The following is a 57,671-nucleotide window of genomic DNA, read 5'->3' as shown; positions in this document are numbered from 1 at the left end:
CGCCGTCGAAGATCCCGATGATCCGCTGCCGCAGCTGGACTTCGGCCCGCTGATCAACGCCTCGAAGGCCAAAGAACTGGCCGACCAGGTGGACGAGGCGATCGCCCGGGGCGGCGTCCCGGTCCACCGGGCGTCCCTCGACACCGGACATTTCCTTCCGGGGCAGGATATTTCCGCTTACTTTGCCCCGACGGCGCTCCTCAACCCGCCGCCCTCCTCGCCTCTCCACCACGCCGAGCCCTTCGGCCCGGTCGACACGATCGTGTTGGTGGACACCGAAGCGGAGCTGCTGGCCGCTATGAACGCCAGCAACGGCGCCCTCGTCGCCACCCTGTCCTGCGACGAGGAGGAGACCTTCCAGCGGCTGTCGTCCGAGGTGCGGTCCTTCAAGGTCGGCCACAACCGGCCGCGCTCACGAGGCGACCGCGACGAGCTCTTCGGCGGCCTCGGGGCGTCCTGGCGCGGCGCCTTCGTCGGCGGCGACCTCCTGGTGAGGGCCGTGACCACGGGCCCGGACGCCGAACGCCTCCCGGGCAACTTCCCCCACTACACGCTGCTGCCCTAAATCAGGCCGAAGCGGGTCGCCGCGAGCAGGATCAGAAAGGTCATCATGGCGACCCGCACCAGCCTCCCGCCGATCCGCAGCGACGGCCAGGACAGATAGGCCAGCCACGCCACGAACGCCAGCACGACGAGCGCCGCCACCCCGCCCAGCGGATTGGTCACGGCGAACCCCACCAGCAACAGGACCACCAGCAGCACGGGCGCCACCCACCGGGGCACCTGCGTGAAGAGATAGGTCATCGGCACCGCGCTCCGCTGCTCCACGGCCTTGCGCAGCCCGGTCGCGCCCGGCGTGAAGAACCGCTCACCCTGAGGGAGCGGGCGCTTGTTGTTCGCAGCCACGCCCCGAGCCTACGGGACCCGCAGGCACGCCCGCGCGGAATGTGCGGGCGAACACCTCGCCTATGGGCCCGTGGTGGGCCTGCTTCGCCTCTAGGCTGGTCGCGTGCTCGCTGTGATCAGATACACCGTTCCAGAGTCCCAGTCCCAAGACTTCGTCAAGCAGGCCCACGCGATCCTCGAAACGTTCGCCACCCAGCCGGGCTACCAGCGTGGCAGGCTGGCCCGGTCGGTGGACGAGCCCAATCTGTGGGCGCTGGTCACCGAGTGGGAGGGAGCAGGGTTCTACCGCAGGGCGCTGTCCGCCGCCCGGATGGCGATGTATCCGTTGATGATCCTCATGGTCAACGAGCCCAGCGCATACGAGGACGTCTACATTCAGGACGTAGAGGGCGCGTGACGAATTCTCGCGCGCGAGAACGTGCGACCGTCCCCTAAGCTGGGAGCTCACGAATTTCACTCGCCGACCTCCAGCCGGAAAGAGAACCAACCACAATGGCACGACGCACCGACGTCATGGACACCATCGTCAGCCTCGCCAAACGCCGCGGGCTCGTTTACCCGTCGAGCGAGATCTACGGCGGACTGCGCGCGTCGTGGGACTACGGTCCACTGGGTGTCGAGCTGAAGAACAACGTCAAGCGGCAGTGGTGGCTGTCGATGGTCCAGGCCCGCGAGGACATCGTCGGCCTCGACTCCTGCGTCATCCTGGCGCCCGAGGTGTGGCGGGCCAGCGGTCACGTCGACACCTTCACCGACCCGCTGACCGAGTGCCTGTCCTGCCACAAGCGGTTCCGGGCCGATCACCTCATCGAGGCCTACGAGGAGAAGAACGGCAAGACGCCCGAGGGCGGCCTGGCCGACATCACCTGCCCCAACTGCGGAAACAAGGGCACCTTCACCGAGCCGCGGCAGTTCAGCGGCCTGCTCAAGACGTTCCTCGGCCCGGTCGAGGACGAGTCGGGCCTGGCCTTCCTGCGCCCCGAGACCGCGCAGGGCATCTTCATCAACTACCTCAACGTGCAGCAGTCCGCGCGCAAGAAGATCCCGTTCGGCATCGGCCAGATCGGCAAGTCGTTCCGCAACGAGATCACGCCGGGCAACTTCATCTTCCGCACCCGCGAGTTCGAGCAGATGGAGATGGAGTTCTTCGTCAAGCCGGGCACGGACGAGGAGTGGCACCAATACTGGATCGACGAGCGCTTCCGCTGGTATTCCGACCTCGGCATCAACAAGGACAACCTCCGGCTCTACGAGCACCCCAAGGAAAAGTTGTCCCACTACTCCAAGCGCACCGTCGACGTCGAATACCGGTTCAACTTCACCGGTTCGGAGTGGGGTGAGCTCGAAGGCATCGCCAACCGCACCGACTTCGACCTGACCTCCCACTCCAAGGCGTCGGGCGTCGACCTCAGCTTCTTCGAGCAGGACACCGGCGAGCGCTACGTCCCCTACGTCATCGAGCCGGCGGCCGGCGTCGACCGGGCCACGCTGACGTTCCTGCTGGACGCCTACAGCGAGGACGAGGCGCCCAACGCCAAGGGCCAGATGGAAAAGCGCACGGTCATGCGGCTCGACCACCGGCTCGCCCCGGTCAAGGCCGCGGTGCTGCCGCTGTCGCGCAACACCGACCTGTCGCCGAAGGCCCGCGACCTGGCCGCGCAGCTGCGCCGCCGGTGGAACGTCGAGTTCGACGACGCGGGCGCCATCGGCCGCCGCTACCGGCGGCAGGATGAGATCGGCACGCCGTTCTGCATCACGGTCGACTTCGACACGCTGGAAGACCAGGCGGTGACGATTCGCGAGCGGGACAGCATGGCCCAGGAGCGCATCTCCATCGACGGCGTCGAGTCCTACCTGCGCCAGCACCTCAACGACTGATTTCTTGGAGTCGTGTTCGGCCGCCCGCCGTGCTTTCGGCGGGCGGCCGTTTTTCGTGGAAGGGCCGTCCGCCGTGCTTTCGGCGCGCGGCCGTTTTTCGTGGAAGGGCCGCCCGTCGTACTTTCGGCGCGCGGCCGTTTTCGTGCAAAGGCCGTCCGCCGTACTTCCGGCCGCGCGTCCATTTTCGGGCAAAGGCCAGACCATCCTTTACGGCAGGCCACGTGGGCTCCTCCCGCCGCACTTCGGCTGAGGGTCCTCCAGGGGACGCTCCTCCGCCTCACCGGCGCGCCACCGTTACGCGCGCATGCTTGGCCGGCTCCGTGGTTCGACGGCGCCCATTCGCAGGACTCTACGGAGCCGGACTCCGGCTGGATCAGGATTGACCGGATGTGGCCGTGATGATTGACAAGAGTCCGGCATACACGGAGATTGCGGGCAATCCCTAGCGGCATTCGGGGGCCGACTTCTCGGAGGCGCGATGAAGCGCATACTCGTCATGTTCGCCGGCATGCTCCTGTTACTCGGCTCGGTCACCGCACCCCCAGCCTCAGCGGTGCCGAAACCGGCAGGACCCGACGGTGTGTTCGTCTACACCGGCGAACTCACCGCCGACCAGATGGCCAGGCTCGTCGCGGCAGGCGTGGACCGCGAGGAGATGAGGATCGTCAAGCGGGCCGACGGCAAGGTGACCATCGAGGTGATCCTCGCCTCCGCGCTGGCCGACTCACTCGCCAAGCAAGGCATCAGCCTCACCGCCCAGAACGCGAACCGGGCGCGGCTCGCGCAGAAGGGCGATGGGGTCTTCAAACGGTACGCGGGCGCGGGCGGCATCCGCGAGGAGATCATCGCCGCGGCCAACGCCAAGCCCGGCATCGCGAAGGTCGTCGACATCGGCAACAGCGTCAACGGCACGCCGATCACGGCGATCAAGCTGACCAAGGACGCGCGCAAGCTGCGTGACGGCAGCCGCCCGGCCATGCTGTATCTGGCGGCCCAGCACGCCCGTGAGTGGATCACGCCCGAGATGGTGCGGCGGCTGCTGCACCACTTCCTCAACGGCTACGGGAGCAACGCCGAGCTGACCCAGCTGGTGAACACCACGGAGCTGTGGTTCCTGCCGGTGGCCAACCCCGACGGCTACGACTACACCTTCACCCCCGACAACCGGCTGTGGCGCAAGAACCTGCGTGACAACGACGGCGACGGCCAGATCACCAGCAACGACGGCGTCGACCCCAACCGCAACTTCGCCTACAAGTGGCGCTACGACGACGAGGGCTCCTCGAGTCTCCTCTCCAGCCAGACCTACCGCGGGCCGGCCGCGCAGTCCGAGCCGGAGACCGTGGCGCTGGACAACCTCACCAAGCGGGTGCGGTTCACGTACATGCTGAACTACCACTCCGCGGCCATGCTGCTGCTGTACGGCATCGGCTGGCAGCAGGCCACCCCGTCGCCCGACGACCTGATCTTCGAGGCCCTGCTGGGCGACGACGCGAACCCGGCGGTGCCGACGTACGACCCGGACATCGGGGCCGAGCTCTACACCACCAACGGCGAGACCGACGGCCACATGACCAACCTGCGCGGCATCATGTCGATCACGCCCGAGATGTCCACGTGCGAGGCGGCGGCCGACCGCAACCCCAACGACGAGTGGACGCTCGCGGACTGCGCCGGCGGGCTCGGGTTCACCTTCCCCGACGACGAGGAGCTGATCCAGGAGGAGTTCACCATGAACATCCCCCTGGCGCTGGCCGCGGCCAAGACCGTGCACACGCCGGACAAGCCGGTCTCCGTGGTCGGGCGCACGGTGCCCGACTTCGCGCCGGACTCCTTCTCCGTCTCGTACGGCGACCCGCAGCCGGTGGCGGTCACCGCCCGCCGGTCGCTGCTCGGCAAGGTGCTGCGCTTCCGCATCAACGGCGGCCCGACGCAGACCAGGACGCTCAGCGAATGGAAGGGCGGCGAGCGGTACGGCGGCGAGAACGACCTGTACTTCGCCGAGTACCGCGGCACCGTGAGCGGGGCGAAACCGGGTGACAAGGTCGAAGCCTGGTTCCAGGGCTTCAAGCCGGGCGCCGGCGTCGTCTCCAGCTCGCACTTCACCTACACGCTGGCCAAGGACTCCGCGGCCAAGGTGCTGGTGATCGCCAACGAGGACTACACGGGCTTCAACCCGGACTACCCGCCCTCGGTGACCGCGCCCAAGTACGCCGCGACGTACCAGCAGGCACTCAAGTCCGCCGGGTACGCGTCCGAGACGTGGGACGTGGACTCCCAGGGCGTGCCGCACCACCTGGGCGTGTTGTCGCACTTCAAGGGCCTGGTGTGGGAGCTGGGCGACAACCGGCTGTCCATGGACCAGCAGGACGTGGTCACCGTCACCCCGCTCGGCAACCTGCCCGACGCCGACGTCAAGCCGTCGCAGCAGTATCTGACGATCGCCATCCGCGACTACCTCAACGAGGGAGGCAAACTCCTCTACACCGGCGAGACAGCCGCGTACTACGGCATTCTCGACACCATCGTCGGCGGCATCTACTACGGCATCGACGGCAACCCGGACGGCGACTGCGTCGTCACCACCATCCAGGGCCTGTTCGACGAGTGCCTGCTGCTGGCCGACGACTTCACGCAGTACTACCTCGGCGTTGGCGGCCGCATCCCGCGCGAGAACCCCGCCGGCTTCACCGGCGCGGGCCCGCTGGCCGGGACGAGCGGCACGTTCGGCGGGCCGGCCACCGCCGGCAACCCGGTGGACGAGGCCGGGGTGCTGCTACCCATGGGCACGGACTTCCCGCGCTTCACGGGCACGCCGGCGGCGGACTACCAGCTCGGCACGCCCGGGCCGTTCGATCCGATCGAGGGGGAGTGGTACATCAAGGGCTCGCACGCCGACGACTCCTACATGCGGCTGACCAGGACGATCAACCTGGGCTCCGTGCCGGCGGCGCAGCAGCCGCGGCTGGCGTTCCAGCTGTCCTTCGACACCGAGCCCGGGTACGACAACGTGATCGTCGAGGCCCACGCGGTCGGCCAGGACAACTGGACGACGCTGCCGGACCTCAACGGCGGCACGGACACCACGGTGCCGACGGAGTGCGAGGCCGGGTTCCTCCTGGAGGAGCATCCCTGGCTGCTGCACTACCTGACGCCGGGCAACCCCTGCACGGCGACCGGGACCAGCGGCTCCTGGAACCGGTTCACCGAGAACTCGGGCGGCTGGCAGCAGGTCGCCTTCGACCTGTCCGCGTACGCGGGGCAGCAGGTCGAGGTGTCGATCAGCTACGTGACCGACCCGTCCACCGGCGGGGTGGGCGCGTTCGTGGACGACACCAGGGTCACCACGACCGGTGGGACGCTGGACGCCGAGGGCTTCGAGAGCGGGCTCGGCCCGTGGGCGATCCCCGGACCTCCGGCGGGCAGCCCGACCGGGTCCGGCGACTTCGTCCGGGCACAGGCCGACAAGACGGCGGCCGTGACCACCAAGGACACGGTGCTGCTGGGATTCGGACTGGAGCAGCTGGGCAACGACGGCGCGCGGAACGCGGCCTTGAAGAAGGTGATGAAGTATCTGATCGGCTGATCCGGGCATGATGGACGGCCACCTCCTGAGCGGAGGTGGCCGTCCTATGGTGACCGGCACCTCTTGCGGAGGGCCGGGTGATCAGGACAGGTGGCGGCCGAACCAGTCCAGGACCCGCTCGTACGCCTGGGAAGCCGCCTGCGCGTTGTACCGCTGTCCCGTGTCGTCGAAGAACGCGTGCCCCACGCCGGGGAACGTCACGATCTCGTGCGTCAGCCCGGCCTTCTGCAGGGCGGCCTCGGCGGCGTCCCTGGTGGCGTTCACCCGGTCGTCCTGCTCGGCGTACACCCCGAGGACGGCGGCCTTGGTGCCGGCCATGTCAGCGTTGTCCGGCAGCGGTCCGTAGAAGGGCACGGCGGCGGCCAGGCGGGGCTCGGCGGACGACAGCAGCAACCACGTCATCCCGCCGCCGAAGCAGAAGCCCATCATGCCGAGCTTCGACCCTTCGGCCCGCCGGCCCAGCTCGCCCACCGCGGCCTTCATGTCGGCCACGAACCGCTCAGGCTGGATCTCCCCGAGCCTGGCGGTGGCCTGCGCGGTGTCGGCGAACGAAGCGGTGCCGCCCTCCCGCGACAGCAGGTCGAGGGCCAGGGCCGAGTAGCCGCTCGCGGCCAGGCGGCCGGCGACCGAGCGGATGTGGTCGGTGAGGCCGCGGTTCTCGTGGATCACCAGGACGGCGCCCTTGGCGTCGCCCTCGGCGGCCGCCCACGCGGCCTGCAACGTCGTGCCCTCGGGCCCGGCGAATGTGATCGCCTCCGTCGGCAGCGGCGAGGGCCCCGCCGGGCTCGCCGTCGTGGGCGCGGGAGCGGGCGTGGTCGCCGCCGCTGTGGTGGGCGCGGCGGCCTCCTCGGGAGCGCCGCAGGCCGCCAGGAGGGCGGAGGCGGCGGGCAGTCCCAGGCCCAGCAGCGCGAGCCGCCGCAGCGCCTCGCGGCGGGGGATGAGGCCGTCCGCGTGGTCGTGGGCCACCTCTTCGGCGAGGTAGCGCTGGATGGGCGTCATGCCGGAGGTCTATCCTGCCCAACCGAAAAATCGTGTAAAGGCGAGGGTTACGCCGGTTTTCGCGGTCGTCTGATGACATGCCTTCTAAGCCCGATATGGGGCCAATACGAGGGACAAGGAAACCATGCGTACATCACGTTTCGCTGTTGTGCTGCTGGCCGTAGGCGCAGCGCTGATGACGGGGAGCGCCGCGTTCGCCGAACCCGAGCCGAGCGCGCTGGAGCTACGCGTCGTCATGGACGACTGCCCCCTGACGGAAACCCAGCCATGACTGAACACGCGCTCCTGGAAAGGGCGCTGTTCGAGGTCAAGCGGGTGATCGTCGGGCAAGATCATATGGTCGAGCGGCTGCTCGTGGCGGTGCTCGCCAAGGGGCACTGCCTGCTCGAAGGCGTGCCTGGCATCGCCAAGACGCTCGCCGCCGAGACCATGGCCTCCGTGGTCGGCGGCACGTTCGCGCGTATTCAGTTCACGCCCGACCTGGTGCCCTCCGACATCGTCGGCACCAGGATCTACCGGCCCTCGACCGAGAGCTTCGACATCGAGCTCGGCCCGGTCATGGCCAACCTGCTGCTCGCCGACGAGATCAACAGGGCGCCCGCGAAGGTGCAGTCGGCCCTGCTGGAGATCATGGCCGAGCGGCAGGTCAGCATCGGCGGTGTCACCCATGACGTGCCGACGCCGTTCCTGGTGCTGGCCACGCAGAACCCGATCGAGTCCGAAGGCGTCTACCACCTGCCCGAGGCGCAGCGCGACCGCTTCCTCATGAAGATCGACGTGGACTATCCCAGCGAATCGGAGGAGCTGGCGATCGTCTACCGCATGAGCGTGGACCCGCCCACGCCCCAGCAGATCCTCGACCCCGCGCGCGTCATCGCGCTGCAGCGGCGGGCCGAGGAGGTCTTCGTGCACCACGCGGTCGCCGAGTACGCCGTCCGCCTCGTCTACGCCACCCGCGACCCCGACCGGTACGGGGTGCAGGACGTGCGGCGGCTGCTGGCGTTCGGCGCGAGCCCCAGGGCCACGCTCGGCCTGCTGGCCGCCGGCCGGGCGCTGGCGCTGCTGCGGGGACGCGACTATGTGCTGCCGGAGGACGTACGGGACCTGGCGCACGACGTCATGGCCCACCGGCTGGTGCTCTCCTTCGACGCGCTGGCCGACGGCGTGCTGCCCCGGCAGATCGTCGACCGGGTGCTGGCCGCCGTGCCGCTGCCGGTCATCGCCCCGCAGCAGCACGACGGGCAGCCCCAGATGCCCCACCAGCAGGAAGCCGCGGCATGAAGCCGTATCTGATGGCAGAGCCCGCGCTGCGCAGGCTCGAGCTGACGATCACCAGGAGGCTGGATGGACTGCTCCAGGGCGAACACCTGGGGCTGCTGCCAGGTCCCGGGAGCGAGCCGGCGGAGACCCGGCCGTACCAACCGGACGACGACGTGCGGCGAATGGACTGGAACGTCACCGCCCGCACGAACGTGCCCCACGTGCGCGACCTGGTCGCCGACCGGGAGCTGGAGATCTGGGCCCTGCTCGATGCCACCGCCAGCATGGACTTCGGCACCGCGGCGATGGAGAAGCGGGAGCTGGCCCTGTCCGCGCTGGCCGCGGTCGGCTTCCTCACCCAGCGGACCGGCAACCGCATCGGCACCCACATGCTGCATGGCGGCGGCGTCAGGACGCTGCCCGCCAGGACGGGCCGGCCGCACCTGATGGCCGTGCTGCAGGCCGCGTTCGGGCTGCCCCGCACGGCGCCGGGGGTGGCCGAGCCGCTGCTCGGTGTGGCGGCCGAGCAGCTGGGCCGGGTGGTGCGCCGGCGCGGCCTGATGGTCGTCGTGTCCGACTTCCTGGACCCTCCCGAGACGTGGGAGCTGCCGCTGCGCAAGCTCACCGCCCGGCACCAGGTGCTGGCCGTGGAGGTGCTCGACCCGCGCGAGCTGACCCTGCCCAACGTCGGGATCATGACGCTGATCGACCCGGAGAGCGGGCGGCGGCGCGAGGTCTCGACCGCCAGCGCGCGGCTGCGGCGCAGGTACGCCGAGGCGGCGGCCGGGCAACGCGACGCCATCGCGCAGGCGATGCGCCGGGCCGGGGCCACCCACCTGCGGCTGCGTACCGACCGGGACTGGGTGCGCGACCTGGTCAAGCACGTCATGAGACAGCGCCGCCTGGCCACGCTGGCCGCCAGCCCGGCACTCCCGGCGCGCCCGCCGACCCCGAGCCCGGGTGAGCCCAGTGCGGGCGGGCCCAGTGCTGGCGGTCCCGCCACGGGTCGCCCGCCCGGAGGAGGTGATGCGGCATGACGCTGCTCGCACCCATCTGGTTGCTGCTGCTCATCCCCGTGGCCCTGCTCGCCGTCACCTACGTCATCGTGCAGCTGCGGCGCAGCGCGTACGCCGTCCGCTTCACCAACCTCGACCTGCTCGACAAGGTCGCGCCGAGAGGGCCGGGATGGCGGCGGCACCTGCCCGCGGCGGCGCTGCTGCTGATGTTCGCCCTGCTCGTGGTGGGTTTCGCCCGGCCGCAGGCCGAGGTCACGGTGCCCAGGGAGCGGGCGACGATCATGGTGGCGTTCGACGTGTCCGCGTCGATGGGCGCCACCGACGTCTCCCCGAACCGCTTCGAGGCGGCCAAGCAGGCGGCCAGGCAGTTCGTGCGGGGCCTGCCGGAGCGGTTCAACCTGGGCCTGGTGTCGTTCTCGTCGAACGCCTCGATCGCCGTGCCACCGACCACGGACCGGCAGGCGGTGCTGATGGCGATCGACCGGCTCAGCATGGACTCCGGCACCGCGATCGGCGAGGCGGTCTACTCCTCGCTGGAGGCCATCGCCTCGCTCGACTCGCAGGAGGAGGCGCCGCCCGCGCACATCGTGCTGCTGTCGGACGGCTCCAACACCACCGGCCGCACGGTCACCGACGCCGCGGCGGAGGCGGCCAACCGGGGCGTCCCGGTCACCACCATCGCCTACGGCACGCCCGACGGCACCATCAACCTGTCTGGACGCGAGGTCCCGGTGCCGGTGGACGGCCCGGCGCTGCGCGGCATGGCGGAGGCGGCGGGCGGCGGCTTCTACGAGGCGGCGAGCGGCGACGAGCTGCAGGCGGTCTACGACGACATCGGCACCTCGGTCGGCTTCCGGACCGAGCGTCAGGAGGTATGGCAGTGGTTCGTGGCGGCGGGGCTGATCTTCGCGTTGATCGCGGCGGTGACGTCGATGCTGTGGTTCTCGAGGCTCCCGTGAGGGGGCTGGGCAACCCGCGCGGGCCGGAGTTCGTCACCCTGCCGGTGGAGGACCGCCCCGGCGTCACGGTTCCGCAGGGGCCCAGAACGGCCCCGACGACACCCAAGGCCCCGCCCAGGGGACGTCTGCTGGTGGCCGCCGCGCTCGTCGCGGCGGTCACCGGGGCGGCGGCGGGCGTGGCGGGGGCCCGGCTCTTCGAAGGGTCCGAGCCGGCCCCCGCCGCTGCCGCCCTCCCCAGGGTGGCGCCCGCCCCCTCGGCAAGCCTCGGCGGACTCAGCGCGACGGCGGCCCGGGTGCTGCCCAGCGTGGTGTCGGTGGAGGTCGGCCGGGGCGGCGGATCGGGGTTCGTGGTGGACGATCGCGGTCACATCCTCACCAACGCGCACGTGGTCCAGGGCTCCGACCAGGTGACCGTGATACTCAACGACGGCCGCCGGCTGTCGGCCCAGGTGATCGGCGAGGACGACGACGAGGACCTGGCCGTGCTGGAGGTGTCGTACCCGGGCGACCTGACACCCGCCATGCTCGGCAGGTCGGGGGACCTGGCGGTCGGCGACCAGGTGCTCGCGATCGGCTCGCCTCTGGGCCTGTCGGGCACGGTCACCGCCGGCATCGTCAGCGCGCTGGACCGCGAGGTGCGGCTGGGCGGCGCCCCGCGGACGGCCGTGCAGACGGACGCGTCGATCAACCCGGGCAACTCGGGCGGCCCGCTGGTGAACGCCCGGGGTGAGGTCGTCGGCGTGAACACCGCGATCGCGGCCGGGCGGGGCGGCGGCAACATCGGCATCGGCTTCGCCATCCCCATCGACCGGGCCGCTCCCATCGCGGAACGCATCATCCGAAATTAGGGTGCAGGGCATGCGACTGCTTGTGGTGGAGGACGAGGAGGACCTGGTCGAGGCGCTGCGCGTCGGCCTCATCCGCGCGGGATACGCGGTGGACGTCTCCTACGACGCGCCGTCCGCGCACGAGAAACTGCAGGTCAACACGTACGACCTGGTCCTGCTCGACCTGAACCTGCCCGGCGGCGACGGCTTCCAGCTGTGCCGCACCGTACGCGCCGCGGGCAAGGGCGTGCGGATCATCATGGTCACCGCCCGCGACCGGCTGGACGACCGCGTCCGCGGGCTCGACGAGGGAGCCGACGACTACCTGGTCAAGCCGTTCGCGTTCCCCGAGCTGCTGGCCAGGGTCCGGGCGCTGCTGCGCAGGGACTCCGGCGGCGGGACCTCGGTGATCCAGGTGGGCAGGCTGCGGATCGACACGGCGCGGCTCGAGGTCACGCTGGACGGCAGGTCGCTGGCGCTCACCCCCAAGGAGTACGGCGTCCTGCACTACCTCATGACCCGGCCGGGCCACGTCGTGTCCACCGAGGAGCTGCTCGAACACGTCTGGGACGAGCACGCCGACCCGTTCACCAACACCGTCCGCGTCACGGTCGGCAACCTGCGCCGCAAGCTGCAGGAGGAGGGCCTCATCGAGACGGTGATCAGCCGAGGCTACCGGCTCAAGGAGCCGACATGATCCACACCATCCGCTTCCGGCTCACCGTGCTCTACTCGGGCCTGCTGTTCGTGCTGGCCGCGCTCGTGCTCGGCGGGATCTACTACGCGGTCTCCAAGACGACCGACCAGCGTCCGTACACCACGGAGTACGCCAAGGTGTACAACGACGGGCGGTATGTCGACAAGCGCCCGGTCGTCTTCGTGGAGGAGGTGGAGAACGCCATCAACGTCCGGACGATGACCACGCTGCGCGACTACTCGCTCTACACCCTGGCCGGCCTCTACGTCGCCAGCCTGGGCATCGGCTGGGTGCTGTCCGGCCGCGTGCTGCGCCCGGTCCGGTCGATCACCCGTACCACGGAGGACATCCAGGCCACGGACCTGAAGCGGCGCATCAACCTGAACGGGCCGAGCGACGAGCTGAAGGACCTGGCCGACACCATCGACAAGATGCTCGACCGCCTGGAGGAGGCGTTCCGGACGCAGCGCCAGCTCATCGACGACGCCTCGCACGAGCTGCGCAGCCCGCTGACCATCATCCGGGCGAACGTGGACGCCGTGCTCGCCGACCCCGACGCCAGCGAAGCGGAGCGGACCAGGGCCGTGGCCATCGTGGACCGCGCGACCACCCGCATGACCAGGCTGGTGGAGGATCTGCTGGCCAGCGCCAGGCGGCAGGGCGGCGCGTTCGCTGACGCCGACCTCGAGCTGTCGCGGGTGGCGGGGGAGGCGTGCGAAGAGTACACGGCCCCGGCCGCCGCGCGCGACCTGACGATCACCCGCGACCTGGGGCGCGGCCTGGAGATGATCGGCGACTCTGACGCACTGCGCCGCGCGGTCGCGAACCTGCTCTCGAACGCCGTGCGGCTCTCACCCCCCGGCGGCACGATCAGGGTCGCGTCAGGTCGCTCGGACGGCTGGTTGTGGGTCGCGGTCCGGGACAACGGCCCGGGACTGCGTGAGGCCGACCAGGAGCGCGTGTTCGACCGGTTCTGGCGCGGCGAGCCCAGCCGCCGTGACCGCCACACGGGCCTCGGCCTGGCGATCGTGCGGCAGATCGTGGAGTCGCACGGCGGACGGGTCGCGGTGTTCTCCCGGCTCGGGGAGGGGGCGACGTTCGTGTTGTGGCTCCCGCCGCGCGACGGCGTGCCCGGCGTGCCGCCCGACCACAACCCCCTACGCTGACCGCCTCCTGCAGACGGCGCGGGTGACGAGGAAGGCCACCACCGGCAGCACGAACACGGCCACCCGCAGCCCCAGGATGATCATCTCGTAGGTGGCGGGCGGAACCGTCAGCAACGTCGGCGGAGCAGGCGGCGGCTGCGGGAACCCGGGCGCGGAGCGCATCACAGGCGGGATCTCCGAGACCCACATCCCCGCCCACAACACGGTGAAGAACGTGATGACCGCGACGCCCAGGGCCGTCCGCACCGGCGCCTGCGACGGCCTGTCCAGCAGCTGGTGATGATCCCCGTCGCCGGTGAAACGCCGCTCCAGGAACGGATAGAACAGCAGCACGCCGAAGAACACCGTCAGGATCAGCGGCGCCACCCACAGCCCTGGCTGGAGCACGTACCCGCCGACGACGATCTCCCACCCCGGGACGAGCCGCTGCGCGCCGTCCAGCACCCCGAAATACCAGAATGGCTGCGCCGACACCGGATAGCCGCCGGGGTTGTACTCTCCGTGCTCCCACACCGGGTTGACCCTCGCGAACGTGGCCAGCGCCGCGATCGCCCCGATCGTGAACAGCGCCGTCGCCCCGTTCTTGATCGCGAAGTACGGGAAGAACGGCCCGCCGGTCACGGTGCCCTCACCGGCGGCGGTAGCCCGGCGCTCGGTGTGTTTCTGCCGCCAGGTCAGGACCAGCGCGTGCAGCGGCACCAGCGCCAGCAGAATCCCCGGCACCAGCAGCACGTGCGTGACGAAGATCCGTGGCATGACGTTGCCCGGGAACCCGCCGTCGAACACGAACGCCGACAGATACGTCCCCACCAGCGGAATCGACAACAACACTCCCTGCGCCTGCCGCAGCCCCGTCATCGCGAGCTGGTCGCCGGGCAGCGACACGCCCAGGAACGACTCGAAGAGAACCAGCCCGAACAGCACCACGCCGAGCATCCACGTCAGCTCCCGCGGCTTCCTGAACGCGCCGGTGAAGAAGACCCGGCACAGGTGGGCCACGATCGCCAGCACGAACACGGTCGCCGACCAGTGATGCAGCTGCCGCATCAGCAGCCCGCCCCGCACCTCCAAGCTGATCTCCACGGCGGAGGAGAAGGCCACGCCCGGGTTGGGCTTGTAGAACAACGTCAGGAACGTGCCGGTGAGCACCAGCATCACGAACGAGTACAGCGCCAGCTCGCCCAGCAGGAACGACCAGTGGCTGGGGAACAGTTTGCGCAGCTGTGGCCGGAACCAGCGCGCGAAGGGCAGCCGATCGTCCAGATAGATCGCCGCGTCGCGGGCCGTCTTTGCCGAACCGGCGACGATACGAGCGCGCCTCTTGGGCTTGGTAGGAGTGGCCATGGGGGCCTCCTGGCGGGGGTGTGATCCAATTCTGCACCGGCCCTCGCCCTTTCACAAGAATTGGTGTAAACCAATTGGTATAAACCAATCTTGAACTGTCCGGCCATAAAATTGGATTAGACCTGTTGTACGGCTGTCACCAGCACGAACACCGATATAGGAGGGGAGTGCAGTTTCATCATCAATTCCACCGGTAGAGTCCGGGGCAGAGGCGTTGGATTGGAGCTGTGGTGGCCAAGCACGTTTACGATTTCACCGAGGGCAACAGGAATCTCAAGGATCTTCTCGGCGGTAAAGGCGCGAACCTCGCTGAGATGACCAATCTCGGGCTGCCCGTTCCCCCTGGATTCACGATCACCACTGAGGCGTGCCGCCACTATCTGGCGGCCGGCGCCATGCCGGACGGCCTGGAGCACGAGGTCGCCGGGCATCTGGACGCACTCGAGAAGAAGATGGGCAGGAAGCTCGGGCAGGCCGACGATCCGCTCCTGGTGAGCGTGCGGTCCGGGGCGAAGTTCTCCATGCCGGGCATGATGGAGACGGTCCTCAACATCGGCCTCAACGACGAGTCCGTGCACGGCCTGGCCAAGCAGGCCGGCGGCAACGAGCGGTTCGCCTGGGACTCCTACCGCAGGCTCATCCAGATGTTCGGCAAGACGGTGCTCGGCATCGACGGCGAGCTGTTCGAGCGTGCTCTTGACGAGCTCAAGGGCAGGCGTCAGGACACCGACCTGGACGCGGACGAGCTGCAACGCCTGGTGGAGACGTACAAGGGGATCGTGCGGGAGCAGACCGGCAAGGACTTCCCGACCGACCCGCGCGAGCAGATGCGCCTGGCCGTCATGGCCGTCTTCGACTCCTGGAACGCCCCGCGCGCCATCCTCTACCGCCGCCAGGAACGCATCCCCGCCGACCTCGGCACCGCCGTCAACATCATGGCCATGGTCTTCGGCAACTACGGCGACGACTCCGGCACCGGCGTGGCCTTCACCCGCGACCCCGGGTCCGGCCGGCAGGGCATCTACGGCGACTACCTGCAGAACGCCCAGGGTGAGGACGTGGTGGCGGGCATCCGCAACACGATCCCGCTGGAGGACCTCGAGCGCATCGACAAGCACTCCTACGACGAGTTGATCGGCATCATGGAGACGCTCGAGACGCACTACAAGGACCTGTGCGACATCGAGTTCACGATCGAGCGCGGCAAGTTGTGGATGTTGCAGACGCGGGTCGGCAAGCGGACCGCGGCGGCCGCTTTCTGCATCGCCACCCAGCTCGTCGACCAGGGGCTGATCACCCTCGACGACGCCGTCACCCGGGTCACCGGCGACCAGCTGGCCCAGCTCATGTTCCCCCGCTTCGACGGGGGCGCCGACAAGAAGAAGATCGCCAAGGGCATGAACGCCTCCCCGGGCGCCGCCGTCGGCAAGGCCGTCTTCTCCTCCGAACGGGCCGTGGAGCTGAGCGAGCAGGGTGAGGACGTCATCCTCGTCCGCCGCGAGACCAACCCCGACGACCTGTCCGGCATGATCGCCGCCAAGGGCATCCTGACCAGCCGCGGCGGCAAGACCTCCCACGCCGCCGTGGTGGCCCGCGGCATGGGCAAGACGTGCGTGTGCGGCGCGGAGGAGCTCGACGTCAACATCCGTGAGGGGAGCTTCACGGCGCCGGACGGGGTGGTCGTGTCGGAAGGCGACGTGATCTCCATCGACGGCACGACCGGCGAGGTGTTCCTCGGCGAGGTCCCGGTGGTCCCGTCGGCCGTGGTGGAGTATTTCGAGGGCGCTGAGCCCGGTGACGAGCTCGTCAAGGCCGTGGATCGCATCATGCGGCGCGCCGACGAGGCCCGCCGGCTGGGCGTGCGGGCCAACGCCGACACCCCGGACGACGCCGCCCGCGCCCGCCGCTTCGGCGCGCGGGGCATCGGCCTGTGCCGTACCGAGCACATGTTCCTGGGTGAGCGCCGGCAGCTGGTCGAGGACCTGGTCCTGGCGGCCACGGACGAGGAACGTCAGACGGCGCTCGACGCGCTGGAGCCTCTCCAGAAGTCCGACTTCATCGGGATATTTGAGGCTATGGGGGGCGATCCCGTCACCATTCGCCTGATCGACCCGCCCCTGCACGAGTTCCTGCCCGACATCGTGGACTTGTCCGTCAAGGTCGCCACATCGAAGGACGTCACGGACAAGGACCGCAAGCTCCTGGCCGCGGTCAGGCGCCTCCACGAGCAGAACCCGATGCTCGGCCTGCGCGGCGTCCGCCTCGGCCTGGTGATCCCCGGCCTGTTCGCGATGCAGGTGCGGGCGATCGCCCAGGCAGCCAAGGAGGTCCCCGGCGCGCGCCCGGAGATCATGATTCCGCTGGTGGCGGCCGTACAGGAGCTGGAGTCGGTACGCGAGGAAGCGGCCAAGATCCTGGCCGAGGTAGGCGTCGAGGCCCTGATCGGCACCATGATCGAGGTGCCGCGCGCGGCCCTGACGGCCGGCCAGATCGCCGAGGCCGCCGAGTTCTTCTCCTTCGGCACCAACGACCTGACCCAGATGGCCTGGGGCTTCTCCAGGGACGACGTGGAGTCGTCGTTCTTCCACCGCTACCTGGACCTGGGCATCTTCGGCGTCTCCCCGTTCGAGACCCTGGACAGGGAGGGCGTGGGCCGCCTCATCAAGATCGCCGTCGAGGAGGGCCGGGCCGCGAGGCCGGATCTGCACCTGGGCATCTGCGGCGAGCACGGAGGCGACCCCGACTCGGTCCACTTCTGCCACGAGATGGGCCTGGACTACGTCTCGTGCTCCCCGTTCCGGATCCCGGTGGCCCGCCTGGAGGCGGGCCGCGCCGCCCTCAGCGACACCGACTCCGACACCCGCTGAGGTCTTCGCGTCGGGGGCGCTGCGCTACTGGTTCGCTCAGACAGCGCCCCCAGCCGGGACATGTAGGGCCGGACGATCATCGCCTGGAGTCTTGGACAGTTCTGATATAAACCGGCGGACGATCATTACACTAAGGATCCGTCGGTGGCTCGCCACACGGCCTGTGGGTCAGAGTGGGGATTGGATCAACCGATCTTGTCCACATGGACCACTGCCACTCGCCCATGGTCGGCGACCAGCGCAGATTAGATGAGGCACATCAGAGGTGACGATCAGAACGGGTCCAGCCTGCGCCAGGGCGGTGGCGGCCACCATCGCATCGACCGCTTGATCGGTAGCGAGTCCGGCCGAACCGATCAGTTTGCCCGCACACTCGCCGATCTCGCGTGTCACCGGCTCGACCACCACTCCACCGAGCACACGGTGGATGCCTGCGTCACGAGCCTCACCACGCAGGGTCTCGGCGAGGATCGCGGCAGAAGTCATCACGCGTCGGCCCTCGAGATGCGCGGCCTTGAGGCGCACGTACATCGTCCTCTCCGTCGCCGCCCTCGACAGCCCTTCATTGTCGAGCACCAGCGAGCCGTGCTCGCGGGATCGAACTCGCTTACGGCTCACGCCTGCGGCCATTCCGCACGTGCCGCCGCCAACTCCTCGTCGGTCACGGGTCCGCGCGTCTCTTCCAACTCCATCAAGAGATCGCCCAGCCGGTCGTGTTCCAATTGCCGCATGAGAGCATGCGTGACGTAGGCGGAGACGCGGCTTGTCATCGGATAGGCCACCGCGATGATAATCCTGTCGGCTCCGAGCCGATTGGTCGACGAGATCCGGCCGGGCGGAAGCTCCGAACCCCGCGGTGACTGACGTTACCAACAGGACATGACTGCCTACCGAAAGTCATGATCATTGTTACGGTAACGGTATCTGACGAAGTCCCGCGAACCGCGCGATCATGCAAACCTTGCCGCCATCAATCGGAGCTGAACGGGGAGATCCTTCGTGGCTGGCATCCTGGAAACCGATCGCGTTCACGAAGCCATAGCGGAGCAGGTGCGACGTACCCCTGATCGCATCGCCGTGGTGGCAGGCCGGACCCGCGTCACCTACGGGGAGCTCTACGCCCGCGCCGGGCGGATCGCCGGCGAGTTACGTCGTCGTGGCACGGGACCCGGCGACTCGGTGGGCGTGTGCCTGGACAGGGACGACTCGCTGATCGCGGCGCTGCTGGGGGTGTGGCGGGCGGGGGCCGCCTATGTGCCGCTCGATCCGGCCTATCCGGCCGATCGGCTGGAGTTCATCGCCGAGGACGCGGGCATGGCCCAGCTGATCACCTCTGAGGTCGTGGCCAGGAGGCAGGAGGCGGTGCTGCGAGCGTCGGGCGCCGAAGCCCTGTTCGTCGAGTCCGTGGCCCGCGACGGTGCCGAGTCCATCGAGCAGGTGGACGGCGGCCCGGCGGATGCCGCGTACGTGATCTACACGTCCGGGTCGACCGGCCGTCCCAAGGGCGTGGTGGTCGAGCACCGCAACGCCATGGCGCTGCTGCGCTACGAGGCCACACGGTACCCGGACGAACTGGCCGGCATGCTCTTCGCCACGTCGGTGTGCTTCGATCCCTCGGTGACACAGATGTTCCTGCCGCTGCTCTGCGGCGGGACCGTGATCGTCGCCGACAACCTGCTGGCCCTGTCCGCGCTGCCGGCCCGCGATGAGGTGACCACCGTGTACGGCGCGCCCTCCGCGCTGGTGGCGCTGCTCGGCGAGCCGCTCCCGGCCGGTGTCCGTACGGTGATCGCCGGCGGCGAGCCGCTCACCCGGGCGCTGGTGGATCGCATCTACGCAAACCCCGGCGTACGCCGCGTTGTAAACGTATACGGACCGACGGAATGCACGGTCACCTGCACCTCCCACGAGGTGCTCCGCGATGAGGAGGGCGAACCGCCGATCGGCTCGGCCTACGCCGGTTCCGCGCTCAGCGTGCGCGACGCCGGCGGGCGGCCGCTGGCCGACGGTGAGATCGGCGAGCTGTGGGTGGCGGGGCCGCTGGTCGGCCGCGGGTATCTGAACCAGCCGGCGCTGACGGCGGAACGGTTCGTGACCGACGACGAGGGCGTGCGCCACTACCGCACCGGCGACCTCGTCCGCCGCGAGAACGGGATCTGCTCCTACGCGGGCCGTAACGACGACCAGGTCAAGGTGGCCGGGTTCCGGGTCGAGCTGGGGGAGGTGCAGGGCACGCTGACCCGGCATCCCGGCGTGAACCACGCGGTCGTGCTGACCCAGAACGATGCCCGGGAAGTACGCCGCCTGGTCGCCTACGTGGAACCGGCCGAGGCGGGGGTCGGCGAGGCGGAGCTGCGGCAGTGGATGCGCGAGCGGCTGCCCGACTACATGGTGCCGTCCCGCATCGCCCTCATGGAGCGCATCCCGCTCGGCCCCACGGGGAAGATCGACCGGGCCGCGCTGCCGGCGCTGGAATTCGCCCCCGAGCTGGGCGCCTACGTCGCGCCGCGCAACGACACCGAGCGGCGGCTCGCCGAGATCGTCGGCGCGGTGCTCGGCGTCGAGCAGGTCGGCGTCCACCACCATTTCATCGACCTCGGCGGCGAGTCGCTGGCCGCCGCCCGGATCTGCGCGGTCATCGAACGGGAGCTGAGCGCGCGGATGGCGCTCACCACGTTCCTCGGCCGGCCGACGATCGCCGAGCTGGCCCCGCTCGTGGAGGCCGCCAAGGCGGAGGCCCCGGGGTCCCCCGCTCCCCGGCTGACCCGTCACCCCGGCAGGGACCGGTATCCGCTCACCTCAGCCCAGTACGGCATGTGGCTGTTACGCGAGGTCAGCCACACGCGCAATGCCACCACCCTCGCCTTCCGCCTGCGCCTCACCGGCCTCGACTCGGCCGAACCCGTCCAGGCCGCCCTGGATGCGCTCGTTCGCGAACACGAGGTGCTGCGCACCGTCACCGTGATCGGCGGGGACGGCGAACCGGTCGCCGAGCTGCGGCCGCCGGCGCCGGTCCCGCTGGAGGAGCACGCGTACGCGCCGGAGCCCGCCAGCCTGGCCGAGCGGCTCGCGGTCCACGGCTTCGACCTGTCCGCCGACGTCCCGCTGCTGCGCGCCGCCCTGCTCTGGCACGACGAGCGGACGGCCGAGCTGATCGTCGTCACCGACCACACCGCCTACGACGGCTGGTCCAACGCCACGCTCATGGCGGCGCTCACCGGAACCGTCGCCGAGCAGCCCGTCCAGGTCGGCGACGTGGCCCTGCTGGAGCAGGAGCTCGCGGGCGATCCGGACAGGATGGAACGACTGCGGGCGTTCTGGGCCGAGGAACTGGCCGGGGCCGCGCCGCCGTACGATCTGTCGACGCGCACGCCGAGCGGGCCCAGTCGCTTCCGCGGCACCCGGCTGGTGCACAAGGTGCCGGCGGGGACGGCGGCCAGGGCTGCCGAGCTGGCCGCGGCGACGGGCACGACCCCGTTCGCGGTCTACTTCACCGTGCTCGGGCTGCTGGTGGCGGCCCAGACCGACCGGCCCGACGTGCTGCTCGGCGCGGCCGTCGCCGACCGTGCCCACCCCGAGCTGGAGGGTCTCGTCGGCCCGCTCGTCGACGTGCTTCCGGTACGGCTCCGCCTCGACGGCGACCTGTCCGTACGACGAGCCATCGTCCAGTCGGCGGCCGCCACGACCCGGTCGCTCGATCACATCGGCCTCGCGCCCGGGGAGCGGCTGGCCGTCTCCGGGATCGAGCGTCCACGGGGCACGATGCTCACCCCTGTCGTGCTGTCGTACCAGCCGCCTGCCGTGCCGGTGCGGCTGGAGCGCGACGGGCTCACCGTGGAGCTGCTCGGCGAGCTGAGCGGCGGCGGGGCGCAGTCGCCGTACACGGTGTTCGTGAACACGACGGTGGAGGGTGTCGAGATCCAGGTCGAGTACGACGTCGACCTCTTCACCCGGGAGGAGGCCGCGGGCTTCGCCGATCGGCTGATGCGGCTGCTCGAAGCCGCCGTGACCGGTCCTGACCTGCCTCTGTCGGCGTTCGAGCTGGTCACCGCCGAGGAGCGGGCCACGCTGCTGGCCTGGGGCGGCGGGGCGCCGCTCCCCGAGCCAGGCTCGGCGACCGTCGTCCATGAGGTGCTGGAGCAGGCGGAACGGCACCCGGAGCGGGTGGCCGTGGCGGACGGGACAGGGGAGCTGACCTACGCCGAGCTGGCGTCGGCCTCGGCCCGCATCGCCGCCGCACTCCGAACCGGCCCGGCCGTCCCCGGGGCGGACCAGGCCGCCGCCGGGACAGACCAGGCCGCATCCGAGGGAAACCTGGTCGTGGCCGTGTGCCTGCCGCGTGACAGGCGGCTGCCCGCCGCGCTCGTCGGCGTGGCCAGGGCCGGTGCGGCCTACGTGCCACTCGAACCGGACCACCCGGCCGAGCGGCTGCGGCACCAGCTCGCCGACTCCGGCGCCACGGTCGTGCTCGCCGCGGACGACACCGTCCAGGTGGCGCGCGAGCTGGCCGCATCCACCGGCGCGACGGTACTGGACCTCACCGACCTCGCCGGCCTGCCCATGGGGGACGCGCCGCCCGCCACCACACCGGACGGTCTGGCCTACGTGCTCTACACCTCCGGCTCGACAGGCCGCCCCAAGGGCGTCGAGGTCACCCACGCCAACCTGACCGCGTTCGTGGCGGCGATGCGGGTCATGCCCGGCGTCCGCGACGACGACGTGATGCTCGGCCTCACCCCGTTCTCCTTCGACGTCTTCGGCTTCGACCTGTGGGTCAGCCTGTGCAACGGGCTCCGGCTCGAACTGCTCGACCGTGCCTCGGCCGTCGACGGCCACGCGGTGGCACGGCGCATCGACGACTCCGGCGTCACGCTGCTCACCGCCACCCCGACCACGCTGCGCATGCTGGTCGCGGCCGGCTGGGCGGGCGGCGACCGGGTACGCGTGGTCAGCATCGGCGAGGTCCTCGATCCGGCCCTGGCCGGCGAGATCCTGCTCAGGGTCGGTGAACTGTGGAACTCTTACGGGCCGACAGAGACGACCATCTACTCCACCATGACGAGGATCGGCGCCCCCGTCGGTGACAGCGTGTCCATCGGCGGGCCGCTGCCCGGTGAGCGGGCTTACGTGCTGGACCAGACGGGCCGCCTCGTCCCGCCGGGTGTCCCGGGCGAGCTGTGGATCGGCGGCGTGGGCGTGGCCCGGGGCTACCGTGGTCTCCCCTCGGCCGCGTTCGCCGATGATCCGCTGGCTCCGGGTGAGCGCCGCTACCGCACCGGTGACCTGGCTCGCTGGCGCTCGGACGGCACGCTCGACTTCCTCGGCCGCCGCGACCAGCAGGTGAAGATTCGCGGTCACCGGATCGAGCTGGGCGAGATCGAGGCGGCGCTGCGGGAAAGTGTGCCGGATGCGGTGGTCGCCGTACATGACGAGCACCTCGTCGGCTACCTGATCGGCGGTACGACCGACGTCGGCGGGGTGGAGGCCGCGCTGCGGGAGCGGTTGCCCGACTACATGATTCCGCGCCAGTGGATGACGCTCGACACGCTGCCCACCACCTCCTCGGGCAAGGTCGACAGGGGTGCGCTGCCCAAACCGGACCGGGCCGCCACCCGCACCCTGGTCCCGCCGGGCAGCGACGCCGAGCTGCTCGTCGCCGAGGTCTGGCAGGCGGTGCTCGCCCTGGACGCGGTCGGCGTGGACGACGACTTCTTCGCGCTGGGCGGCCATTCGCTGGCGGCCATGCTGGTCGCCGGCCGCCTCAAGGAAGCGCTGGCCATGGAGGTGCCGGTGCGGTTGTTGTTCGAGCGGCCGCTGCTGGCGGCGTTCGCCTCGGCGGTGGAGGAGCTGCTGGTGGCGGAGCTGGAGGCCGGGCGATGACGGAGACGCAGGAGAGCCTGCAGGACCGGCTGGCGGTGCGGCTGGCCGCCGCTCGCCGGGCCGCGGCCCGTACCGTGCCCGGCATCCCTGCCAGGGCGGAGGGCATGACTGCGCCGCCGTCAGCCGCGCAGGCGCGGCTGTGGTTCCTGGACCAGCTCGCCGAGCCGGGCGACCGGGGCGCGTACAACGTGCCGACGGCCGTCCGGTTGCGCGGGCCGCTGGACACGGCCGCGCTGCTGGCCGCCGTACGGGAGCTGGTCGAGCGGCACGAGGTGCTGCGTACGCTCGTCGACCAGGACCGCGCCGTCGTGGTCGGCGCCGACCGGGTGCCGATCACCGTGGCGGACCTGGACGACCCGGAGCGGCTGGAACGGGAGGCGTACCTGCCGTTCGCGCTGGACGCCGAGCCGCCGGCCAGGGCCGTGCTCTACCGGCTGGACGATGACGAGCACATTCTGCTGCTGACCGTGCACCACATCGCCTTCGACGCCTGGTCCAGGGAGGTCGCGATCGCCGAGCTGGCGGCGCTCTACACCGCCGGGCTCGGCCTGGGCGAGCGCCCGCCCCAGCCGCGTGTGCAGTACGGCGACTACGCGCAGTGGCTCGCCGGGCAGCCGGCCGGCGACGTGACCTGGTGGACCGAGCGGCTGGCCGGCCTCGAACCGGTGCTCGACCTGCCGGCCGACCGCCCGCGCCCGGTCGTCGCCGACTGGTCCGGAGGCGAGGTGCCCGTCAGCATCGGTCCCGACCTGGCGGCCCGGGTGCGGGCGGCGGCCGCCGGAATCGGGGGCACGCCGTTCATGGTGCTGCTGGCGGCCTGGCAGGAGCTGCTCGGCCGCGTCTCGGGCGCCGACGACGTGCCGGTGGGCGTCCTGGAGGCGGGCCGCCTGCATCCCGACACCGAGAAGATGCTGGGCTGCTTCGTCAACACGCTGGTCATGCGGGGCGACCGGACGGGCGACCCGACCGGCCGCGAGCTGCTCGCCCGGGCCCGCGACCTCGCGCTGGAGGCGTTCGCGCACCGGGAGACGCAGTTCGAGCGCGTGGTGGAGGTGCTGCACCCGGACCGCAATCTGGCCACCACGCCGATCTTCCAGGCGGTGCTGAACGTCCTGGACACCCGGCCGGAGCCGCCGCGCTTCCCGGGGCTGGAGGCGGAGGTGTTCGAGCCGCCGCTGCGGAGGGTCAAGTACGACCTCAACCTGGCGCTGTCCAACGCCGGCGACGGTTACGAGGGCTCGCTCGCCTACCGCGCCGACCTGTTCGACGCGGGAACGGCGCGGCGGATGGCCGGCTGGTACGTGACGCTGCTGGACGGCATGCTCGCCGACCTCGACGCCCCGGTGGGTGCGGTGCCCTTGGAGCCGGTCACCGGCCCGCTGATCGCCGGGCCGCGCCGGGACTTCGACCTGTCCAGGCCGCTGCACGCCTGGTTCGAGGACTGGGCGGCCCGCACGCCCGAGTCCGTCGCCGTCGCCGACCCCAACGGCACGATGACGTACGCGGAGGTCGAGCGGCAGGCGAACCGGATCGCGCACCGGCTGGTGGCGGCCGGTGTCGAAGCCGACGACGTGGTGGGCATCCTCGCCGAACGGCACGGGCCCCTGGTCCCCGCGATCCTGGGCGTGCTCAAGGCGGGGGCCGCGTACATGCCGCTCGAACCGGCCTACCCGGACGACCGGCTGGCGTACATGGTGTCCTGCGGAGCGCGCCTGGTGCTGGCCGAGCGGGCGCTGGCCGGGCGGCTGCCCGGCGCGCTGGTCCTGGAGGACGTGCTGGCCGAGGACCTGCCGGAGACCGTGCCGGGCGTGCCCGTCGCGCCGGACCACCTGGCCCACGTGCTGTTCACCTCCGGCTCCACCGGGCGGCCGAAGGGTGCGGCGGTGGAGCACCGGGCCGTCCTGCACTACCTGCGTGCGGTGGCCGAGCGCCTCGACGCGAGCTCCGGCGGCCCGTACGCCTCCTGGGGCGTGGTCTCCACGATGGCCTCGGACCTGGTGATGACCTGCCTGTTCGGCGCGCTCCTGAGCGGCGCCACCGTGCACCTGGTGGACCAGGAGACCGCCACCGACCCCGACGCCTTCACCGCCTACCTCGCCGCCCATCCGATCGACGTGATCAAGATGGTGCCCAGCCATCTGGAGTTGCTGGCGGCGCACGGCGAACTGGCCCGCATGTTGCCGGCCGAGCTGCTCATCCTCGCGGGCGAGGCGACCTCATGGGAGCTGGCCGAGCGGGTCAGGGCCGCCCGTCCCGGCCTGGAGCTGCAGATCCACTGCGGCCCCACGGAGACCACGGTGTCGGTGCTGAGCTGCGTCGCACCGGAGACCCCCACGGGTTCCGCGAACGTCCCGCTGGGCCGGCCGCTGGCGAACGTGGACTGCTACGTCGTCGACCCGGCCGGCCGCCCGCTGCCCGCCGGCGTGCCGGGCGACCTGTGGATCGGCGGCCCCAGCCTCGCTCGCGGCTATCTCGGCCGCGACGACCTGACCGCCGAGCGTTTCGTGCCCGACCCGGTCACCGGCACCACCCGGTGCTACCGGACCGGCGACCGGGTACGGCTCAACGCCGACGGCATGGTCGAGTTCCTGGGACGGGTCGACGATCAGGTGAAGATCCGCGGGTTCCGGGTGGAGCTGGGCGAGGTCAAGAGCGCGCTGCACGACCAGCCGGGCGTGCTGGAGGCGGCGGTGCTGCCGATCGGCGAGGCGCACAACCGCCGTCTCGCCGCGTGGATCGCGCCCGCCACCGTCGACCTCGCGGCGGTTCGCGCCGGGCTGCGGGAACGGCTGCCCGAGTACATGGTGCCGCCGGCCATCGTCGTCCTGGACACCCTGCCGCTCACGCCGCTCGGCAAGGTCGACCGGGCGGCGCTGCCCATGCCGGAGGCGGCCGCGGCGGCCGACCGGGTCCCGCCGAGCACGCCTGCCGAGGTGCGGATCGCCGCGGTCTGGGCGAGCGTGCTCGGCACCGATGACCTGGGCGTCGACGACGACTTCTTCGCCCTCGGCGGCGACTCGTTCATGGCGGTACGCGCGGTCAGGGAGATCGATCCGGCGCTGCGCGTGATCGACCTGTTCACCCGGCCGACGATCCGCGAGCTGGCCGCCCATCTCGACTCCGGCAACGGCGCCGAGCCAGGGCTGCTGCACCGGCTCGCCGGGCCCGCGACGGCGAGCCGTACCGTGCTGTGCGTGCCGTACGGCGGCGGCTCGGCCGCCGCCTACGGGCCGCTCGCCACCGAGCTGGCGGCCCGCCATCCCGGCACCGCCGTCCTGGCCGTCGAACTGCCCGGCCACGACCCGGCCCGACCCGACGAGCCGATGCTCACGCTGCCGGAGCTGACCGACCGGGTCGTGGCCGAGCTGTCCACCCTGAGCACCGGTCCTGTCGCCCTGTACGGCCACTGCGTGGGCGCGGCCGCCGCCACCGAGCTGGCGCTGCGCCTGGAGGAGTCAGGCGTGCCCGTCGCCGGGTTGTTCGTCGGCGGCAGCTTCCCGGACGCCCAGCTGCCCGGCCGGATCTCCGCCTGGTGGAACCGGAGGTTCCCGGCCAACAGGTGGTCCTCCGACCGGTCGCAACGCGACTTCCTGCGTACGCTCGGCGCCCTCGACGAGGACACCGGCGACACCACGATCATGCTGCGTGGCCTGCGGCACGACGTGGAGGAGGCGCAGGCGTGGTTCAGTGGCGAGCTGGCCGCCGCGGGCGCGCGCAAGCTCGCCGCCCCGGTGCTGTGCGTGATCGGCGAACGCGACCGCTCCACCGAGCTCTACCAGGAGCGATACCGCGAGTGGGGCGCCTTCGCCGAGCGCGTGGAGCTGGCCACGATCCCGCGCGCGGGCCACTACTTCCTCAAGCACCAGGCGCCGCGCCTGGCCGAGCTGATCGACGGCCACCTCGCCGACTGGGCGGCGGGCCGGCTGCCCGAGCCGGTCGCCGACGTGGCGGTGGTCGGCGAGCGCGCCCGCAGTGATCTGCGCCGTTTCTACACCGTGGCGGTCGGTCAGACCGCGTCGCTGCTGGGCAGCGCGCTGACCTCGTTCGCTCTGGGCGTGTGGGCCTACCAGGAGAGCGGCCGGGTGTCGGACTACGCGCTGGTCTCGATGCTGGCCACGCTGCCGTCGCTGCTGGCCTCCCCGCTCGGCGGGGCGGTGGCGGACCGGGTGGACCGGCGGCTGGTGATGCTGGCCTGCGACGCGGTGTCCGCCGTGGCGACGGCCGCGCTGGTGGCCCTGCTGATCGCCGGGCGGCTCGAGGTCTGGCAGGTCGGCGCCATCTCCGGTGTGTTGTCGCTGGTGACGGCCTTCCACCGGCCCGCGTACCTGGCGGCGGTGGCCCAGCTCGTGCCCAAGCCGTACCTCATGCAGGCCAACGCGGTCGCGAACCTCGGCACCGGCCTCGGCATGCTCATAGCCCCGCTGGCCGGGGCGGCGCTGATCACCATGATCGGGGTGCACGGGGTGGCGGCGGTGAACATCGCCACCTTCGTCCTCGGCCTGTCGACGCTGCTGCTGGTGCGCTTCCCCGATCGGCTGTTCCGCCGGTTGGAGGAGACGTTCACGCAAGCCATGGCCGGCGGCTGGCGATTCCTCATCCGGCGGCGGCCGCTGATGATCATGATTGGGTTCTTCGTGGTGGAGAACTACCTCGGCATGCTCGCGCTCGCGATCACCGTGCCCACCGTGCTGTCCTTCGGGGACGTCGCGGCCGTCGGCACGGTGACCGCGGCCCAGGGGCTGGGCGCGGTGCTCGGGGCGCTGGTCATGGTGTTCTGGGGCGGCACGGAGCGGCGGGCGATCGGGATGGTCGGCTTCGTCAGCGGCTTCGGCTTCGGCATCCTGCTGATCGGCCTGCGCCCGTCGGTCGCCCTGGCGGCCTTCGGCGGCCTCCTGTCGTGGTTGTTCCTCAGCATCCTGAACACGCACTGGTTGTCGCTCATCCAGCTCAAGGTGGGGCTGGAACTGCAGGGCCGGGTGCTGGCCACCAATCAGATGCTGGCGGTGTCCATGACGCCGCTGGCCTTCCTCACCGCGCCACTGCTGTCCGACCTGTTCGGCCCGTCGCTGGAGCCCGGTGGGGCGCTGGCGGGCACGGTCGTCGGAGACTTCGTCGGCGTCGGCCCCGGCCGGGGCGTCGGACTGCTGCTCGCCGTGACGGGCGCCCTCTTGGTGGTGTGGGGCGCCTTGGGCCTGTGGTACCGGCCGTTGCGGCGGATGGAGGACGATCTGCCGGACGCGGTGGCGGGCGCCGAGATCGCCGACGACCTCGACAGCGTCCAGGAGGAGGCGGACAGGGAGCTGGCCGGCGTACGCACCTGATGCCGCACCACCGCGACAGCGAGGCCGTCCTCCGTGTGAGCGCCGTGAAAGGCCACGGCCGAGTCTTTGCTGAGAGACACCGGTAGGAGCCGGTCCCTCGGGAAAGGAGACCGGCTATGGACCAGGAGAAGGTGAACGAGTTTCTGGGCCGGTTCGTGGCCGACCTGGCGGCGACGGAAGCCGCCGGCTCCGTCGTGATCGGCCGGCGGCTCGGTCTCTATCGGGCGCTCGCGGAGGGGCCCGCGACGCCCGAGGAGTTCGCCGAACGCACCGGGTGCCACCAGCGTTACCTCACCGAGTGGCTGCGCGGCCAGGCCGCTGGCGGGTACATCAGCTACGAGCCCAAGACCGGCCGCTTCTCGCTGACCGAGGAGCAGGCGTACTGCCTGGCCGACCCGAACGGCCCCAACCTGCCGGCCGCGTTCCTGATCGCGCTGGGCATGTTGCGTGCCGAACCGCGGATCACCGAGGCGTTCCGCACCGGTGAAGGCTTCGGCTGGCACGAGCACCACGAGGACGTCTTCGTCGGATGTGACGCGTTCTTCCGGCCCGGCTATGCGGCCGAGCTGATCCCGCACTGGATCCCGGCGATGGACGGGGTCGACGAGAAGCTCACCGCCGGAGGCCGCGTGGCCGACCTCGGCTGTGGTCTCGGCTCGTCGTCGCTGCTGCTGGCAGAGGCGTACCCGCGGGTCACGGTCGCCGGCTCGGACTACCACGCCGATTCGATCGCGCTGGCACGCAAGAAGGCCGCGGAGGCCGGGCTCAACGACCGGGTGAGCTTCGAGGTGGCCACGGCGCAGACCTTCACCGGGACGGGCTACGACCTGGTGACCATGTTCGACTGCCTGCACGACATGGGCGACCCGCTCGCGGCCGCGCGCCGGGTGCGGGAGGCGCTGGCTCCGGACGGCACGTGGCTGCTGGTGGAGCCGAACGCCTCCGACAAGGTGGAGGAGAACTTCAATCCGGTGGGACGCCTGTATTACAGCGGCTCCACGTTCCTCTGCGTGCCCAACGCTCTGTCTCAGCCGGGCGGCTACGCGCTGGGCGCGCAGGCCGGCGAGGCGGCGATGCGCGAACTGATCGCGGAGGCGGGTTTCTCCCGGTTCCGGCGGGCCGCGGAAACTCCGTTCAACGTGGTCTACGAGATCCGCTTGTAAGAGGCCGACGCCGCCGTGTGCACCGTGGGTGCGGACGGGCCTGCGATGTCGTACACGACGTGCCCGTCCAGCGTTTCCTCCGCCAGCAGCCGCTCGACCAGGTCGTGCAGCGCGTCCCGGTGGTGGCTGAGCAGGTCGAGCGCGTACTGCTCGGCCAGGCGCAGGAAGCGGGCGACCTCGCGGTCCACGATCCGCTGGGTGGCCTCCGCGTAAGGGCGGTCGGACAGGTCCGGCGGATAGGCGACCGGGCCCAGCTCGGGGGACAGGCCGTACTCGCGGACCATGCGTACGGCCAGCTGGGTCGCGCCGGCCAGGTCGCTGCCCGCGCCCGTCGAGGCCTCGCCGAAGACCAGCAGCTCCGCCGCCCGCCCGCCGAGGCGGACGGCGAGGGAGTCGTGCAGGTGCTGCTCGGTGTACAGGCGCCGCTCGTCCTCGGGAATCTGGTGGGTGGCGCCGAGCGCCATGCCCGACGGCAAGATAGTGATCTTGGAGACGGGGTCGGCGGTGGGGGAGAGCGCGGCGACGAGGGCGTGACCGCTCTCGTGCACCGCCACCCGCTCGCGCTCCTCCGGCAGTAGGGCGATGCTCTCGTCGCGGCGGCCGAGGACGAGCCGGTCACGGGCGTCGTCGAAGTCGGCCGCCCGGATCTCCGCACGATCGTCACGGGCGGCGCGCAGCGCGGCCTCATTGACCAGGTTGGCCAGGTCCGCGCCGCTGAAGCCGGGCGTGGCCCGCGCGATGACGGATAGGTCCACGTCCAAGGCGAGCCGCTTGCCGCGCGCGTGCACGGCCAGGATGCGGGTGCGGTCGGCCAGGGTCGGCAGCGGCACCTGGATCTCCCTGTCGAACCGGCCGGGACGCAGCAGCGCCGGGTCGAGTGCCTCCGGGCGGTTGGTGTTGGCCAGCACGACGACCGAGCTGTCGCCCGCGAACCCGTCCATTTCCGCCAGCAGCTGGTTGAGCGTCTGCTCGCGCTCGTCGTGCCCGCCCACCCCGGCAATGGTACGGCGGGCGCCGATCGCGTCGATCTCGTCGATGAAGATGATCGACGGGGCGCTCCGCCGGGCCTCGTCGAACAGCTCGCGCACCCGCGAGGCGCCCAGCCCCACGAACAGCTCCACGAAGCTGCTGCCGGTCACCGCGTAGAACGGCACGCGGGCCTCGCCGGCCACCGCGCGGGCCAGCAGCGTCTTGCCGGTGCCGGGCGGGCCCATCAGCAGCACGCCCCGGGGGCCGCGCGCCCCCGCCAGCCCGTAACGTCCCGGGTTCTGCAGGTAGTCGACGACCTCCATGATCTCCTGTTTCACGCCTTCGTACCCGGCGACGTCGGAGAAGCGGGTGTCCGGCCGCTCGGCGTCGGCGACGCGCGCCTTCGTACGCAGCAGACCGCTCATGCCCCCGCTCAGGCTCTGTGCCCGCCGCCCGAGCCACCAGAAGCCGCCGAGGAGCAGCAGCGTCGGGAGCAGCGAGACGACCAGCTGGTAGAGGGTGTCGGTCTGCTCGTACGCCGACACCCCCACCTTGGCCGCCTCCAGGTGCGAGGACAGGTCGCCGGTCGTCAGCGCCCAGGTCGGCGCCTGGGTGGTGAAGCGCCGGCCGTTCGTGAGCGTGCCGGTGACGGCGCCGTCGCTGCCGACGGCCACGGTCGCGACCTGGTGGCCGTCCACTTTGGCGAGCATCGTGCTATACGGCAGGCTCTCGGTCGTCATCGCCGTCCCTATGGCGGGGCCGAAGAAGAACAACGCGAAGAGCAGGAGGGCGAGCACGAACCACCAGCCGCGCCATTGCGGTGGCCGCGGCGGCGGCGTGGACGGCGGGGCGGGAGTGCGCGCGGGCTTCGGCGGCGGGCCCACCAGTGGGTGCCGATTGATTTCTGGCATGGCGAAGCTCCTGTACAAGCCGGGGCCGGTCAGGGAGAGCTCAGACTGCGGGGTCGAGGCGGTAGCCGGCGCCGCGCACGGTCTGGATGTTGTCGCGGCCGAACGGCCGGTCCACCTTGTCACGCAGGTAGCGGACGTAGACGTCCACCACGTTCGAGCCGCCGTCGTAGGCGAAGTCCCAGACGTGCTCGATCAGATGGGTGCGGCTGAGCACCTCGCCGGGCCGCCGCATGAACTCGTGCAGCAGCGCGAACTCCTTCGGCGACAACATGATCGCCGACTCGCCGCGCCGCACCACGTGGCTGACCGGGTCGAGGATGAGATCCCCGACCTGGAGCACGGCCGGCCGCTCGTGCGGGTCGCGGCGGGTCAGCGCCCGCAGCCGGGCGTACAGCTCCGACAACGCGAACGGTTTGGTGAGGTAGTCGTCGGCGCCAGAGTCCAGGCCGCGGACGCGGTCGGTCACGGCGTTGCGCGCGGTGAGCATGAGCACCGGGGCCCAGCGGCCCGCCGCGCGCATCCGCCGGCACACCTCGAACCCGTCGGGCGCGGGGATCATCGCGTCGAGCACGACGGCGTCGTAGTCGTTCTCCGTGGCGCTCCACAGCGCGTCCTCGCCGTTGCCCGCGGCGTCGACGGCGTAGCCTTCGCGGCGCAGTCCGCGGATCAGCATGCGGGACATGCCGGGATCGTCCTCCACGACCAGGACCCTCATGATTCCACCCTAAACGTCCGTCAGGCGAGCAGGTCGTCGATCGTGCGGCGGGCGCCGTTGATGGCGATGGCGAAGCCGATGTTCTGGGCGTCGCCGGCGGCGGCCGTGTTGATGCCCACGATGCGGCCGGAGGCGTCCACCAGCGGGCCGCCGCTGTTGCCCGGGTTGATGGCCGCGTCGGTCTGGATCACATGCTGCAGGCGCGCACCGGCGTCGGTCTGGACGGTACGGTCCAGCGCGGACACGATGCCCTCGGTCACCGTCGGCCCGCCCGGCAGGGCCAGGGCGTTGCCGATCGCGATGACCGGGTCGCCGACCTTCAGCGTCGAGGAGTCCCCGAGCGGCGCGACCGGCAGGCCGGAAGCGTTCACCCGCAGCACGGCCAGGTCGGCCGCCGGGTCGCTGCGCAGCACCTTCGCCGTTAACGTCCGCCCGTCCCGCAGCGTGACCGTGATGGCCTGAGCGCCCTCGACGACGTGGTTGTTCGTCGCGATGAGGCCGCCTGCGGCGAGCACGAACCCGGTGCCGGTGCCCTGCTCGGCGACCGGCTCCATGAGCGCGTTCACCCCGACGGAGCGGGTGCGTACCGTGACGATCGACGGCTCGATCGTGGCCAGGATGGCGGGTGCGTTCACCGCGGCCCCGGACACCGCGGGCGCGGCGGCGGCAGGCGTGCTCGCCCTGGCGACGTCGCGGCCGCCCAGATAACCTCCGGCGCCGGCGGCCGCCACCGCGGCGACGATGGCGAGGGAAGCGGCCAGCACCCGGCCGCCCGCCCGCCGCGACCGGTGAGAGGGGACGGGGGCGGGGTGGACGTGTGACTGGCGTGGCTCGAAGGTGGGGACGCTCATGACAGGCTCCTCGGGTGACGATCCGGTCTTCGTGACTTCAGGATGTGAGCCCGTCGATGAGAGGCAGATGAGAGCCGTCTCGGCCCGATCGGGCGGATTGTGCCAGGCTGTGCACGTGCGGCTGCTACCAGCCTCGATGCGGGCCCGCGTGACCCTCGTCACCGCGGCGGGGGCCGCCTGCGTGCTCGCCGTCTGCCTCGCCCTCCTGTACACCGCACTCGACCGCCAGCTCTGGGCCGCCATCGACGCCGGGCTGACCGCCCGCGCCGGCGACCTGGCCGTGGCACTCGAGGTCGGCGACGCCGTCGCGCTGACCGACGACCCGATGGCCCAGCTATATGGCCCGGACGGCGGCGTGCTGGCCGGCTCCGCCGCGCTGCGGGAGCGGCGGCTGCTTACCCCCGAACAGGTCCGCCAGGCCGTGGACGGGACGCTGGCCACGCGGTCGCTGCCGGTCGGGGAGAACGGCGAGCCGATCTCCGTCCGGGTGCTGACCGAGCGCATCAGCTCCGGCGTGCTGGCGGTCGCGGTGTCGGCCGAGCCCGTCCACACCGCCCGCGACCGGTTGGCGCTGGTGCTCTTCATCGCCGCGCCCCTGCTGGTAGGCGCGCTGGCCATCGGCGCCTGGGCGGTCGTGCGTGCGGCGCTGCGGCCCGTCGACGCCCTGACCCGCGAGGCCGCCATCATCTCGTCGCTGGAGAGCGGCAGCAGCCTGCCCGCTGTGCCGGGGGACGACGAGATCGCCCGGCTCGCCCGCACCCTCAACGACATGCTGGCCCGGCTCGGCGTCGCGGCCGAGCGCGAGCGGGCGTTCGTGGACGACGCCAGCCACGAGCTGCGCACGCCTCTCGCGGTGCTGCGGGGCGAGCTGGAGCTGGCACTCGACGCCATCGGCGACGACCGCGAGGTCGAGCAGTCGCTGCGGGCCGCGCTCGGCGAGGCGGACCGGCTGTCGCGGCTGGCCGACGACTTGCTGCTGCTGGCGCGGGCCCGGACGGGCGCGCTCGTCGTCCGCACCGAGGCCGTGGATCTGCTCGACCTGGCCGCCGCCGAGGCGCGTCGTCTCGGGCCCGCGCTCGGCCTGCGCATCGAGGCCTCCGGCGAGCCCGTCGTGGTGAACGCCGACCCCGAGCGGCTCCGGCAGGTCCTCGCCAACCTGGCCCGCAACAGCGCGGCCGCCGGGGCGGGCACGGTGCGGATCCGGGTCACGGGCGAGCGCGAGTCGGCCACGGTGGAGGTCGCCGACGATGGGCCCGGCTTCCCCGACGGCCTGCTCGACGCGGCGTTCGCCCGTTTCACCAGAGGCGACGACGCCCGCAGTGGCGCGGCGCCCGGCGCGGGACTGGGCCTGTCGATCGTGCGGGAGGTGGTCATCGCGCACGGCGGTTTCGTCTCGGCCCGCAACGGCCCGCCCCTCGGCGGCGCCGTGGTCACCGCCCGCCTGCCGCTGACCTAGCCGCCCTTTCATCCGGTTCTCATGCGCGGCCCGGCACGATCGCGCCATGCAGACCGATCACCACCTCGGCCGGTCCTGGCGAAGCCGCTGGGAGCGTCATCCGGGGGTCCGCACCGGCAGCCGGCTCACCCTCGGCGAACGAGCGGCCGACCGGACGCGGCTCGTCATGGGGTCGTGGCCGTTCGTCATCACCTTCCTCGTCGTGCTCGCCGTCTGGATCACCGGCAACGGCCGGCACGGCTTCGACCCGTATCCGTACATCCTGCTCAACCTGGTGTTGTCGTGCCTGGCGGGACTGCAGGCGTCCGTCCTGCTCATCGCAGGCAGGCGCAGCGACCAGGTGGCCTCCGAGCTCGCGATGCACGACTACCAGACCAACAAGAGTACGGCCGTGGCCATCGCCTCGCTGCGTTCCGAGGTCGCCGACCTGGCCGCCCAGCTGGCCCGCGTCGAGGCGTTGCTGAAGACACGGCTCTAAGCCGCGCTGCGCCGCAGCGTCACGCGGCCGCCTCGCTGCCCGCCGCCCACCCCGCGCACCTGGCAATGAGCCGCCGCGCCGAGGCCGGCAACGCCTTCCTTAACGAACAGTTCTCTTACCCTCTGGGCGGTTAAGAGAGAAACCGGCTCTGCGCGGGTCCCCGGTCGGCTACAAAGGTAAAGGTTGTCGGTGGAAACGGTGACGCGGGTGGAGATCATGCGATCGGGGCATCTCGGACGATGGGCGGCCATGGCAGGCGCTCTGCTGCTGACCGGCGCCTGCACCCAGGCCACCGGCCTGGCGGGCGTGAGCGCCCAGTCGCCCTCCACCGCCCCGGCGACGGGCACGCCGGCGGTCACGGCCACGATCCCGACGCCCAGCCCGTCGGCCGAGCACCAGGCCGCCGAACAGCCGCCGGAGGGCGAGGACCCGGTCAAGGTGCCGCCGCCGAAGTTGTCGAAATACACCTACACGTTCCCGGTCAAGGGCTGCAAGACGACCTACCAGCGCAAGCTGCTCGTGCTGCCCAAGACGACCATCTGGGCCGGGGAGGGGTGCGCGTTCGTGGCGCCGATCGGCGGCGTGGTGGACGAGGTGAACGCGCAGAACAAGTGGCGGCCGTCCACGGATGTGGGCGCCGACCGCGAGGGCAGGTTCGTCACGATCATCGGTGACGACGGCGTCCGCTACCTGGGCGGCCACCTGGACACGGTGGCCGAGGGCGTCAAGCCGGGCGTGCGGGTGAAGGCCGGACAGCTGCTCGGGCGGGTGGGCCGGTCGGGCAACGCCCGCGACACCGGCCCCAACCTCTATTTCGCGATCTCGTGGAAGACCGGTCCGTCCTTGTGGTGGGTACGCAGGGGCATGGTCGAGCCGTGGGACTACCTGGACGCCTGGCAGTCGGGCAACCGCACGTTCTCGCCCCGCGAGGAGACGCTGGCGCTGCGCGGCAGGCTGGGGGAGACCCCGCGCTGCACCGTGCAGTGCTCGTCGAAGAAGGTCGCGAACGACGACCGGCCGGAGCCGCAGACCGGCGACGAAGAAAGCCCGGCCGCGGTCACGATTGCCCCGTCGCCAACTCCTTAGGGTTGACGATGGTGCGTGATCTGATCAGCTCCTGGATCTCTTCGACGACGTCCCAGACGTTGACGTTCATTCCGGCGATCACCCGGCTGTCGCGCAGCCAGTAGGCGACGAACTCCAGGCTCTCGACGTCCCCGCGGTAGACGATCTCGTCGTAGCCCTCGATGTCGCCGGAGAACTCCATGCCGAGCTCGTACTGGTCGGTGTAGAAGTACGGGATCGCGTCGTAGGCGACCTCTTGGCCGAGCATGGAGCGGGCGGCCGCAGGGCCGCCGTGCAGGGCGTTGGCCCAGTGCTCGACGCGCAGGCGGCGGCCGTACAGGGGGTGGAAGGGCTCGGCCACGTCGCCGGCCGCGAACACGTCCGGGTGCGAGGTCCGCAGGGCCGCGTCGGTGAGGACGCCCTGTTCGACCTCGAGCCCGGCGTCGCGGGCGAGCCCGACCTCGGGCACGGCGCCGATGCCGACCACGACGAGGTCGGCGGTGAGCCGCTCGCCGGAGCTGAGCCGCACGCCGGTGTCGGTGATCTCCGCGGCGGCGGTGCCGAAGCGCAGGTCGACGCCTTTACGCGCGTGCATGCGGGCGAACACGTCGCCCAGTTCGGGGCCGAGTGCCCGGTTCAGCGCGGTGGGCTCGGGCTCTACGACGGTGACGGCACGGCCGGCGGCGCGCGCGGCCGCCGCGGTCTCCAGGCCGATCCAGGAGGCGCCGACGATGAGCACGCTCTCGGCCTGCTCGAAGCGTTCTTTCAGCGTCTCGCTGTCGTCGACCGTGCGCAGGTAGTGGCCGGGCCCCGGCAGGCGCCTGGGCGTGGCGCCGGTGGCGATGAGCAGCTTGTCGTACGGCTGGCGCGACCCGTTGCCGAGCCTGACCACATGGTGATCGAGCTCGATGCGGGTGACCGGAATGCCGAGCCGCAGGTCCACGCCGTTGTCCGGGTACCACTCGGGGGCGTGCACGAAGATCTTCTCTCGTTCGCTCTTGCCCTGGAGGTAGTCCTTGGACAGGGGCGGTCTCTCATAGGGCCGTTCGGTTTCCGCACCGATCAGCACGATCTCGCCGTCGAAGCCCTCCTCGCGCAGTGTCTGCGCGGCTTTGGCCCCGGCCAGCCCGGCTCCGACGATCACATATGTGGCCATGGGCGCAGTATCCGCCCGCCGCGCAGATCCGGAAAGCGGGTTCTGTCAGGTGACCAGCCTCATTGGCAAACCTTGGTCAGCACGGGGGGTCAGCGCGAGAGCCGGCGGTGCCAGGCGACGGCCGAGGTGTCGGTCAGTGAGGCGATCTGGTCGATGACCACGCGGACGCGGGCGGCGTCGTCACGAGCCTCGGCGTACGCGGGGCGGAAGGCGGGCTCCAGCGTGCCCGGCGCGCCGAGGGTGATCAGGGACGCCAGTTCGGTGATGAGCTCGCGCTGCCTGGCCTGGTTGGCGTGGTGGTCCTCGGTGGTCATCACGTAGTGGGCGGTGACGCCTTTGAGCAGCGCGCACTCCAGCCGGGTGGCGTGCGGGACGACGAGGTCGGCGCGGTGGCGGGAGCCGTACACCCCTCTGGTGGCGGCCTGGGCGGAGCGGCAGAAGCGGCCGATGAGGCCACTGGTGAGGGCCTTGAGCCCGGCCAGGTCGGCGAGGGTGGCCTCGAAGCGGCGCGGCCAGAGCTTGTCGGCAATCAGCTTGGCGAAGACCTCCTCGAGCTCGTTGAGGTCGGCACCGGGGGCGTACCAGGTGCGGGTGATCTCGCAGACGTGCCGGCGCTCGGTGGGCGACTGGAGCGCTTCGGGGGTGACGTGGCCGGAGTGCAGGGCGTCCTCGAGGTCGTGGACGGAGTAGGCGACGTCGTCGGCCCAGTCCATGATCTGCGCCTCGAAGCTCACCCGTCCCTCCGGGGCGCCCTTCCTGATCCACCGGAACACGGGCAGGTCGTCGTCATAAACACCGAATTTGGCCGACTTTTCGCATGTCCAGGGATATTTGATGGAAGCGTCGAGCGCCGCCCGCGTCAGGTTGAGCCCGGCGCTGCGGCCGTCCTCGGTGAGGACCTTGGCCTCCAGCCTGGTGAGCAGGCGCAGGCTCTGGGCATTGCCCTCGAACCCGCCGCACGCGGCGGCCAGGGCGTTGAGCGCGACCTCGCCGTTGTGGCCGAAGGGCGGATGTCCGAGGTCGTGCGCCAGGCAGGCGGTTTCCACCAGGTCGGGGTCGACGCCGAGGGTGGCCCCCATCTCCCTGCCGACCTGGGCGCACTCGAGGGAGTGCGTGAGCCGGGTGCGCGGGATGTGCTGGCCGCCGCCGAGCGTCTCGCCAGGGCCCACGACCTGCGTCTTCGCGGCCAGCCTGCGGAGTGCGGCGCTGTGCAGGACGCGGGCGCGGTCGCGTTCGAACGCGGCTCGCTCAGGATTGCCGGGAGGTTCCGGAACCCAACGCTCCTGGTCATGCTGGTCGTAGTACGACATCTGTATCAGTAATTTTATCCAGTTTCCCGACTCCGCTAAGGTCGAGCCTCGCGAGAAACCATTTCCTTGGGAGCCCTCCCCCATGACCACAGCGTTTCGAGCGGTGCTGGCCTTCGCCCTGCTCGCCGGCTTCTACGTCCTCGTCGGCCTCATCCTGGCGGCCGCGATCTTCTTCGACGTCATGCTGCTCGTCGACTTCCACGCGAACACCATCAAGATCGCGATCGTGCTCACCCTGGCGGCGGGCGCGCTCGTCCGTGCCCTCTTCATGGTGAGCCGCCGCCAGGGTGGCGAGCAGCCGGGCGTGCCGGTGGGGCGCGAGCACGAGCCCGTGTTATGGCAGACGGTCGAGGACCTGGCCCAGCGGGTACGCACCGCGCCGCCGGACGAGATCCGGCTGGTCCCCGAGGTCAACGCGGCCGTGTCGGAGGACACGCGCTGGCTCGGGCTGCGGGCGACGAGACGGCGGATGTTCGTCGGCCTGCCCCTGCTTCAGACGCTGACGGTGGATGAGATGCGGGCGGTGCTCGGGCACGAGCTCGGCCACTACAGCGGCGCCCACACCCGCCTGGGCGCGCCGGTCTACCGGGGCCGGGTCTCGCTCATCGCCACGGTCCAGGGGCTGGGCAACCACCCGTTCATCCAGCGGCTGTTCGCCTGGTACGCCAAGCTCTACCTCCGCGCCTCGCAGGCCGTCTCACGCAAGCAGGAGCTGGAGGCCGACCAGTTCGCGGTCGCGATCGGCGGCCGGCAGGCCATGGCGGGCGCCCTGCGCAAGATCCACGCCACCGCGCTGGGCTGGGACCTGTACGTCAACCACTACCTGTCGCTGACGGGCTCGGGCGGGGCCCGTCCCGCCTCGGTGTTCGGCGGTTTCCACGCGATGATGAGCGATCCCGCCCGCCAGGCCGAGATCACCAAGCTGGGCGAGGAGCCGGAGGAGGTCTCGCCGTACGACTCCCACCCGAGCCTCGCCGAGCGGCTGGCCGCCATCGAGCACCTGCAGGAGCCGCAGCACGTGCCCGACCCGCGCTCCGCCCTGACCCTGCTGCGCGACGCGAACGTGGCGGTGCAGGCGGTCGAGCAGTCCATGTGGACGCCGGAGGCGCTGACCGGACTGCGGCCGGTGCCGTGGGACGAGCTGGTGGCGCACGGCATGTACGCGGGCCGCAACGCCGACGCCCTGCACGACCTGGCGGTGGCCGGTCAGCGGGTCATGGGGGCGGCGCGACCGTACCTGGACGCGGCGTTCGAGGCGATCGCGCGGGGGCGGCAGGCCGAGCTGGAGGAGCGGCTCCGCGAGCTGGGCTGGAACCCGTCGGACACCCTGCTCGCCGGAGTGCTGGGGCAGGCGCTCGAGGCGGTGCTGATCCAGCTCGGGGAGGCCAAGTGGACGTTGTCGTGGTCGGGGCCCGCGCGGCTGCTGTTCGACGACCGGGAGGAGGTGGCGCTGTCGGAGTACGCGGCCCAGGTGGCGGCCAATCCGGTGGCGGTGGCGGGGCTGCGTCGGTGGCTGGGCGATCACGGCATGCGCCACGACTACGTGCCCGTCCCTGAGCTGACCGCGCACACGGGTTGAGGGTTTATGGGTGCTGTCCTGGGCTTTCGCTGGAAAAGTCTCACAGGGCAGCTTAATGACAGACTTTAAGGCATGACCGAGAGCGAGATCATCCAGTTCGTCACCGGCCTGCCCGGCACCGTCGTCTTCACCCCAGGCCCGGACAGTGAAGCCCCGGAGGTGGCATGGGGCGACACGTTCATCTGGTACGCCCCGGACGGCGAGATCCCCAAACGGCAGCAACCGTTCGCCACGATCGTCACCAAGGACTACCCGGGCAGCGACACCGCTTCCCAGCTCGACAGGCCTGGTATCTTCCGCCTGAACATCGCCGTGGGGCGCGCCGCCTTCGAGCGGCTCATCGGCTACCCGCCCGCGTCGCATGCCGAGCACCACGCCGACTTCGACTACACCGTCATCGACCGGATCCTGCCGAACCCCGTCTACGCCACCGCGGCCTGGATCTCTCTACTGAACCCCGGCGAGCAGGCGCGTTCCTTGCTGACCGACGCCCACGCCCGCGCTGTGGCCCGCCACCGCTGACCTGTCCCGCCCCCGACGTTCCCTGCACCGAGTGGTGCCAGGTGGCGTCACCCTGCGCCGTGCTGTGGGATGGTGACCATTCTGGCGGCAGGTGCCGGGAACGTCGGTGAGGCGGAATAGACTCACCGGCGTGGCTGGCCGGATCCGAGATGTCGACATCGCGCTCGTACGCGAGCGTTCACCCATCGCCGACGTGATCGGCGAGCACATCCAGTTGCGCAACGCCGGAGGCGGCAACCTCAAGGGCCTGTGCCCCTTCCACGACGAGAAGTCCCCCTCCTTCAACGTCACTCCCGAGCGCGGAATGTACTTTTGCTTCGGTTGTTCCGAAGGTGGTGATGTGATCACCTTCGTCGAGAAGATCGAGCATCTGACCTTTGGTGAGGCGGTCGAGCGGCTGGCGCAGCGAGCCGGGATCCAGCTGCAATACGAGCAGGGCGGCTACGTTCCCCGGCGGGATCACGGCGAGCGGGCCAGGCTGATCGAGGCGCACAAGGCGGCGGCCGAGTTCTACGCCGGCAAGTTGTTCGGGCCCGACGCGGCGCCCGGGCGGCGGTTCCTGTCGGAGCGGGGGTTCGAGCGGGCGGACGCGGAGATGTTCGGGGTCGGATATGCGCCCAACGAGTGGGAGGCGCTGACGCGGCATCTGCTGGCGCGCGGGTTCACCACCGAAGAGCTCGTCAAGGGCGGGCTGGCCAAGGAGGGGCGGCGGGGGCCGATCGACCGGTTCCGCGGGCGGCTGATCTGGCCGATCAGGGACGCCACGGGCGATGTGATCGGTTTCGGCGCGCGCAAGTTGCTTGATTCCGATGAAGGGCCGAAATATCTGAATACGCCTGACTCGCCGCTTTACAAGAAGAGCCAGGTGCTTTATGGGATTGACCTGGCGAAACGGGAGATCTCCAAGCGGTCCCAGGCGGTGATCGTCGAAGGCTACACCGATGTGATGGCCTGTCATCTCGCCGGGGTGCCGACGGCGGTGGCCACGTGCGGCACATCGTTCGGCGCGGAGCACATCAAGATCCTGCGCCGGTTCCTGCTGGACCAGGCCGAGTTCCGCGGCGAGGTGATCTTCACGTTCGACGGTGACGAGGCGGGGCAGAAGGCGGCGCTGCGGGCGTTCGCCGACGAGCAGAAGTTCGTCACACAGACCTACGTCGCGGTGCAGCCCGACGGGCTCGACCCGTGCGACCTGCGGGTCAAGCAGGGGGACGCGGCCGTGCGGGATCTGATCGCCAGCCGGGAGCCGCTGTTCCAGTTCGCGATCAGGAGCACGATCTCCCGCTACGACCTGCGCAGCAACGAAGGCAAGATCGCCGCGCTGGACGCGGCCGCGCCGATCGTGGCCGGGATCAAGGACGTCGGGCTGCGCAAGCGCTACGCCATCGACCTGGACCGGTGGCTCGGCTTCATGGACGAGCGGTTCGTCATGCAGCGCATCGCCGCGGTCGCCGGGGCGCTGCAGGGCCGCCCGCAACGCGCGCAAAGGGCGGTGCCCGTCGATCCGAGCATTCGGGTGGAGGGCGAGTTGCTCAGGCTGGCCGTGCAGCGGCCCGCGCTGCTCGGGCCGCGTTTCGACGCCCTGGACCCGCAGGCGTTCACGGCGCCCGACCATGTCGCCCTGCACAAGGTCATCGCAGCCGCCGGTGGTGTTGTCGCGGCCGGATACGGTGGCCGGGAGTGGGTGGATCTGTTGCTGGAGCACGCCCATGAGGAGGGGGCTCGGGCGTTGGTGACCCGGTTCGCGGTGGAGCCGATCCAGGCGGACACGCACGCGGAGGAGCGCTATGCGGGTGCGATGCTGGCCGCCATCGAGGCCATCGCGGTCGATCGGGCCATCGCCCAGGTGAAGTCACGGATCCAGCGGCTCAATCCGGTGGAGGAGCAGCAGGAGTACAACAAGTTGTTCGGTGAGCTGGTGGCGCTGGAGCAGCAACGCCGGGTCCTGCGCGATCGCGCCGCAGGCAGCCCGTGACGGGTTCGCGATCGCCCGTGGGGCCGCGTCCGGCTATGGCGAGTCGTTTTCGTCGTTTCCTGCCCCCGCTGCCGCCCGCGCCTCACGCAGGATCGGGTAACCCTCGCCGAGGTCCCGGTTGATCGGCAGCGTGACCAGCACATAGTCCTGCCGGGCCACCTCGACGCCCTGGACCTTGCACACGGCGGAGGCCACGCAGTCGCCGCCGGTCAGGCGTATCATCCGGCCGTTGCGCACGCTCGCCTGCAACCCCGTGACGTGCAGGACCAGCTCGATGCCGAAGCGCAGCCGGCCCACCGGCTGCCCGTTGACCTGGACCTCGACGGAGGGCTCGTGGCGGGAGACGACCTCGTGGTCGACCAGCGGCACCATCTGGCCGGTGCCCGGGTTGTCCAGGGTACGGCGGGCGGCGGCACGCAGGTTGCGGTACGTCGCCCAGCCGCTCAGCAGGACCGAACCCACGTTGATCCCGCGCAGCAACTCGACGCCCGCCGTGGCCGCCTTGTCCGCCAGCTCGCCGGGCGGCGTCCGGACCTGCTGCCTGATCTCGTCGAGCGCCCCGTCCATGCGCCGAGTCAGCTCCTCGCCCGCTTTCTGCGGGTTGGCGTAGAGCAGCAGGTCGGCGGTGCTCGGGTCGGTGCTGAAGCTGACGGTCACCGTACGATCTCCCTGATCTCTTGGCGGCCCTGGTCGTGATGGCAGACGAGGTCGAGCCTGAACGAGGGTGCGACGTCACGGAACTCCACCTGCGGCGAGGGGTCCGCGTACGGCACACAGACGACGGAAGGCGGCGACGGCTGTGGCTCGTCACCGGAGCCGCCTGGGCTGTCACCGGCCCCGCCCGCGCCACGGCGAGCGCGCCGCAGCAACCAGCCGAGCACGGCCAGTACCGCGATCACGATCAGCAGCACGAGGGACGACGGCCCGCTCGATGCCCCCGTCTCGACGCTGTCCCCGGTGTCGATCGCCGGTGACTCCTCACCGGACTCGCCGGCCCGAGAGGCCTCAGGGCTGCCGGTGCCGACCGGCCGGGTGCCCGGGGTCAGCGTGACGGTGACAGAGCCTCCTCGTTCGACGAGGCTGCCTGCAGCCGGGTCCTGGGCGCTCACCCTGCCCGAATCCCCGCTGCCGACGACGAGCGTGAGCCCCCGGTCATCCAGCCGCCGCCGTGCCGCGTCCGCGCTGAGCCCGCTCAGGTCGGGGACTTTGACGCGCTCGTCGGGTGGCGACGTCGGCGGGGCGCGCAGGCGCAGGGTGACGGTGGTGCCAGGCGCCACCGGCGTGCCCGCGGCGGGATCCTGCGAGGCCACCACGGCCGGCTCGGCGAAGGCGCCTTCGGCGACCACCGGTTCGAGCCCCACCTCCCGTATCCGATCCTTCGCCGGGTCCGCGGGCTCACCGACGACGTCCGGGACCCGCACCTGCGTCGCTTGGAGGGTGACGGTCACACGGGAGCCGCAGATCTCGCTCGTCCCGCCGGGCGGTGACTGGTCGATCACCGTCCAGTGGGCCGCCGCGTCGGAGGGCAGGAACTCCGTCGCGAAGCCACTCCGAGCCAGTGAGGCGGTGGCGGCTTCCAAGGTCTGCCCCGTGACGTCGGGCACAGGTCCCGTATCGACGGAGAAGCCCCGGCCGCCCAGCGCCGGACAGGTCTGCCGCGGCCTCGGCGTTTCCTGCACGTCCGGCGTTTCTTGTGTGGTCGGTGCGCAACACGGGTCAGCAGTCTCAGTGGCCGCCGCCGCTCCGGTCGGCGTCGCCGGGGCCGACAGCACGATCAACGCAGCGACCAGCGCCTTCACCACAAGGCGGTACCGCATTGCCACCTCCAGGCCATCAGCGCCGACGCTAGGCGCCCGGCCCGCCCAGCGCATGAGTAGGCCCTACTCAACGGAGAGGAGCGCACTCGCGCGGGGAAATACGGGCCGCGCCGACGGGACAGCCGGACGTGATGACACGATCTTCAGCACGGCCGCCGCGCGACCCGCCGCCGATCAGCGGGCCACGCCGACGGCGCCGGCGAAAAAGATCGTTGAGCGGATCCCCTGGGACGCAGGTGGCGGGAGCGGTCGCCGGTTGATAACAGTTCAGCCGCGATCGTTATCGAGATTACAGGGTGGTTGACCAGGGAACTTGGCCCGGTCCAACATGCGACAAAGGTGATGGACAACGCGATAGAGGCAGTCAAGGAGTTGCGTCCGACCGGAGGGTCGTGCCGGGCGCGTGAATCCTGATCGCGTAATTGACTTTACTTTCCTGATCGAACTCTGGCCAAACCTTATTTCGATCTCAATTCGGTAAGGACGATCGCCTTACCTTCAGTGACAAAAATGGGTCTGCCATTTGATGGAACCAATACTGCAGACTGTCTCCCGTGGGTGCATCGGTGCTGCCAAGCAGTCCGCCATCGGTAGATCAGGTGGCGGACCTCGTCGCGAAGGGAAGAGAGCGCGGGAGCGTAACCGTCGATGACGTCGCAGCCGCGCTTGACCGATCCGAGCTGCCGTCCGACGCGCTGGAACGCGTCGTGCGGATGCTCGCCGAGAACGGCGTGGAGGTCCTCGAGCCCCAGGGCGACGAGGAATCCACCCGCGCCGATGAGGAAGATCTAGGCAAACGGGCCCCGACCAGCGATCTCGTCCGTATCTACCTGCGGGAGATCGGCCGGGTGCCGCTGCTGACCGCCGAGGAGGAGGTGGAGCTCGCCAAGTCGATCGAAGCCGGCCTGTTCGCCGAGGACAAGCTGGCCAACGGGGTCTCGCGTCTGGCCTTCCCGGAGTTCAGGGAGCTCGTCTGGCAGGGCACCCGAGCCAAACAGCGGCTCATCGAGGCCAACCTCAGGCTCGTGGTGTCGATCGCCAAGCGGTACGTGGGCCGCGGCATGTTGTTCCTGGACCTGATCCAGGAGGGCAACCTCGGGCTCATCCGGGCGGTCGAGAAGTTCGACTACACCAAGGGTTACAAGTTCTCCACCTACGCGACCTGGTGGATCCGGCAGGCGATCACCCGGGCCATCGCCGACCAGGCACGGACCATCCGCATCCCGGTGCACATGGTGGAGACGATCAACAAGCTCGTCAGAGTGCAACGCCAGCTCCACCAGGACCTCGGCCGCGAGCCGATCCCCGAGGAGATCGCCAAGGAGATGGATCTCCCTGTCGATCGGGTGGTGGAGATCCAGCGCATCGCCCAGGAGCCCGTGTCGCTGCAGTCGCCGATCGGCGAGGAGGATTCCGACCTCGGTGACTTCATCGAGGACGCCGACGCAGTCGTGCCCATGGAGGCCGCGGCCTTCATCATGCTGCAGGACCAGCTCGACGACATCCTGGCCACGCTGTCGGACCGCGAGCAGCGCATCATCCAGCTGCGCTTCGGCCTGGCCGACGGGCATCCGCGCACGCTGGAGGAGGTGGGCAGGGAGTTCGGGGTCACACGGGAGCGCATCCGCCAGATCGAGTCGAAGACCCTGGCCAAGCTCCGCCACCCGACGCGTGCCCAGATGCTGCGGGACTACCTGGACTGAGAGCCGTGCGAAGCGGGCCGGGGCGACACGACCCGGCCCGCTCGCACGTTCAGGAGCAGCCCTCGAACTGCGGGACCGCGATCGTGCTCAGGTCCAGCCCCGACCCGTCGAACCACTTGTGCAGCAGCTTCGCCGCCGTCCCGTCCTGATACATGTCGGTGATCGCCCGGTTGACCGCCTCGCAGCCCGGCACGTCCCCTCTGCGCAGGCCCACCCCGGTGCGTTGCTCGTTGAACTGCGCGTTGCTCAGCCGCAGCCCCGACCCGTCCTGCTTGGCCAGGCCCGCCAGGATGACGTCGTTGGTGGTGACCGCGTCCACCTCCTTGCTCTTCAGCGCCGCCAGGCACTGCGCGTAGTCCGCGAACGGCACGAGCTCCGCCGCCACACTCCGCTCCTGGACGACCCGCTGGGCCGCGTTCGAGCCCTGGACCTCGCAGATCCTGCGGCCCTTGAGGTCGCGCACGTTCATGATCGTCTCTTCCGGCCGCGTCAGGATGTCCTGGTAGGAGATGTGGTACGGCCCCGCGAACAGCACCTTGGCCTTGCGGTCCTGGCTGATCGTGTACGTCGCCACCACCATGTCGGCCCGCCCGTCGAGCAGCACCTGTTCCCGGTCCGCCGCCAGCACGGGGACGAGGTGGTAGTCCTTGCCGAGCTTGCCCGCGATGTACCGGGCCACGTCCACGTCGAAGCCTTCGTACTCCTCGTCGGGCCGCAGGAACCCGACCGAGGGCAGATCCTCGCGCACCGCGATGCGCAGGACCTCGTCGTCATCGACGATCGACTCCGGCTCCCCGGTCCCGCAGCCCGCGACCAGCGTCGCGGCCAGGGCCAGCACCATCACCAGCGCCCGTTTCACCGGTACTCCTTGAGTCGTGGCCACACCCCGCCGATCACCAGCAGGCCGATCGCCCCCATCGCGAACTCCTCCAGCGTCCATAGGCTGTCCAGCGTGCTCTCGCCACGCTTGATCGCGCGCTCGAACTCGTCCTGATGCCGGTCGGTCAGCGCCACCAGCGAGCGGTCGTAGGCGTCGAACGCCTGGCTGACCTGGCCGAGGCGCGCCGGGACCGCCTCGGCGGTGCGGCCGCTCGTCACCAGGTCGCGGAATGCCTCGTCGGCAGCCTGGAACCGCTGGTACGCCCGCATCACCTCCTGGCCCTGCTTGCCGACCAGTTCGGGCCCCAGCAGGCCGAGGAAGCCGCCCGCCGAACCCTTGCTGACGATGCCGTGGTAGGCGCTCAGGTTGCCTGCCGGGCTGTAGATGAGCGACAGCGACTTGTCGAGGTAGGTGTGCTCGTAGGTGTCGGCCCGCTCCTTGTCCAGCAGGTAGCGGCTCTGGTCGCCCTGCATGCTGGTGCTGATCGCACGGGCCCTGGCCAGCGTCAGCACCGGATCGAAGCCGGCCGACTTGGCCTGCCGCAGCGCCTCCTGATCCCGCCCGAGCGCGCCGGCCCCGGAGATCATCGCCACCGCGGTCGCCACCGTGGCCACCAGCAGCGCCGGCCCCAGGATGCGCCGGAAGCGCGTGGCCAGGAAGACCTGGAGCCAGATCAGGCAGCCCAGCGCGAGCAGCCCGGCCAGCACCACCGCGACCCGCAGGAGCGGCACCATGACCGCCTTCTCGTCATAGGTGCTGCGCACGATCGTGCCGGACTCCAGGGTCAGGTTGTACGCCTGCGGCAGCAGCACCTTCCGCATCAGGTCGGTGGCCTGGCGGTAGATCGCCACGACGTCCTCGGGCGGCGGTCCCGGAGGGTGGTTCGCCCGCTTGTCGAGCACCAGGGCCTGCCCGGCCAGCCGCTCGTACGCGCCGAGCCCGTCGAGCACCGACTCCACGGTCCGCCGCTCGGCGGGGTTGTCGCCCGACAACTCGAACGCCTTCAGCAGCGCCCGGTTGGCCTCGGACCGGCGCTGCTCGTACTGGACCATGGCCTTCTGGCGCAGGTTGGCCCACCCGTTGCCCATCACCAGGATGTTGGCGACCTGCGCGTCCATGTCGCTCAGTGCGAGGTGCAGCCCGGCGGTGGCGACCACCTGTGGGCCGGCGTCGTGGCCTATGACCTGCAGGCCGTCGCGGGCGCTCGCGCTGCCGACCGCGAGGGCCGCGAACAGCAGCGCCAGCGAGGCGACGGTGATGCCGGAGATGGCCCGGATCCTGCCGGGCACGCTCCTGCGGACCGGCGGCGGGGCCGCCCCGCCCGGCGCCACCGCGGCCCGGCCGGGGGCCATCACGGTCATGGTGTGCCCTCCCTGAGGGTGATCACGGTCCACGCGCCCAGGTGGATGCGGTCGCCGGGGCGGATGGGAACGGGCACGTTGACCTTGAGGAGCTTGCCGTTCACCTGGGTGCCGTTGGACGATCCCGGGTCGACCAGCGTCCAGGAGCCGTCCGGCTGCGCCAGCAGCACGGCGTGCAGGTGCGAGACGCCCGGGTCCTCGGGAGGCCCGGTCAGGTCGATCTCGGGCTCCAGGTTCCTGGCCCGGCTGCGCCGCCCGATGCGCACCTGGTCGCCGTACAGGCCGAAGGAGCGCTCGGGGCAGTACGGCGGGAACGCGACCGCGTCGGCGTCGGGACCGCCCTCGGCGATGACCTTCTCGTAGTAGGCGCGGTCGGCGGCGGTCACGGCCTCCCACCTGGCCCCCACCGCCGGAGCACTGCCGGCCTGTCCGATTGCCGAGCCTTGCTCGGAGTGCGGCGCTGGGTGTCCTCGCTGCGCTGCGGATCCAGCACTGCTGTAGTCGTGGCCGCACACCTCGCAGAACTGCCCGGCACGCGGCGTCTGGCAGATGGGGCAGCTCTCGGCGGCGGCCGGGGCGGAGGTGGGAGCGGGGGTCGGTGCCTGAGGCGTGGAGGCCATCTGGGCGCCGCACACGTCGCAGTAGTCGTCGGCGCCGGACGCGTGCCCCTGCGGGCAGGTCGCCATCAGTTTCCTTCCTTGCGCAGCCGGCTGGTGCGGACCGATCCGGTGTCGAGCTCGATCTCGTCGGCCTTGTCGACGTTCCTGCGCAGTCTGGCCGTGCCGGTGGCGGGATCGACCTCGACCACCTTCTCCAGCAGCCGCGCGGTGTCCTCGCGGCCCGACTCGGCGGCCAGTTCCCTGGCCTTGGCCAGGCGGGCGGTGGCGGTGTCGACGTCGCCCATCGCCCGGGCGCTGAGCCCATCCTGGATCAGGTCGTGCAGCTCGGCCTGGCCGGTGTAGTGGGCGACCTTTCCGTTGATCCGGGTGGACTGTGCCAGGTCGTCGGTCCACTGGGCGAGTACGTTGCCGCTGGCCACGACGTCTCCGGTGTCGGGGCGTACGAGCTTGACCCAGCCTGCCCTGATCTCCTGTCCGACTTGCCCGGGCGGCACCTCGACGCACACGTGGTATTCGCGCTCCTCGGCCCCCCAGGACCCGGTCGGGTAGTCGCCGGTCAGCGGGTTGACGTCGGCACGCTTGCCGGTCAGGTCCAGCAGCACGGGGGAGACCTGCTTGACGAACTTGAGCTGCGCCGTCTGCGGCACCCAGACCCGCAGCGACAGCTCCGCCACGGTCTTGCTCATCGACGTCTGCGTGAGTCGACGGAAATACTCCGGCAAATCCCCCTGGTTACGGACGAAGTCAAACGTGCCGAGCATCGCCTCGGCCACCTTCCGCAGCTCGGCCGGCACCCAGTCGTCGCCGACCCCGAGGCAGTCGCACACGAATTTGCCGCTCCAGCCCGCCAGGACGTTGCCGAAGACCTCGGCACTCTCGTTGTTCTGGCCGTCGGTCATCAGCAGCGCGTGCTTGATGGCCGACGGATGCGCGGACAACACGTGCCCGGCCAGCTTCAGCCATTCGCCCATGGCGGTGCCGCCGTGCGCGAGCAGCCGGCCGATCGCCCGCTCGGCCTCCGCCTTCGTGGCGGCGGTGGCCTTGACCAGGCGCGGACTGCCGCCCGGGTAGACCATCTTGGCCGACTCGGTCCCGGCGATCACCGCGAAGAGCACGCCGTCGCGCAGCGTCCGCACGGCCGTGGCGGCCGCCTGCCGCGCCTCGCGGATCTTGCCGCCGCTCATCGAGCCCGACGTGTCCACGATGATCACCTCGGCGGCATCGGCGGGCACGACCTGTGTGGTGACGCCGCCCGTGGAGCCGACGGAGAGGATGGCGTGCACCTCGCGGCCGTCGAGGGGGAGGTACTTGTTCTGGTCGATGGTCAACGTGAAAGCGGGCTGGTCACTCACGGGCATCTCCTAAGGGGATCAAGGCGATCGTCACGTTGTCCTGGCCGCCTGAGTCCAGTGCGTGCCGCAACATCTCGCGGGCCATGTCAAGTGGGGCACCGGAACGGGGGAAGGCGTAGCCGTCCAGGTAGCGCCACAGGCCGTCGCTGCAGACGAGCAGCAGGCCGGGCACGGCGGGGGTGAAGGTCCGTACGTGGAGCGTGACGTCTTCGGCGTCCGCCCCGAGCCAGGCGGTGATCTCGCCGGTCTCCACCGCATCGTCCTCGGTCAGCAAGGCGCCGTGTCCGTCGCCGGGCATCCAGTAGGCCCGGGTGTCACCGGCCCAGCCGAGTGTGAACCGGTCCCGCTCGACCACGGCGGCGACGTACGTGCAGGCGGGGGCGTCGTACACGGAGGTCGCCAGCTTGGTCACCGCCCGGCCGGCCAGCTCGAACGCCTCCTCCTGCGACAACCCTCTGGCCAGCGCGGCGGCCGCGGTCTCCACCGCCACCGCGGAGGCCTCATCGGCCCTGGGCGAGCTGCCCACTCCGTCGCACACCACGGTCACGACCGTGTCGCCGGAGGCCAGCAGCGCCATCGCGTCCTCGTTGCGGCTGCGGCGCAGCCCCCTGTCCGTCAGGGCCGCCGCGCCGTTGTCCAGCACGGTCTCCGCGTGGTCCCGCCCGGTGGGCTGGCGCAGGCCGCACCGCTCGCAGTAGCCCTCCGCGTCGACGGCGGCCGCCCCGCAGGACGCGCACGTGGGAGCGCCCAGCGGGTGACCGCAGGCCTCGCAGTAGGTGTCGCCCGCGAGCACGGGAGCTTCGCAGACCGGGCAGCAGGCGGCGCGCGCGGTGTCCCCGGTCACAGCCATGTCCTCGGTCGCACGGCGTTCGCCTGATCGATGAGCGCGTAGCGTTCCTGCCGGGAGTTCGCCGTGACGGCGAGCTTGCGGTAAATGGACTCCAGTCGCCTGCGCAGCCCTGGCTCGGTGAACCGGGCTCCGGCCAGCTCCAGGTCCGGCGGCGGCGCGTTCGTCTCCAGCCAGGTCAGCCCGCCGTGCAGCAACTCGGCCGTCAGCAGCTCGCGGCGGCGCGTTTCGAGGTCCGGCAGGTTCGCCAGCCGGCCGGCCGCGGCCACCAGATCGCCGGGGGTGATCGCGTCCGGGTCGGGGCGGCGCACCGCAGAGGCGGCCAGCGCGACCTGCGCCGCCATCCGGTGGCTCGACGTGGCGGGCACCTCGTCGAGCACGCCCATCTTGCCGGTCCTGGCCAGCCCGAACGCCGCGCTCACACAGCCGTGGTCGGTGCGCCAGACGCTCTCGTACCAGGAGGCCGCGCCTGACGGGCCCGACTGTTGTCCCGCGCACTCCAGCGCGAACGCCAGCGCCAGCTTCGGCGCCAGCTCACCGGGCACCAGCGACACGCAGGAGTCGAACATCGACACCGCCTGCCCCATCTGCCCCGTGGCCAGCGCGAGAACGCCGCGGTACCAGGTGACCCGCCAGTCGCCGGGCAGCTCCGTGGCCAGCGCGCTCAGCGCGACGGGTGTCTCCGCCGCGCCGTCCTCGGCCAGCAGCCTGGCCCGCATGAGCTTCGTCTCGGGCGTCGGCGGCATCGCGGCGAGCTGGTCCAGCAGCTCCTTGCCGTCCCGGCCGAGCAGCCCGGCCAGCGCGCCCGCGGCCGGGTCGCCCGGGTCGACCAGCGGCACCGGCAGCCGGTGCGCGACCACGACGGGGTCGAGCGGCCCGAACACGTCATCGTCGGCCTCCGACAGCGCCGTCCCCACCGCGCCCCGCTCGGGCCCGAACAACGTCGACGGGTGCGGGTACGGCACCCCCTCCTCTTGGGCGCAGACCTCGCGCAACACCCCGAGGAGCTGCTCCTCCATCTCCCACGCGCTCTGGAACCTGTCGGCCGGATGGACGGCGGTGGCCCTGCGCAGCCATCGGGTGAACGACGGATGCCCGCAGTCCTGCGGCAGCGGGGCGGCATTGCCGTTCACGACCGGGCTGAACCCCGGGATCGTCAGCACCGCCAGCGTCCTGGCCACGGTGTAGAGGTCGGAGGTCACCGACGACGGATGGGTCTCCAGCTCGGGGGCGTGATAGCCGCGCGTGGCCCACGACGTGCCCGGCGGCGAGCCGAGGGGCTGCACCGCGCCCAGGTCGATGAGCTTGAGCCCCTTGCCCACCCTGATCACATTGGCCGGCTTCAGGTCGCAGTAGACCAGGCCGGCCTCGTGCAGGTAGCCGAACGCCTGCAGGATCTCCCGCCCGTAGATCAGGGCCTCGCGCAGCGGCAGCGGGCCCTGGCGGCGCAGCTCGTGCAGGGACTGGCCGCCGACGTACTCCATGACGATGTAGCCGAGCCCGGCCGAACGCTGGAAGTTGAACACCTTGACGATGTTGGGATGATCGACGGTGGTGAGCACCTTGCGTTCGGCCTCCGCCGCCGCCAGCGCCTCGGCGTCGTTGGTGTTGAGCAGGCCCTTGAGCACCACCCAACGGCCATCGAGGTTCTCGTCGGCGGCCAGGTAGATCCAGCCGAGCCCGCCGTGCGCCAGGCAGCCCAGCACCCGGTACTGGCCGGCCACCAGGTCGTCCTTGTCCAGCTTCGGGGTGAAGGAGAACGCGGTGCGGCAGTGGGGGCAGAACCCGTCCGTGAGCCCGGGCCGGCCGTCCCTGGAGCGGCCGACGGGCTTGCCGCAGTCGGGATTGGCGCAGAACCGCTTCTCCTCGGGCACCTCGGGGTTGGTCATCACGGCGGTCGCCGGGTCGCGGTAGGGCGCCGACGGCAGGTCGGCGATGGTGGCCAGCACCCCGGCCCGCGACCTGCCGCTGCTCGTCGGCCCGCTGGTCGGCCGGCTCACCGGGTTCGTCTGCGGCGACGAAGGCTGGGTCCGGTACGAGGCGGGCGGCGCGGGAGAGCTCTCCGCGGCGCCGCACAGGTCGCAGTAACCCTCGTCGATCGTGCCCGTGCAGCCTGGCTGCGCGCAGCGGCTCATGACGTTCCTCCGTGGATCGCGCGCTGATAGTCCTCGACGGCGGCCGCCGCCTTCGTCAGGTCGCACGGGGCGCTCCACAACAACGCGCGGGCCCGTGCGAACAGGCCGGTGGCGGCCGGGTCCTCCGCCATCCCCTTGCGTACCGCCATCACCTGGCAGGCGCCGAGCCGCCCGCGTAGCTCGTCACGCCTGCCGACCAGCCCGTAGAGCGCCTTCGCGGTGGCCAGCGCCTGCTCGGCCGCCCCGTCGGCGTCGCTTTCCAGCGCCGCCAGCCGCTTGGCCCGCAGCACCCAGGTGTCGGCCGAGACGTCGAGCGCGTCCAGTGCGCCGGTCAGGGCGTCCACCCTGCTCCTGGGCTGGGCCTGCGGCGGCAGGGCGATCTTGACCACGACCGCGCCGTGGGCCAACCTGGCCTCGCTCTCGGCCGCGCGCACCCGGTCCAGCGCGGCCTCCAGGTTCTCGCGGCGCCTGGCGTAGTCCTGCTTGACGACGATGGCCAGCTCCAGCTCGGCCAGCGAGGCGGTCAGGAGCCGGGCGACCCGGTCGAGATCGGGCTCGACGGCCGCGCCGAGCGGGTCTTCCACGACGGCGGCACGCATCCGCTTCAGCTCCGCTTCCAGCGTGTCCAGGCCGGCGGCGCTCTCGCCGAGATCCTGCTCCAGCTCGCGGATGCGCCGCAGCTCGGCGCCGGCGGCGTCGAGGCGGGGCAGCAGCGTGTTCCACTGGGCGTCGATGTCGTTGAGGGCGGAGGTGACGTCCCGGAACGCGGCGTCCATCTGCGTGACGGTGGCGTCGAGGGTCAGCCGCTCGTCCGCCTCGGGCAGCAGCGAGCGCTGCTCGACGGGTTTGGCGGCGGCCCGCAACAACACGGACGTGCCCGCGAGCAGCTCGGTCAGCTCGGCCAGTTGCTCGGCGCTCAGCCTGCTCCGCGAGGCCTTGATCTGCTCGGCGTCGCGTAACACGGCGCGATAGGCGTCGTTCAGCCGCCAGAGGCGGGCCAGCGACTCCTGCGCCGTGGCCCAGCGGCGTTCGGTCGCGCCGCGTAAGGTGGCCCCCTTGAGTAACCGGTAAGTGGTATGGGATTCGAGATCGAGCAGGTCGCCGGAGATGCGGTCGCGTTCGTCGGCCCGAGCGCGCAGCGCGTGCTCGACGCCTTCCCTGCTCATAGGTGGTCCCAGGCTCATCACGCTCCCCGTGAAGAGATCCCCCGTGCCCCGGTTTATACCGGCTCAACGGCGGGTCGGACGGCTTAAGTTCCTTTGGCTCGGGGGGACCCCTGACTTGTCCCTGATTCAACCCTGTGTCGCCTGCAATCCGCTTAAAGGATCTCTTAGCGTTACGGACATGGGACGCATATTTCTGATCATCGCAGCGGTCGTCGCCGCGCTCGTACTCCTCGGCCCGCTCGTGGGGTTCGCGCTCACGCTCCTCAAGTGGGGCCTCATCATCGGCGCCGTCGCTCTCGGCGTCATGTTCGTGTCGAAGTGGGTCCAAAGGAAGTCGGGGCAGGGGACATAGCTTCCTGAGGGATCCCCAGTCATAGTTGGGTGATGGAGGCGCGGCCGGCGGTTGACGATGCCGCGCTCGGGCGCGAGGCCATGGCCGTGCTCGAGGCGAACTGGACGGGCACTGGCACCGTGCCCGCGCCAGGCCTCTATCCGCACCAATGGAGCTGGGACTCCGCCTTCGTCGTCATCGGCCTGGCCAGGCACCGGCCGGACCGGGCCCGCGACGAGCTCCTCAGCCTGCTGCGCGGCCAGTGGGCGACGGGGATGGTGCCGCACATCGTCTTCCACACGCGCGAGGCGTACTTTCCCGGGCCCTCCGTATGGCGCTCACAGGAGCACGCGGCCGCGCCGCACGTGCTCACCTCGGGACTGACCGCGCCGCCGCTGCACGGGCTGGCGTTGTGGTGGCTCTACCAGCACACCGGCGACGAGGCGTTCGTCAGGAAGGCGTACCCGGCGCTGGTCGCCCAGCACGACTACCTCGCCTCGGCCCGCGACCTCGGCGGCGCGGGGCTGGCCGCGATCGTGCACCCGTGGGAGTCGGGCATGGACGACAGCCCCGCCTGGGACGAGCCGCTGGCCGCGCTGCCCGTCATCAGGTACGGCTACCGCCATGTGGAGCTCGAGGAGCGCCACCCCGACAGCGACCACGACCGGTACGTCTGGCTCGCCATGCGCTACCGCGACGCCGGATACAACCCCGGCTACCTGCGTGACGAGCACCCCTTCGCGGTCGAGGACCCGATGTTCAACGGGATCTGGCTGGCCTCCTGCCAGGCCATGGCGGAGCTGGCGCCGCTCGCGCACGCCGATCCCGCACCCCACGTCGAGCAGGCCGCGCGCATCAGGCAGGCCATGCTCGAGCGCCTGTGGGACGGCTGCTTCTACGCCAGGGACCTGCGGGCCGACCGGCTGATCAGAGTGTCCACGGTGGGCGGGTTCGGGCCGCTGCTCGACCCCTGGCTGCCCAGCGAGCACCTGCAGGCCGCCGTCGAGATGCTCGAGTCGGCCAGATTCATGGGCGCCACCGGCTACCCGGTGCCCAGTTGCGAGATCCGCGCCACCCAGTTCGACCGCACCCGTTACTGGCGCGGGCCCTCGTGGGTGAACACCAACTGGCTGCTGCGCCGGGCCGCGGCCGTGCACTCGCTCGACCATCTCGCCCAGCAGCTCACCAACGGCACGCTGCGCCTGGTCAGGCAGGCCGGTTTCCGGGAGTGCTTCGACCCCTTCGACGGCAGCGGCCGGGGCTGCCGGGACTTCTCCTGGAGCGCGGCGCTCACCCTCGACCTGCTCGCCGATACCGTGGAGGAATGAGCATCTTCCGCCGTCTGCCCGCCGACGTGCGCAAATCGTTGACCACCGAGCCGGGGGAGCGGGTGCTGACGTTCGCGCCCGGTCAGGCCGGCGGCTTCCTCGTCGCCACGAACCTCGCCCTCTACCTGCCCGACGGGACGCGGGTGCCCTACGAGACGATCGACAGGGCATCGTGGAGCGAGGAGGGGCTGATCGTCACGACCATGGACGGCGGGTCCTACGTAGAGCGCATCGACGAGCCGCGCATGCTGCCCGAGACCGTCCGGGAACGCGTCAACGCCACGATCGTGGTGAACAAGCACGTCAAGCTGCCCGGCCGGGGCGGCGTGCGGCTGGTGGCCAGGCGCCGGCCCGGCGGCGAGGTGCTGGGCTGGACCCTCGTCTTCGACGAGGGCCTCGACCCTGAGGATCCCGGCCTGCGCGCACAGGCCGAGCAGGCTCTGGAGGGAGTGCGCCGCAGCATGGGCGTGTGACCTCGCGCACAACCCTGCGCTCGGTCAGTACGGGATCCCGCTCTCGCGGGCCTTCTTCTCCACGCTCTCGCCCTGGGCCTCCTCCTCCGGCCAGCCGGTGCCGCCATCGTGCTTGTGGGCCTCACGGCTCAGGAACGGGATCCGCTGCTGCAGCGTGTCGCCCATCCTGGACCTGGCCATTCCCGCGTACTTCGATGCCTGCGCGCCGACCACGCCCGCGGCCTCCTGGACCCGGGGGTTGTCGGCGATCCTCTGCGCCGCCCGCTTGATCTGTTCGTACCGTTCGCGTCCGGCCCGGCTGCCCAGCACGTAGCCGATCGCCAGGCCCGCAGCGAATGTCATCCGATATCGCATTTCGCACCTCCGCTGTCTCCGGGCCTACCCCGCTCACGATGCGACACGCACTCCCGGAGTGCGCTAATCTATTCCTGCGCACGACGCAAGGGCCGAAGGCCCTGGTGATCAGCGCAGAGACGGTGTCGATCCCGCGTAGCTCAACGGCAGAGCAGCCGGCTGTTAACCGGCAGGTTATAGGTTCGAGTCCTATCGCGGGAGCTCTTTAGAGCTTGCGGAACACACAGGTCAGGCCCCCTTCCTAGATCAAGGATAGGGGGCCTGAGCCGTTCCGGGAGCCACCGAGGGAGCCACTACCCGGTTTGATCACCGTTGCCGAAGACAACATCCATGGCCTCGGCTCCATGGACGATGACCGGTCTGATCTGGTGCTGGTAGACGGTTTGCGTGGTGTTGGGCGTCGAGTGCCCGACAAGATCAGCGATACGTTCTATCGAAACGTCCCCGT

The 57,671-nt window shown here is 70.8% G+C and carries 46 protein-coding genes and 1 tRNA gene (2 of these 47 only partly in view); 26 read left to right on the top strand and 21 right to left on the bottom strand.

The window, feature by feature from the left end:
• Nucleotides 1–565: the 3' portion of an aldehyde dehydrogenase family protein gene (locus Q9G87_RS35045; protein ID WP_305920848.1), read on the top strand. The gene continues 971 nt to the left of window position 1, outside the view; the window shows 565 of its 1,536 coding nt (coding positions 972–1,536); the start codon falls outside the window, past its left edge; its stop codon occupies nt 563–565.
• On the opposite strand, the gene Q9G87_RS35040 is transcribed toward Q9G87_RS35045, so the two are convergent.
• On the bottom strand, nt 562–906 hold the full coding sequence (locus Q9G87_RS35040; protein ID WP_305920847.1) for a DUF6703 family protein: 345 nt from the start codon (nt 904–906) through the stop codon (nt 562–564). The genes Q9G87_RS35045 and Q9G87_RS35040 overlap by 4 nt on opposite strands.
• Before the next feature lie 103 nt (nt 907–1,009).
• Here Q9G87_RS35040 and Q9G87_RS35035 point away from each other — a divergent pair, with 103 nt between their 5' ends.
• From Q9G87_RS35035 to Q9G87_RS35025, 3 genes are all read left to right on the top strand, one after another.
• Complete coding sequence (locus Q9G87_RS35035; RefSeq protein WP_305920846.1) at nt 1,010–1,303, top strand: antibiotic biosynthesis monooxygenase family protein; 294 nt, start codon at nt 1,010–1,012, stop codon at nt 1,301–1,303.
• 95 nt (nt 1,304–1,398) lie between these two features.
• Nucleotides 1,399–2,784 carry a glycine--tRNA ligase gene (locus Q9G87_RS35030; RefSeq protein ID WP_305920845.1) on the top strand — a complete coding sequence of 462 codons (1,386 nt, stop codon included), beginning with the start codon at nt 1,399–1,401 and terminating at the stop codon, nt 2,782–2,784.
• A 478-nt stretch (nt 2,785–3,262) separates the two neighbouring features.
• Nucleotides 3,263–6,370: a M14 family metallopeptidase gene (locus Q9G87_RS35025; RefSeq protein WP_305920844.1), complete on the top strand. Its 3,108-nt coding sequence runs from the start codon at nt 3,263–3,265 to the stop codon at nt 6,368–6,370.
• A gap of 81 nt (nt 6,371–6,451) precedes the next feature.
• On the opposite strand, the gene Q9G87_RS35020 is transcribed toward Q9G87_RS35025, so the two are convergent.
• Nucleotides 6,452–7,369, bottom strand: a complete 918-nt coding sequence (locus Q9G87_RS35020; protein ID WP_305920843.1) for a dienelactone hydrolase family protein — start codon at nt 7,367–7,369, stop codon at nt 6,452–6,454.
• 124 nt (nt 7,370–7,493) lie between these two features.
• Between Q9G87_RS35020 and Q9G87_RS35015 the strand changes: the two genes are divergently transcribed.
• The 7 genes from Q9G87_RS35015 to Q9G87_RS34985 are packed head-to-tail and all read left to right on the top strand — an operon-like array spanning nt 7,494 to nt 13,294.
• Nucleotides 7,494–7,640 carry a hypothetical protein gene (locus Q9G87_RS35015; RefSeq protein ID WP_305920842.1) on the top strand — a complete coding sequence of 49 codons (147 nt, stop codon included), beginning with the start codon at nt 7,494–7,496 and terminating at the stop codon, nt 7,638–7,640.
• Nucleotides 7,637–8,650: an AAA family ATPase gene (locus tag Q9G87_RS35010; RefSeq protein ID WP_305920841.1), complete on the top strand. Its 1,014-nt coding sequence runs from the start codon at nt 7,637–7,639 to the stop codon at nt 8,648–8,650. The genes Q9G87_RS35015 and Q9G87_RS35010 overlap by 4 nt, the downstream gene beginning before the upstream one ends.
• The gene (locus Q9G87_RS35005) at nt 8,647–9,666 is read left to right on the top strand and encodes a DUF58 domain-containing protein (protein WP_305920840.1); all 1,020 of its coding nucleotides are present in this window, start codon (nt 8,647–8,649) and stop codon (nt 9,664–9,666) included. Before Q9G87_RS35010 ends, Q9G87_RS35005 begins: the two co-directional genes overlap by 4 nt.
• The gene (locus tag Q9G87_RS35000; protein WP_305920839.1) at nt 9,663–10,604 is read left to right on the top strand and encodes a VWA domain-containing protein; all 942 of its coding nucleotides are present in this window, start codon (nt 9,663–9,665) and stop codon (nt 10,602–10,604) included. The genes Q9G87_RS35005 and Q9G87_RS35000 overlap by 4 nt, the downstream gene beginning before the upstream one ends.
• Entirely contained in the window at nt 10,601–11,452 is an 852-nt protein-coding gene (locus Q9G87_RS34995) for a S1C family serine protease (RefSeq protein ID WP_305920838.1), read from the top strand. Before Q9G87_RS35000 ends, Q9G87_RS34995 begins: the two co-directional genes overlap by 4 nt.
• Before the next feature lie 10 nt (nt 11,453–11,462).
• Nucleotides 11,463–12,128, top strand: a complete 666-nt coding sequence (locus Q9G87_RS34990) for a response regulator transcription factor (RefSeq protein ID WP_305920837.1) — start codon at nt 11,463–11,465, stop codon at nt 12,126–12,128.
• Nucleotides 12,125–13,294 (top strand): HAMP domain-containing sensor histidine kinase, encoded by a 1,170-nt coding sequence (locus tag Q9G87_RS34985; protein WP_305920836.1) that lies wholly within the window; start codon nt 12,125–12,127, stop codon nt 13,292–13,294. Before Q9G87_RS34990 ends, Q9G87_RS34985 begins: the two co-directional genes overlap by 4 nt.
• Here Q9G87_RS34985 and Q9G87_RS34980 read toward each other — a convergent pair.
• On the bottom strand, nt 13,286–14,638 hold the full coding sequence (locus Q9G87_RS34980) for a cytochrome b (protein ID WP_305920835.1): 1,353 nt from the start codon (nt 14,636–14,638) through the stop codon (nt 13,286–13,288). The two genes, Q9G87_RS34985 and Q9G87_RS34980, sit on opposite strands and share 9 nt — an antisense overlap.
• 230 nt (nt 14,639–14,868) lie before the next feature.
• Between Q9G87_RS34980 and ppdK the strand changes: the two genes are divergently transcribed.
• Complete coding sequence (gene ppdK, locus Q9G87_RS34975; protein WP_305920834.1) at nt 14,869–17,505, top strand: pyruvate, phosphate dikinase; 2,637 nt, start codon at nt 14,869–14,871, stop codon at nt 17,503–17,505.
• A 168-nt stretch (nt 17,506–17,673) separates the two neighbouring features.
• On the opposite strand, the gene Q9G87_RS34970 is transcribed toward ppdK, so the two are convergent.
• Together Q9G87_RS34970 and Q9G87_RS34965 are read right to left on the bottom strand one after the other, a co-directional pair.
• Entirely contained in the window at nt 17,674–18,036 is a 363-nt protein-coding gene (locus Q9G87_RS34970; RefSeq protein ID WP_305920833.1) for a type II toxin-antitoxin system VapC family toxin, read from the bottom strand.
• A gap of 83 nt (nt 18,037–18,119) precedes the next feature.
• Nucleotides 18,120–18,287 carry a hypothetical protein gene (locus Q9G87_RS34965; protein ID WP_305920832.1) on the bottom strand — a complete coding sequence of 56 codons (168 nt, stop codon included), beginning with the start codon at nt 18,285–18,287 and terminating at the stop codon, nt 18,120–18,122.
• A gap of 217 nt (nt 18,288–18,504) precedes the next feature.
• Between Q9G87_RS34965 and Q9G87_RS34960 the strand changes: the two genes are divergently transcribed.
• From Q9G87_RS34960 to Q9G87_RS34950, 3 genes are all read left to right on the top strand, one after another.
• Nucleotides 18,505–23,385, top strand: coding sequence for a non-ribosomal peptide synthetase (locus Q9G87_RS34960; RefSeq protein WP_305920831.1), 4,881 nt, complete (start codon nt 18,505–18,507; stop codon nt 23,383–23,385).
• Nucleotides 23,382–28,706, top strand: a complete 5,325-nt coding sequence (locus Q9G87_RS34955) for a non-ribosomal peptide synthetase/MFS transporter (RefSeq protein ID WP_305920830.1) — start codon at nt 23,382–23,384, stop codon at nt 28,704–28,706. The genes Q9G87_RS34960 and Q9G87_RS34955 overlap by 4 nt, the downstream gene beginning before the upstream one ends.
• Before the next feature lie 116 nt (nt 28,707–28,822).
• On the top strand, nt 28,823–29,869 hold the full coding sequence (locus Q9G87_RS34950) for a class I SAM-dependent methyltransferase (RefSeq protein WP_305920829.1): 1,047 nt from the start codon (nt 28,823–28,825) through the stop codon (nt 29,867–29,869).
• Here the strand turns inward: Q9G87_RS34950 and ftsH are convergent.
• From ftsH to Q9G87_RS34935, 3 genes are read right to left on the bottom strand one after another with little or no spacing between them, the layout of a single operon-like run.
• Entirely contained in the window at nt 29,851–31,749 is a 1,899-nt protein-coding gene (ftsH, locus tag Q9G87_RS34945; protein ID WP_305920828.1) for an ATP-dependent zinc metalloprotease FtsH, read from the bottom strand. The genes Q9G87_RS34950 and ftsH overlap by 19 nt on opposite strands.
• Nucleotides 31,750–31,789: 40 nt before the next feature.
• Nucleotides 31,790–32,464: a response regulator transcription factor gene (locus Q9G87_RS34940; protein ID WP_305920827.1), complete on the bottom strand. Its 675-nt coding sequence runs from the start codon at nt 32,462–32,464 to the stop codon at nt 31,790–31,792.
• A 20-nt stretch (nt 32,465–32,484) separates the two neighbouring features.
• Nucleotides 32,485–33,315 carry a S1C family serine protease gene (locus Q9G87_RS34935; RefSeq protein WP_305920826.1) on the bottom strand — a complete coding sequence of 277 codons (831 nt, stop codon included), beginning with the start codon at nt 33,313–33,315 and terminating at the stop codon, nt 32,485–32,487.
• Nucleotides 33,316–33,430: 115 nt separating this feature from the next.
• Between Q9G87_RS34935 and Q9G87_RS34930 the strand changes: the two genes are divergently transcribed.
• From Q9G87_RS34930 to Q9G87_RS34920, 3 genes are all read left to right on the top strand, one after another.
• A complete protein-coding gene (locus Q9G87_RS34930) occupies nt 33,431–34,771 on the top strand; it encodes a sensor histidine kinase (RefSeq protein ID WP_305920825.1) in 1,341 nt (446 codons plus the stop codon).
• A 46-nt stretch (nt 34,772–34,817) separates the two neighbouring features.
• Nucleotides 34,818–35,249 (top strand): DUF1003 domain-containing protein, encoded by a 432-nt coding sequence (locus Q9G87_RS34925; protein WP_305920824.1) that lies wholly within the window; start codon nt 34,818–34,820, stop codon nt 35,247–35,249.
• Between the two features lie 189 nt (nt 35,250–35,438).
• Complete coding sequence (locus tag Q9G87_RS34920) at nt 35,439–36,335, top strand: M23 family metallopeptidase (RefSeq protein WP_305920823.1); 897 nt, start codon at nt 35,439–35,441, stop codon at nt 36,333–36,335.
• Here the strand turns inward: Q9G87_RS34920 and Q9G87_RS34915 are convergent.
• Both Q9G87_RS34915 and Q9G87_RS34910 read right to left on the bottom strand, forming a co-directional pair.
• Entirely contained in the window at nt 36,307–37,470 is a 1,164-nt protein-coding gene (locus tag Q9G87_RS34915) for an NAD(P)/FAD-dependent oxidoreductase (RefSeq protein ID WP_305920822.1), read from the bottom strand. The genes Q9G87_RS34920 and Q9G87_RS34915 overlap by 29 nt on opposite strands.
• 89 nt (nt 37,471–37,559) lie before the next feature.
• Nucleotides 37,560–38,780, bottom strand: a complete 1,221-nt coding sequence (locus tag Q9G87_RS34910; protein ID WP_305920821.1) for a deoxyguanosinetriphosphate triphosphohydrolase — start codon at nt 38,778–38,780, stop codon at nt 37,560–37,562.
• 82 nt (nt 38,781–38,862) lie between these two features.
• Between Q9G87_RS34910 and Q9G87_RS34905 the strand changes: the two genes are divergently transcribed.
• From Q9G87_RS34905 to dnaG, 3 genes are all read left to right on the top strand, one after another.
• Nucleotides 38,863–40,359, top strand: coding sequence for a M48 family metallopeptidase (locus Q9G87_RS34905; RefSeq protein ID WP_305920820.1), 1,497 nt, complete (start codon nt 38,863–38,865; stop codon nt 40,357–40,359).
• A 72-nt stretch (nt 40,360–40,431) separates the two neighbouring features.
• On the top strand, nt 40,432–40,881 hold the full coding sequence (locus tag Q9G87_RS34900; RefSeq protein ID WP_305920819.1) for a DUF6194 family protein: 450 nt from the start codon (nt 40,432–40,434) through the stop codon (nt 40,879–40,881).
• Between the two features lie 130 nt (nt 40,882–41,011).
• Nucleotides 41,012–42,856, top strand: a complete 1,845-nt coding sequence (dnaG, locus tag Q9G87_RS34895) for a DNA primase (RefSeq protein ID WP_305920818.1) — start codon at nt 41,012–41,014, stop codon at nt 42,854–42,856.
• 33 nt (nt 42,857–42,889) lie between these two features.
• On the opposite strand, the gene Q9G87_RS34890 is transcribed toward dnaG, so the two are convergent.
• The gene (locus Q9G87_RS34890; RefSeq protein WP_305920817.1) at nt 42,890–43,513 is read right to left on the bottom strand and encodes a hypothetical protein; all 624 of its coding nucleotides are present in this window, start codon (nt 43,511–43,513) and stop codon (nt 42,890–42,892) included.
• Nucleotides 43,510–44,673, bottom strand: coding sequence for a PASTA domain-containing protein (locus tag Q9G87_RS34885; RefSeq protein WP_305920816.1), 1,164 nt, complete (start codon nt 44,671–44,673; stop codon nt 43,510–43,512). The genes Q9G87_RS34890 and Q9G87_RS34885 overlap by 4 nt, the downstream gene beginning before the upstream one ends.
• Nucleotides 44,674–45,272: 599 nt before the next feature.
• Between Q9G87_RS34885 and rpoD the strand changes: the two genes are divergently transcribed.
• The gene (rpoD, locus tag Q9G87_RS34880; RefSeq protein ID WP_305920815.1) at nt 45,273–46,376 is read left to right on the top strand and encodes an RNA polymerase sigma factor RpoD; all 1,104 of its coding nucleotides are present in this window, start codon (nt 45,273–45,275) and stop codon (nt 46,374–46,376) included.
• A 49-nt stretch (nt 46,377–46,425) separates the two neighbouring features.
• Here the strand turns inward: rpoD and Q9G87_RS34875 are convergent, their stop codons facing one another.
• From Q9G87_RS34875 to Q9G87_RS34845, 7 genes are read right to left on the bottom strand one after another with little or no spacing between them, the layout of a single operon-like run.
• Nucleotides 46,426–47,235: a transporter substrate-binding domain-containing protein gene (locus tag Q9G87_RS34875; protein WP_305920814.1), complete on the bottom strand. Its 810-nt coding sequence runs from the start codon at nt 47,233–47,235 to the stop codon at nt 46,426–46,428.
• Complete coding sequence (locus Q9G87_RS34870; protein ID WP_305920813.1) at nt 47,232–48,617, bottom strand: hypothetical protein; 1,386 nt, start codon at nt 48,615–48,617, stop codon at nt 47,232–47,234. Before Q9G87_RS34870 ends, Q9G87_RS34875 begins: the two co-directional genes overlap by 4 nt.
• Nucleotides 48,614–49,303, bottom strand: a complete 690-nt coding sequence (locus tag Q9G87_RS34865) for an FHA domain-containing protein (RefSeq protein WP_305920812.1) — start codon at nt 49,301–49,303, stop codon at nt 48,614–48,616. The genes Q9G87_RS34870 and Q9G87_RS34865 overlap by 4 nt, the downstream gene beginning before the upstream one ends.
• Nucleotides 49,303–50,589: a vWA domain-containing protein gene (locus Q9G87_RS34860; protein ID WP_305920811.1), complete on the bottom strand. Its 1,287-nt coding sequence runs from the start codon at nt 50,587–50,589 to the stop codon at nt 49,303–49,305. The genes Q9G87_RS34865 and Q9G87_RS34860 overlap by 1 nt, the downstream gene beginning before the upstream one ends.
• Complete coding sequence (locus Q9G87_RS34855; protein WP_305920810.1) at nt 50,582–51,433, bottom strand: PP2C family serine/threonine-protein phosphatase; 852 nt, start codon at nt 51,431–51,433, stop codon at nt 50,582–50,584. The genes Q9G87_RS34860 and Q9G87_RS34855 overlap by 8 nt, the downstream gene beginning before the upstream one ends.
• Entirely contained in the window at nt 51,430–53,571 is a 2,142-nt protein-coding gene (locus Q9G87_RS34850; RefSeq protein ID WP_305920809.1) for a serine/threonine-protein kinase, read from the bottom strand. The genes Q9G87_RS34855 and Q9G87_RS34850 overlap by 4 nt, the downstream gene beginning before the upstream one ends.
• The gene (locus Q9G87_RS34845) at nt 53,568–54,737 is read right to left on the bottom strand and encodes a coiled-coil domain-containing protein (RefSeq protein ID WP_305920808.1); all 1,170 of its coding nucleotides are present in this window, start codon (nt 54,735–54,737) and stop codon (nt 53,568–53,570) included. The genes Q9G87_RS34850 and Q9G87_RS34845 overlap by 4 nt, the downstream gene beginning before the upstream one ends.
• Before the next feature lie 178 nt (nt 54,738–54,915).
• On the opposite strand from Q9G87_RS34845, the gene Q9G87_RS34840 reads away from it, so the two are divergent.
• From Q9G87_RS34840 to Q9G87_RS34830, 3 genes are read left to right on the top strand one after another with little or no spacing between them, the layout of a single operon-like run.
• Nucleotides 54,916–55,089: a hypothetical protein gene (locus tag Q9G87_RS34840; protein WP_305920807.1), complete on the top strand. Its 174-nt coding sequence runs from the start codon at nt 54,916–54,918 to the stop codon at nt 55,087–55,089.
• Between the two features lie 32 nt (nt 55,090–55,121).
• The gene (locus Q9G87_RS34835) at nt 55,122–56,396 is read left to right on the top strand and encodes an amylo-alpha-1,6-glucosidase (RefSeq protein WP_305920806.1); all 1,275 of its coding nucleotides are present in this window, start codon (nt 55,122–55,124) and stop codon (nt 56,394–56,396) included.
• On the top strand, nt 56,393–56,869 hold the full coding sequence (locus tag Q9G87_RS34830) for a hypothetical protein (RefSeq protein ID WP_305920805.1): 477 nt from the start codon (nt 56,393–56,395) through the stop codon (nt 56,867–56,869). The genes Q9G87_RS34835 and Q9G87_RS34830 overlap by 4 nt, the downstream gene beginning before the upstream one ends.
• Before the next feature lie 24 nt (nt 56,870–56,893).
• Here the strand turns inward: Q9G87_RS34830 and Q9G87_RS34825 are convergent, their stop codons facing one another.
• Nucleotides 56,894–57,211: a YtxH domain-containing protein gene (locus Q9G87_RS34825; protein ID WP_371825866.1), complete on the bottom strand. Its 318-nt coding sequence runs from the start codon at nt 57,209–57,211 to the stop codon at nt 56,894–56,896.
• Between the two features lie 141 nt (nt 57,212–57,352).
• Here Q9G87_RS34825 and Q9G87_RS34820 point away from each other — a divergent pair.
• Nucleotides 57,353–57,424 (top strand) — tRNA-Asn (locus Q9G87_RS34820).
• Between the two features lie 92 nt (nt 57,425–57,516).
• On the opposite strand, the gene Q9G87_RS34815 is transcribed toward Q9G87_RS34820, so the two are convergent.
• A protein-coding gene (locus tag Q9G87_RS34815) for a tyrosine-type recombinase/integrase (RefSeq protein WP_305920803.1) crosses the window boundary here: on the bottom strand, nt 57,517–57,671 show its 3' end. 844 nt of this gene lie beyond the right edge of the window; the window shows 155 of its 999 coding nt (coding positions 845–999); its start codon lies beyond the right edge, outside the window; it ends in the stop codon at nt 57,517–57,519.

Origin of the sequence: Nonomuraea turcica (genome assembly GCF_030718205.1) — a bacterium.
Lineage (GTDB): Bacteria > Actinomycetota > Actinomycetes > Streptosporangiales > Streptosporangiaceae > Nonomuraea.
Note: the sequence above shows the minus strand (reverse complement) of the source record. Positions and strands in the feature narration are given on the sequence as shown.

Coding starts and splice junctions, on each gene's coding strand:
- Q9G87_RS35030 (WP_305920845.1), top strand. CDS start 1,399: ATGGCACGACGCACCGACGTCATGGACACCATCGTCAGCCTCGCCAAA.
- Q9G87_RS35025 (WP_305920844.1), top strand. CDS start 3,263: ATGAAGCGCATACTCGTCATGTTCGCCGGCATGCTCCTGTTACTCGGC.
- Q9G87_RS35020 (WP_305920843.1), bottom strand. CDS start 7,369: ATGACGCCCATCCAGCGCTACCTCGCCGAAGAGGTGGCCCACGACCAC.
- Q9G87_RS35015 (WP_305920842.1), top strand. CDS start 7,494: ATGCGTACATCACGTTTCGCTGTTGTGCTGCTGGCCGTAGGCGCAGCG.
- Q9G87_RS35010 (WP_305920841.1), top strand. CDS start 7,637: ATGACTGAACACGCGCTCCTGGAAAGGGCGCTGTTCGAGGTCAAGCGG.
- Q9G87_RS35005 (WP_305920840.1), top strand. CDS start 8,647: ATGAAGCCGTATCTGATGGCAGAGCCCGCGCTGCGCAGGCTCGAGCTG.
- Q9G87_RS35000 (WP_305920839.1), top strand. CDS start 9,663: ATGACGCTGCTCGCACCCATCTGGTTGCTGCTGCTCATCCCCGTGGCC.
- Q9G87_RS34990 (WP_305920837.1), top strand. CDS start 11,463: ATGCGACTGCTTGTGGTGGAGGACGAGGAGGACCTGGTCGAGGCGCTG.
- Q9G87_RS34985 (WP_305920836.1), top strand. CDS start 12,125: ATGATCCACACCATCCGCTTCCGGCTCACCGTGCTCTACTCGGGCCTG.
- Q9G87_RS34980 (WP_305920835.1), bottom strand. CDS start 14,638: ATGGCCACTCCTACCAAGCCCAAGAGGCGCGCTCGTATCGTCGCCGGT.
- Q9G87_RS34970 (WP_305920833.1), bottom strand. CDS start 18,036: ATGTACGTGCGCCTCAAGGCCGCGCATCTCGAGGGCCGACGCGTGATG.
- Q9G87_RS34955 (WP_305920830.1), top strand. CDS start 23,382: ATGACGGAGACGCAGGAGAGCCTGCAGGACCGGCTGGCGGTGCGGCTG.
- Q9G87_RS34950 (WP_305920829.1), top strand. CDS start 28,823: ATGGACCAGGAGAAGGTGAACGAGTTTCTGGGCCGGTTCGTGGCCGAC.
- ftsH (WP_305920828.1), bottom strand. CDS start 31,749: ATGCCAGAAATCAATCGGCACCCACTGGTGGGCCCGCCGCCGAAGCCC.
- Q9G87_RS34940 (WP_305920827.1), bottom strand. CDS start 32,464: ATGAGGGTCCTGGTCGTGGAGGACGATCCCGGCATGTCCCGCATGCTG.
- Q9G87_RS34935 (WP_305920826.1), bottom strand. CDS start 33,315: ATGAGCGTCCCCACCTTCGAGCCACGCCAGTCACACGTCCACCCCGCC.
- Q9G87_RS34925 (WP_305920824.1), top strand. CDS start 34,818: ATGCAGACCGATCACCACCTCGGCCGGTCCTGGCGAAGCCGCTGGGAG.
- Q9G87_RS34915 (WP_305920822.1), bottom strand. CDS start 37,470: ATGGCCACATATGTGATCGTCGGAGCCGGGCTGGCCGGGGCCAAAGCC.
- Q9G87_RS34910 (WP_305920821.1), bottom strand. CDS start 38,780: ATGTCGTACTACGACCAGCATGACCAGGAGCGTTGGGTTCCGGAACCT.
- Q9G87_RS34905 (WP_305920820.1), top strand. CDS start 38,863: ATGACCACAGCGTTTCGAGCGGTGCTGGCCTTCGCCCTGCTCGCCGGC.
- Q9G87_RS34900 (WP_305920819.1), top strand. CDS start 40,432: ATGACCGAGAGCGAGATCATCCAGTTCGTCACCGGCCTGCCCGGCACC.
- Q9G87_RS34885 (WP_305920816.1), bottom strand. CDS start 44,673: ATGCGGTACCGCCTTGTGGTGAAGGCGCTGGTCGCTGCGTTGATCGTG.
- Q9G87_RS34870 (WP_305920813.1), bottom strand. CDS start 48,617: ATGACCGTGATGGCCCCCGGCCGGGCCGCGGTGGCGCCGGGCGGGGCG.
- Q9G87_RS34865 (WP_305920812.1), bottom strand. CDS start 49,303: ATGGCGACCTGCCCGCAGGGGCACGCGTCCGGCGCCGACGACTACTGC.
- Q9G87_RS34850 (WP_305920809.1), bottom strand. CDS start 53,571: ATGAGCCGCTGCGCGCAGCCAGGCTGCACGGGCACGATCGACGAGGGT.
- Q9G87_RS34845 (WP_305920808.1), bottom strand. CDS start 54,737: ATGAGCAGGGAAGGCGTCGAGCACGCGCTGCGCGCTCGGGCCGACGAA.
- Q9G87_RS34840 (WP_305920807.1), top strand. CDS start 54,916: ATGGGACGCATATTTCTGATCATCGCAGCGGTCGTCGCCGCGCTCGTA.
- Q9G87_RS34835 (WP_305920806.1), top strand. CDS start 55,122: ATGGAGGCGCGGCCGGCGGTTGACGATGCCGCGCTCGGGCGCGAGGCC.
- Q9G87_RS34830 (WP_305920805.1), top strand. CDS start 56,393: ATGAGCATCTTCCGCCGTCTGCCCGCCGACGTGCGCAAATCGTTGACC.
- Q9G87_RS34825 (WP_371825866.1), bottom strand. CDS start 57,211: ATGACATTCGCTGCGGGCCTGGCGATCGGCTACGTGCTGGGCAGCCGG.